The sequence below is a fragment of the Pedobacter sp. genome, assembly GCF_040513095.1.
Lineage (GTDB): Bacteria > Bacteroidota > Bacteroidia > Sphingobacteriales > Sphingobacteriaceae > Pedobacter.
In genome coordinates this window covers 57672-115342 of record NZ_JBEVDX010000061.1, presented here as the reverse complement: position 1 = coordinate 115342, position 57671 = coordinate 57672, and the positions used below count along the sequence as shown (strand labels likewise).

Below are 57671 nucleotides of genomic sequence, written 5' to 3'. Positions count from 1 at the left end.
CCGAGGTACATCATTCCACCGCATTCTGCCAGGAATTTTCCACCCTGATCAGAGTAAGTGATGATTTGCCGGATCAAAACGATGTTGGCTGATAAAGCTTCAAGATGCAATTCCGGATATCCTCCGGGAAGGTAAATCAGGTCTGCCGCCGGGAGTACTGTGTCATTCAGGGGACTGAAATAAATAACTTCTCCGAGGCCAGCCAGAACGCGGATATTTTCTGCATATAAAAAGTTGAAGGCTTCATCCCGGGCAACCAATATTGTTCTTTTTTTTAGTTTCGGGAGGGTATCCTCCTGCAAAGATGCTATGTCTCTTAACAGCGGGGCCGTAGAAACAGGAGATACATCAGGAAAGGGGTTTGTTGTTATACGCATCAGTTCATCCAGATCGATGTGTTTTTGAATGTGTGCTGCTGCCTCTTCAATAATCGCCTCCTGATCGATTTCCGTACCTGTTTTTAATCCCAGGTGTCTCGATGGAATCTGCATTCCCTCATTTTTTGGCAAAAAGCCAAGTGCCGTAATACCAACATCCTCTGCTGCGTCTTTTAGTAATTTGTAATGGGATTCGTGTTCTACAAAATTGAAGATCACACCCGCTATGTGTATATCTGTCCGCAAAAGCTTAAAACCCAGCAGCAGGGCAGCTACGGAATAGGCCATAGCTTTGGCATTCACAATCAGTATAACAGGGATATTCAGAAATCCTGCGAGGTCCGCACTGCTTCCTTCCATTTTCACTGCGCCATCAAAAAGACCCATTACACCTTCTGTGACCAGTACACCTGCATCAGCTCCGTAACTGCTGTAGATGCCCCTGATATGTGCATCATCCATCATAAAACGATCCAGGTTGATCCCTGTCCTGCCGGAAGCGATGGTATGCAGTTTTGGATCAAGATAGTCCGGGCCGCATTTGAACGACTGTACAACCAATCCGCTGTTGCACAAAGCCCTGATCACCCCAAGGGTAACAGTAGTTTTACCGGCACCGCTGTGTGGAGCTGCAATTAAGAACTGAGGTTTCATTGAGGTCAAATATAACCGGATCAGCTCAAGGAATGAAATAATTCATCAAAGCGCAAGTTTCGGGTAGGCTACTGAATTTATCCTGTTTATTTTTACTGCTGAAACATCAATGATATGAATATCCAGGAAGAAACAAACTTCGGGCGCGTTGCCTCAGCAATTCACTATATCAATACCAATTTCAGAACACAGCCCAGCCTTGATGAGATCGCAGAGCAGGTCAACCTCAGTCCATTTCATTTTCAGCGGCTGTTTACAGATTGGGCAGGGGTAAGCCCCAAGAAATTTCTGCAGTACCTTACGCTGGCCCATGCAAAGAAAATGCTCAAAGATAGTCAGGCTACTCTTTTTGAAACAGCATTTGAAACCGGGCTTTCCGGTACAGGAAGATTGCACGACCTGTTCATTACCATGGAAGGAATGACCCCGGGGGAATATAAAAACGGAGGAGAACAGCTGCGGATCAACTATAGCTTTTCTGATACATTTTTCGGCAGGGTTCTGGTAGCCTCTACACTTAAAGGCGTTTGTTTTATTGCTTTTACCGAAGATGAAGAGGCCGAACTAGCTGTACTAAAGGTTAAATTTCCACAGGCGCATTATCAGCAGCAGACTGATGCATTTCAGCGGGACGTACTGCGGATCTTCCTTGAAAACTGGTCACAGCCCAATCAGGTTAAACTGCATTTAAAAGGAACCGATTTCCAGTTAAAAGTGTGGGAAACACTGCTTAAGATCCCGGTAGGACGGTTAAGTACCTATGGATCGATTGCCAAAAGCATTGGCCTTCCCTCAGCTTCTCGCGCTGTAGGAACCGCAATAGGGGCAAATCCTGTTGCTTTTCTGATCCCCTGTCACCGCGTCATTCAAGCCACCGGTGTATTTGGTCAGTACCGCTGGGGAAGTATCCGCAAGCAGGCAATCATTGGATGGGAAGCAGCACAGGCAGAAAACGGCATATTAAAAGATAATCAGTTAATATTACCAGACAATCAGCTCAAAGATGGATTTATTTAATACAGGCGGTATCACTAATCTATTGCCCTATGATGGCGAGAGTTATTATTACGGACAAATAGTTTCTAATGCAGAAGCAGAGGATTACCTGCAAAAACTGCTGGGTAACATTGCCTGGAAAAACGACGAAGCAGTGATTTTTGGTAAACATATCATTACCAAAAGGAAAGTAGCCTGGTATGGTGACAATGCATTTTCCTACACCTATTCCAACATCACTAAAGAAGCTCTGGCATGGACACCTGAACTCCTGGCCATCAAACAGCTCACTGAGCAAATAACCGGAACAAGATTTAATTCCTGCCTGCTCAATCTGTATCATGATGGCAATGAGGGAATGGCCTGGCACAGCGATGATGAGAAATCCCTGGGGAAAAACACCAGCATTGCCTCAGTCAGCTTTGGCGCAGAGCGAAAGTTTGCGTTCAAACACAGGGAAACCAAACATACCCTTTCGCTGATCCTGGAGAGTGGAAGTTTACTCCTGATGAAAGGTGCCACGCAAAGCAACTGGCTGCATCAGCTGCCGAAAACCACAAAGGTTACCCGTCCAAGGATCAACCTCACCTTCCGCACGATGATATAAGTCACACAAAATCCCTCTGATCATGTTATCTTTACAGTTCATACCTGATACTGCAAAATGATAGATGTTTCCGAAAAGAGTTTTTTAGGTGCGGCCAAAGGCAAGATCATTAGTGGATTTATACTTGCACTCTTTGCCCTTTTTCTGGCCTGGGGAGTAAGCAAGATCGCCTTTAATGAAATGCTGGATACGGTGGATACAATCTCCACGCCAAATGCCAAATTACGTCTGGTGAACCAGGTTTCCAGGAAAGTGGCCAGTTTGGATCAGCAGCAGAGAACTACGGCGCTGAACTCTCCGGGAAAGTACAGTGGCTTTTTAAAGGACTCCCGGCAGCTGAAGTTATTGCTGGATTCCCTTGGAGGAATGTACAATACTGATCCGGTACAGCTGAACAGGATAAAATCGATAGAAAAACTACTGGTTGCAAGGGATAAACAATTTGTTAATTACCTGAAAGTGCGCGAAGGGCTGGTCAATAACAAGTCATTCACCGAAGAAGTTCAGAAGCTGAATGAACTGGTCAACAGGCCGCCGCAGCTGCAGGACAGTACTATTGTAACCACAGAAAAAAAAACCTCCACGGTTACAATCCTTCCGGTAGATGAATCTGCAGCCAAACGAAGAGGCTTTTTAAGCAGGATTTTTAGCAAGAAAAACGATACGCCTGAACAAAGTAAATCCTATCAGGTTACCAACGAAGAAAAAATAAAAAGAGATACAATTGCCCTGTCAGGAGAAACGATCATTGCAAAGGGACTTGAAAAATCATTGCGTACAATTGCCAGTGAACAGCGCATTAAAAGCGCAAGATTTCTGGACAGGGAAGCGGTCTTGGCCAATGCCAATGATGCCCTAACCCGACAGATGCTCGATATCCTGAGGAAAGTAGAAGCTGAAGTGGTTTCCCAGATCGAGCAGAACGGCATACAGGCCAAAGCGGTAGTAAATACCGGTATAACAAGGATCAGCTGGATCATGATTGGCTTTTTTCTGCTGACCATCATTTTGTTATACCTGATCCTGACAGATATCACCAGAAGCAACCTTTACAGAAAGGAACTGGAAGCCGCCCGTGACGAAGCTGAATACCATGGTATGGCAAAACAGCGGTTTCTTTCCAATATGAGCCACGAAATCAGAACCCCGCTGCAGTCGATCATTGGATACGCAGAGATCATCAGGAACCAGAAGCACCCGGAGCACAAGGACATCGAAGCTATTTATCATTCTTCTGAGCACCTGCTGCAGATTGTCAATGAAATACTGGACTATAACCGCATTATTTCTGGGAAATTTACTTTTCAACGGAAAGCATTTAATATCAGAGAGCTTTTAGATGAAGTGGTTTCTGTAATGAAACCGCAGGCCGAACAGAAGAATCTTATAATGCGTACTTCCATAGAACTGCAGGGTATTGAGTTTGTCGAAGGTGATGCTTTCAGGTTAAAGCAGATCCTGTACAACCTGCTGAGCAATGCCGTCAAATTTACCCAGAAAGGAGAAGTCGTTTTATCAGTTTATTACAAGCGACAGCTTGGCAATCTGCATTTTACATTTATGGTAAAAGATACTGGTATAGGATTTACCGAAGAAGAAAGCAGCAGGATCTTCAATGAATTTGAACAGATAGATTCTACTGATAAAGAGGTGATCAATAAAGCAGGGGCAGGACTGGGGTTAACCATTATTAAATCGCTGGTAGAAAATCAGGATGGCCGGATATACGTAAAAAGTAAATCGGGCTCCGGCAGTGCCTTTACTGTCTATCTTACCTTTAAAGTGGCTGATGCAGTGCAGGTAGAAAAAGTTCTTCCGGTACCTGCAAAAAAACTCAATACCAATGATAAAGTCTGGGTAGTTGATGATGATCAGCTGATCCTGGATCTGTGTGAGATTATCTTCAGCAAAAAACGAATTCCGCATGTATGCTTTAGTTCGCCTGCTGAAGTACTTGATGCGGAATGGGACCCGGCAGTAAAATACATGCTGATGGATATGCGGATGCCGGAGATTTCAGGTACGGATCTTTGCCGCATGATGAAAGAAAGGATTCCGGCGGATGTAAAGATCTACGCCATGACCGCCCAGGTACTGCCCGAAGAACTGGAAGCTGTACTGGAGCAGGGATTCGACGGACTGATCATGAAGCCTTTCCGAGAAAATGACCTGCTTGCTGTTTTTAGTACGGAAGACCTTGAGGAAGAGCCTGATCAGGCAGAGGAAAGCAATACTTACAGTGAAAATATTGAAGATGAAAAGGATGATGTAGCCCTGGACACTTCGGTAGTGGAGAAAATGACCTTCGGCGATCAGGAACTGCTGTTAAATATTCTGCACAGGTTCAAGGAAGATTGTGAGAATGATATAGCAGAACTGGAACAGGGGATACTAAAAAATGACCTGGAGTTATCCAGGCTGATTGTTCACCGGATCGCGGGGAGGACAGCGCAGATGGGCTCCGGTAAACTGGCTGCAGAGTTCAGGCTGATGGAAATCGAACTTGCTGCGTCAGATACCATCACAGATCCGCACCGTGAAAAACTAAAAAGCTGCATCAGCAGATTGGGCTTGCTCATGCAGCTGGTAGACCTGAAAATTGGCTGATCTCATTCAATTTCGTAACGCTCCATCTTTGAATACAGCGTTTTTCTATCAATGTTAAGCAGTTTAGCCGCTTTTGATTTGTTATATTTTACTTTGATCAGGGTTTCAATAATCAGCGTCTTTTCATTACTTTCATTAATGGCTTTCAGATCTGATCCCGTTGGTTTTGGCGCCTGTCTGATTGCCAGGATCATCTCATCTGGAAGTGCTTCCAGACCGGCTGTATCAGTAGGCGTGAGCAGCACCATCCTTTTAATTACATTCTTCAATTCCCGCAGATTACCTGGCCAGTCATAATTAAGCAGCAGGTCCCTCACCGGTGCCGAAAGTTTCTGAACATTCCTGTCCAGTTCCTCATTCGAGAGTCTGATAAAATGATCAATAAAAAGTTCCAGGTCCCTGCCGCGGTCGCGCAGTGCGGGGAGCAGAATTTTGAATTCGTTTAAACGGTGATAAAGATCCTCGCGGAATTCCCCGTTCTGAATGCTGTTCAGCAGGTCGTCATTCGTTGCAGTGATAATGCGAACATTAACTGCGATCTTTTTGGTGCTACCTACGGGCTGGATCACCCTTTCCTGTAAGGCCCTCAAAAGCTTCACCTGCACCTCATAGCTCAGGTTACCTACCTCATCTAAAAACAGTGTGCCTCCTTCAGCTGCTTCAAACTGTCCTTTTTTGTCAGTCACGGCACCTGTAAATGCACCTTTCACATGACCGAAAAGTTCACTTGCAGCAAGATCCCTTGACAGGGCACCGCAGTCAATAGCAACAAAAGGTTTTGTACTGCGTTTGCTCTGGGCATGAAGCGTCCTGGCAGCATATTCTTTACCAGTACCACTTTCGCCCTGTATAATGACAGACATATCCGTAGGTGCTACAAGATCAATATGTGCATAAAGTTTGTCAGCTGTTGCGCTTTTGCCCCTGATAAAATCGGCATGCTCAACAGTATCCTGAATACCACTTTCCGTTTTTTTCTCCAGTGCTCCTCCAATGGTCATTAACAACTCATCCGGATTCACTGGTTTGGTAATGTAATCTATTGCACCCAGCTGAATGGATTTAACGGCGGTCCGTACATCGTTAAAGCTGGTCATAATCACAACAGGATAATTGAGTCCCTTTTCACGTACGTGAGACAGTACTTCAAGTCCCGTACCGTCTGGCAGACGGTAATCTACCAGTAAAAGTTCAAAGGAATGCTGTGCTAATATTTTGAAAGAATTTTTGACGTCATGAACGATAAATGGCTGATGGCCATGCTTTTTAAGAAAGCCCTCTAACAGCTGTGAGAAAGTTAGATCATCTTCAATAATAAGTATTTTCGCCATAGGTATCTGCTTTGATATAATGGCAAAAATACGAAAGCCGGAGCATTTCCGGCTTTAATATCGTCATATTTTGTGTTTAGTTGTATTTATTGGATGATAGAACCGTCTTTGCTTAATTGTAAATAGGCTACATCAGTTCCTTTTTTAACGTCAACCTGATAGAAGGTTGATTTATCCGATTTCGTGATTAAGAATGCGGTAGTAGGTGTCCACTCCTTGTAAGCATTCGCTTTTAATGTAGTCTTTACTGCTTCAGGCAGTTCTTCCAGTTTAACAGGAACTTTATTCGCAGTACTGTCTGATGGTGCAGAAATACTCATCGGTGTTTTGATTTCATTTGCTTTAACTGTTGATACGCCTGCGAATGCTATGATAGCTGCTGATAAAATGAAATTTTTCATGTTGTGTTCTATTATTTAAAAATTACTGTTTCAATTCTCTTACAGCAGGATTAAAATGATGCCATATTGCCAAAATCTTATCACAGCGCTTAAAATCAGTTATTTGTGATTTTTTACTTGCAAATTTTTTGATGACATTCTCCACAGAATGCCCTAATCATGAGCAGAAATCTGTCAGAAACAAAATAGAATAACCTGCGTTATATACCTATCTATTAAATATACAATTATGACCTATAAAGAACTCCTGTATGACCTGGCAGACAGGACTGCCGAAACCTATAACTCCTATTTAGAATCTAAAGTTTCTTCGCTGGTTGATCCTGCCCAGGCTGTACCTGAAAGAACAGAGCAGCACAGAGCTGAATACGAAAGGCTTGAGAAAAAGCTGATCGCTTTGCTGGCAACAGTTAAAAATGAAGCTTCTGCAGACACCGAAGCGCCTGCTGATTTTTATGAAGATTTCATCAAAGAATAACCATGATAATCAATTTTAATTAACCATTCCGGGGAATAAATTCATTTTATTTCCCGGAACTATTGGCTAACTAAATATTTAGCATTTATCATTACCTAAATCTTTTCTTAGCTTTGTATCCAATATGTTGTCTAAGAAAACAAAATATGCCATTAAAGCACTGGTGGCTTTAGGCAAAAACGTAGAAAACCCTCCCATGCAGATCGTTAGACTGGCAGAACAGGAGATGATACCCCGGAAATTTCTGGAACAGATATTATTAGACCTGCGTAATGCCGGGTATCTGTATAGCAAAAAAGGCGCAGGCGGGGGATATAGCCTCAACAAAAACGCTGCTGACATCTATCTGGCCGATATTCTGCGGATTACTGATGGCCCTATTGCCATGGTTCCCTGTGCCAGCCTGAAATTTTACCGCAAATGCGATGAGTGCCACGACGAGAAAACTTGCGGAATAAGAAAAACATTTATTGATGTGAGGGATGCCACCTTACAGGTGCTTTCCAGAACTTCCGTTGCCGATGTAATCGCACGTGAAAATATAGACGACCTTCTGGTCTGATCTGAGGCTTTTCAGGTAACAAATAAATTTATTTAAAAATAAAGACTACTTATCCAATAGACTTTGTATATTTGCTCTGCTAACACACATACAAACCTATAAAATTTCGGTTATGATTTTAAATAAAACAAAAAGCAGCAACCTGGAACCACGTATTACACTGGTTGGAGCTGGCCCCGGAGATCCTGATTTAATTAGTCTTAAAGGAGTAAAGGCACTAAACACAGCCGATGTGGTATTGTATGATGCTTTGGTCAATGGCGCTTTACTGAACCATGCACCTGAACATGCGATAAAGATTTTTGTAGGCCGTTCTGATGATGAATCATTTTCACAGGATGCTGTAAATAAGTTGATGATTGATTACGCGCTGAACTATGGACATGTAGTCCGTCTTAAAAGTGGTGATCCTTTCGTTTTTGCCAGAGGCTTTGAAGAAGTCGATTTTGCAGAATCCTACAGCATACAAACTGAAATTATTCCGGGTATTTCCAGTGCAACTGGGGTACCGGGTCTGCATAAAATACCTATGATTTACGGTGACCTGAGCGAAAGCTTCTGGGTACTTTCCGGAACAAATGCGAAAGGTGAGGTTTCACCTGATCTGACCGGTGCAGCAAGATCAAATGCCACTGTTGTGGTGCTGATGGGCATTGAGAAAATAAGGGAAATTGCAGCAATTTTTATTCAGGAAGGAAAAGACAGGCTGCCTGTTGCCGTAATTGAGAACGGATCAAGTAAAAACGAAAACATCGTAGTTGGCGTGGTAGATACAATTGCAGAATTGATAGAAGACCACAACATTTCATCTCCGGCATTGCTGGTATTCGGCGACGTGGTTTCACTGCATCCTGCTTTCGCCAGGATCAGGGATTTTTATGGAGTTATTGCTGAAGAATATTAAAAATACTTACAGTTTAATGTCACACAAAAGCCGGGAAATTCCTGGCTTTTTTTCATTAGTAATTAAGGTCAAACTATTATCTTTGGTGAACGCCATTGCCTCCGGTAACCATTTATATGTCCTTTTTCCGTGTTTTTGTTCTTTGTTCTTTCCTTACATTCAGTTCCCCGCTACTCTATGGTTTTCAAAAAACGGGACGTGTAATTGTTTCTGAACCAGATATCAATACCTATGAGAAACTGGTAATTCATTACCGGTATGACAAGCCCGATTCTGCCTTGTTTTTTGTCCGCGCCGGGATGAAGCTCGCCAAAAAAAATAATGATGAAGAAGGCATCGCAAAGATGCTCAACCAGATGGGAATGATAGATGATCAGTCTGGAAATACTGAATCCTCCAGACAGCGGTATCTTGAGTCGCTGGAAATCTACAAAAGGCTGAACCACTACAAGGGAATAATTAAAGAAAACATCCGTCTCGGAGTAGTAGAAAACAGGAAAGGAAATTCGGCAGCAGCATTAACGTATTTTCTGCAAGCACTGAAGGTGAGCGAGAAAAATAATGACAGGAGCGGGATTATGGAATCTTACATTACACTGGGCGAAGTTTATGCAAACAGGCATAACTATGAGCGGGCCATATCCTATTATCAAAAAGCCGAGGCTATCGGCAACCTGCTGCCATTTTCAAGTTTAAAACTCAATACCTATCTCAATTTTGGTACTGCCTACAGGGAAACCGGCGATCTGCCAAAGGCGATCTTTTACTTCGAAAAAGGTATCAGCCTGAGTGATTATCCTGAAATGATGGGTTTGAATATCTCTCTCACCAACGGACTGGCACAGGTATATACAAAATCAGGAGCTACTGCAAAAGCTATCAGCCTGCAAAAGGGAGCCCTGCAAAAGTCGAGAAAAATTAATAATACGATCCGCGAGTTCCAGAGCCTCATGGCCCTGGCAGAAAGTTACGTCCCGACAGACTCAAAAAAAGCATTGAATTATCTGCAGCAGGCACTTGCTCTGGGGCAAAAAAAGAAAGCCAGTAAACAGATACTCGAAGCGCTGGCGCATATGGCTACATTATATGAGAAATCGGGCAACTACAAAGCCGCATATAAGGCAAGAACAAGCCAGTATAGTATTGCTGACAGTTTTTATTTTAAAGATATTTCACTGAAAATCGCCAATCTTCAGGCGCAGTATGAACTCACAAAATCACAGGCTAAGGTAGAACAGCTGAAATTTGTGAATAGTGAACAGCTGCTGGAACAGAAGATCCTGTCCTGGATCATCTGTGGCAGTATAACCCTTACGCTGATCCTTGGCGCGTATTTCTTCAGGATCAGGAACCTAAATCGATTAATGAACAAAGCTAACGCAGATCTTGTCCAGTCGAATACAGTAAAGGACAAGCTGTTTTCTATTCTGGGGCACGACCTGAGGGGGCCGCTTACGTCTATCCTCAACCTGTTAGGCCTCGTAAACAGGGGCTGGCTGTCAGAAGAAGAAAAGACAGCCATGCTTACAAAACTTGAGTTACAGTGCAATGCATCACTGGAAACTCTTAACCTGCTGTTGCGGTGGGGACAAATGCAGCTGAAAGGCGTGATGATCAACCGGGCCGAAGTGAGTCCGGCAAAAAAGATCACTAGAAATCTGGCACTTTTAAAGGAGGCTGCTGCATTGAAATCGATCACCATTGAACAGGAGGTTGAGCCGGACCTGAGGGTCTATTGTGATGCCGATCACCTGGATTTCCTAATCCGGAATATATTATCAAATGCAATAAAATTCACGCCTGAGGGAGGAAAGATCCATATAGAGGTAAAGTCCGTTGAAAATAATCAGGTATTAATTGCAATAAGGGATAGCGGTGTAGGAATAGAGCCTTCGCGAATAGAATCGATATTCAGCGTGAACAATGTCAGTACTATGGGTACAAATAATGAAAAGGGCACCAGTCTTGGATTGGTCATCAGTAAAGAATTTGTCACAGCAAATGAAGGCAGGATCTGGGTAGAAAGCAAAGTGGGAGAAGGTTCCTGTTTCTTTTTCATGCTGAAGAGAAAATAGATTGGAAAACAACTATTTTTGCTGATCAGCGTTTAAAAACTAATTGAATAAAAAACATATGAATAAACTGACAAACAAAATTGTGCTGAAGGGCGCTTTAAGTATACTCTTCATAACAGGACTTGGATTTCAATCGTTTGCACAGAAAGCAAACTGGCACAATCTTGATCTGAAAAAGGATAGTGTTTTCGGTATCGACACCGAAAAAGCATATACAGAACTATTAAAAGGTAAAAAATCCTCACCTGTTGTGGTGGGTGTACTGGATGGTGGTGTTGATATCAATCACGAAGATCTTAAGCGTATCATTTGGGTAAACAAGAAAGAAAAAGCCGGCAATGGTAAAGATGATGACAAAAACGGCTACGTTGATGACATCAACGGCTGGAACTTTTTAGGCTCAGCAAAAGGATCTGTAAACCAGGAAACATTGGAACTGACCAGGATCCTGCGCAGGGACAAAGCAAAATTTGAAAATGTAACTGCAGCTACTGTAAAACCAGCTGATACTGCTGCCTTTTCGCAATACCTCAAGGCAAAAATCGACTACGAAAAACAAACTGAAGAAGCTAAGAGTGCAGTAGCAAACATCGGCGGACTAAAAAACGTGCTGGATGCGATGGTTAAAAAGATGGGTAAAGAAAAACCTGAGCGTGCAGATTTCCAGGCCTTCAAGGCGGAAAATGCTATGGAAGACCGCCTCAAGGGTATTATGGTTTCGCAACTGCAGAACACAACATTTGAAGCCTTTTATAATGCTCAGATCGTTAAAGGACTTGACCATTACGAGGATCAGCTGAAATATAATCTTAACCTGGATTTCGACCCAAGACCTGAGCTTGTTGGCGACAACTATGCCGATAGTAAACAAAAAAATTACGGGAGCAACGATGTAAAAGGACCTGACGCCAGTCACGGAACACACGTAGCCGGAATTATAGGGGCCGACCGTACCAATACCTTAGGTATCCTGGGCGTGGCGGATAATGTAAGGATCATGGGCGTACGTGCTGTGCCTAATGGTGATGAGCGGGATAAAGATGTGGCCAATACAATCCGTTATGCGGTAGACAATGGTGCTAAAGTTGTAAATATGAGTTTCGGTAAAGCTTATTCATGGGACAAAAAGGCTGTGGACGATGCTGTGAAATATGCTGTTTCAAAAGATGTACTGCTGGTTCAGGCGGCTGGTAATGATAACAAAAACCTTGACGTGGAAGCAAGCTTCCCAAGCCGCAGGTATGAAGACGGAGGCATTGCTTCTTCATACATTGTCGTAGGTGCCTCGGGACCAAATGACGACAAAACCCTGAAAGCTGATTTCTCCAATTATGGTAAAACTACAGTAGATGTATTTGCTCCTGGTGTGCAGATCTATTCAACTGTACCTGACAATAAATATGAAGCTTATAATGGTACAAGTATGGCTTCGCCGGTTGTAGCCGGCCTGGCTGCCCTGATCAGATCCTACTATCCTAAACTATCTGCTGTGCAGGTAAAAGAGATTATCCTGAAATCTGTGGTAAAGGTGAACCATAATGTAGACATCGAAGGTGAAGAAGGTACTGCACCTCAGTCCGTACCATTCGCTGATCTTTGTATAACAGGCGGGATTGTAAATGCATATGACGCATTGAAGTTAGCTGCTACATATAACTAAATATTATACCAGCCGTCATCCAATTTGAATGACGGCTGGTATAACCCTAAAATAACTGCCGGGATAGATGCTGCTCATCCAATAAACACAACTTCTCATATTTGTACTCATTTACCAGATCATAGTTCTCCAGATCGGTATAAATCATAATCAGCAGGTTGAAAATATACATTGCGTTCAGCACGACCTCATTCCTTCTGAAAAGTGATAAACACTCCTTCGCATAGTCAATTGCCAGTGAATATTCTTTCCTGTGATAAGCTTGTTCAGCCTGGAACATCATCAGAATAGATTCCTGATATTTCGTTAAAAACGAATTGTTTCTGCCAGACAAGTGTACCATGATGTTCTCAATCTGATTTGTCTTCCTGCCCGGATATAGTTTTGCACCGTAAATCCCGTATAAACTCAGTATATATAAGTCGAAATTGCTCTTCTTTTTGATTTCTTTGGGATGCAGCTTCACAATATTCTCAATGATGGTCCTGGCGGATTGAGCATCTCCAAGGAAAATATTAACCAGCAGCATCAAAACATATGTCACACCTTCACGGGTTTCCATCTGTTGATTTTCTTTCACAAGAAAAGGGTTATCTCCATTTTTGAAAGCCTCGATCTGCTGAAGCAGATCCTGATGTACAATTGCTTCGCCGTTCAGCTTGGCCAGGATAATCTCCAGGATGTGTGCAGGATTGACCATCCATTTACTGCTGTCCAGCGGCGACAGTTTGTTAATGATGTTCTGTATGCCCTCTTTGTCGAGCCTGATGATCTGCATTACTCCCAATATCGAATAGTACATCAGCAGATGTTCCTCATTTCTTGCAATCTCTATTAAAGCAACAATGGCCTCAGGATAACAGGAGTCAATAAAATCCATGTTAATCAGCTTGGAGATAATGATCTCATGGAAATTGTCGTCTTCCAGGATCCCCAGGATTTCAGCATTGTATTTAGACCTGTATTTGATTTCTTCAGCAATGAACAAAATGATGTAATTGGTTTCAAAGCTGTTCAGGTTTAAGCTGAACAGAGATTTCAGGGAATTGAAATTACCGGTTTTAATTAAAAACCGTGTTGCCCATTGTAACAGCTGGAACCGTACCTGGTTATAATCATATTCGTCATTGATATAGATAAAGAAATCCTTGCTCACCTGCAGATGGAATTTTTCCAGGATCTCAACGAACAGGAAATATTCAAACATATGCGGATGCAAAAAGCGCACGTACTCTTTGGGGTGTGGATCTTCTGATCTTTTTTCCTCCATCAGTATTCCATCAGAAAGGAGTTCCATATAGGCATTTCTAAAAGCAGAAAGCTCCGCGATCAGGGCATCCTTTTCAACAGAATTAGAGGTTTTGCCGTAACTGGTCAGCTGGATAATTTTCTTGAGAAAAAGGATTTTCTCAGTATAATAGTTTGAGCGGTAGATTTTTTCCTGGATAAAGCGGGAAACAAGCTCGTAAAAGGTGATATTTGTATAATAGTTAAAATCAGGGTCTTCTTCTTTTAACTGGTAGTAGAGCTGAATATGGAAGGGGAATTTGAGCTGCGCCTTTAATCTTGGATTGATCTCTTTTTTATCGAGATAATTGATCTTCGAAATAATAATCTCCACCTCTTTTTCTGACAGCGGTGGTACATTGGAAAGTTCATGCAAATTAAAGTAGTTTCCCGGAAACCATTTTGCTTTAAGGAATGAAGAATGCCGCATTCGGTCATAAAATCTTGTCCAGGTAGTAGAACGCATGGCCATGACCAGTTTGATATGCTTGCAGTCTTCCAGTGAACAGATCAGGTTAATGATGCTGTCATACAGAATAGTCTTATCCTCCTTTTTCAGTACCAGTTCTGCAAAGCCGTCAATAATGATAAAAAATTTACCCCCATGTGCTCCCTGCAGTCTGTCTATATATTGCAGTACATTTTCATTTGTTTCTATTTGCAGATGTAACTTAAGTTGCTCCTCCAGGTGAAGGTGCATTGCCTCTTTATTAAAAAAACTGTAGGCCTTAATAAAAAGGACAGCACAATCTTTATGAACAGCGTTGGTTTTGTAAAACAGGTTTTCAGTAAGGTGACTGAGCAATATAGTTTTTCCATAACCCGGCTGTGAAACAAATGTGGTGAAGATAAAGTCACCTTTATAAAATTCTTCAAAGTCGTGTTCAGCAAATTTTCTGCTGATAGTCATATCATAAGGAATACCCGAACGATTTCTTATCGTCTTCAGGGTAAAGTTGGTAATGGCATCTGACTTTTCCTTCAGGATTTTCCATTCATCAGGTTGTTCAACTTTTGTGATGGCCACCTGAGATTGGTCTATCCCGGCCATGTCAACATATTCAGCTAATGTAGTCAGCGTAAAAGTTGAGAATTTATGTTTCACCAGGGCGAAGCCAAACAATCGTTTGATAGTAGTTTCACTTACATTTTTATTCAGATGCTTACTGATCTCAATCGAAATTCTCTTACAATCTGCAGGTGTTATAAATCGGATACCAAGTTTTGAGAGAATCAGGCCTTTGAGCTCTTCCAGCCGATTATTGTATTCCATAGTACCTTTTTAAGTCGACAAGTTTATCATTGGTAAATAGCTAATCAGAACCAGTTATGGAACCCAATATAACACATATACGTGATAAATGAACAGAAAGGTTTCAAATAAAACCTTAGGGAAATGTAAGTTTTACGAGACAGAGGCCTCTGAAGGTGTACTAAATCAATATAGCAGATATTTTCTGCGAAAGAAATTTGGAAATGAACAGAATGAACGAATGGTGTGCCCATTTCGCTTCATGTAATGAATGATTTGAACGCTTAAAGAGAAGGTCGGGATTCTTAAAATTGCCGTAAGTATTAAAGTTAACCTCTAAAGCTTCCCGGAATGATAGCAACCTCTACTCCCAAAATTACGAAAAACTACCTCTTTTTGATTGCGAATCTTATACTATTAACGGTATTCGGAGCACAATCGTATGCCCAAACCAAAAATTATGCTGAAGTAACACCTTCTACTGGCACTATCGCATATTATACATTATTGGGTGTTCCTACTCAGGGAGCTTCTGCCAACGCTGGATCTATAACCGACCCAGGCAATGCTGCTGCTGGTGCCTCTACTGCGCCAGCTACCCTTAATGCAAACTATGCCAATGTTCTTGGTCTGATCACCGGAGAAGGGGAAGCCTATATTCAACTGAAATACGGCAGTCCTTTAACAGCTGGTAAAGTAACATATATACCTTTCGATCCGCCAACGATAACTGGTGTCAATGTAGACTTGCTGAATCTGGTTGGAGATCTAACCGGACTTTTTAGTAAGGAACTGGTGACTCTGGAAGCTTATAGTGGTGCAACAGCTGGGAGCGACGGTACCAAGATTCCGGATGGAAGCGTAACCAAAGCTATTGTCAGGGATGCAAGCGGCAGAAATTATTTTGCTGTTACATCAAGCCTTGCATATAATTCTGTAAGGGTGAAACTCAGGTATACCAGTAACTTACTCGGACTTTCACTGGGCGCAAGCTTACATTTAAATGTATATACAGCGTTTAACCATTCGGCTGACAATTGCGGAAGCCCTCTCTATACCAATCTTGGAGAAGCGACAGGGGTCAACGTTTCACTTAACGGCATATTAGCCAATCCGGAGCGCGCAATTGATGGCAATGTGACTACCTTTTCACAGTTACAGTCAGGTCTGGTGGGAGTCGGATCTGTTGTTTCACAAACTGTTTATCTGAACGGCTTATCTTCCGCAGGGGATGTCGCTAAAGTAGTGCTTTCACAGCCCGGAACGGTTTTAACTTTAAATCTCTTAAACACAATTACCCTGCAGGCTTTCAACGGAGCTACTCCTGTTGGAGGAGTACAGTCGGCCGGTGGTCTGCTTAACCTGCAATTGCTGAACACAGCTAATGATAACATCTTCCCGGTATACTTCACGCCAGGGGGCACCTTTGACAGGATTAAGATCAGCGTCAATAATACACTGGCTGTCGGTGGAAACATCCTCTCCGGCGGACTCAAAATTCACGAAGTGCAGCGCACAGTCACTAAACCTGTATTCGCGGGAACAATAGCTGGCGGGACTCTTTCAATCTGCGGAGGAAGCACACTCACACTCAGTGGTCAAAATTTAAATCCTGCCGAAACTTATAACTTTTATAAAAAAGCAAATAACATTACTACACAGGTTGCAGCAGCAAATGCTGGCACCTACACAGAAGCGGGACTTGCCGCCGGTACCTATACCTATTATATATCTGCACAAAAAGCGGGATGTACAGGAGAGTCTGACAGGGACAGCGTACAGGTTATTGTAAAACCGACATTAGTATTCCCTGCCGGCACACTTACAAATGCTTCAGTGGGCAGGGCATATTCCAAACAGGTAACTGCCGCTACAGGCGGAACCCCTGGTTATACTTACGGACTTGCTGCAGGCAGTACTCTTCCTGCAGGATTAACAATTTCTCCTGCCGGACTGATTACTGGTACACCAACAGGAGCCGGTTCGGTTACTTTCAGCCTGATGGTTACCGACAGCTTCGGCTGCAGTACGGTCAGCAGTTTTACCCTCAACGTTACCCCGGCGCTTGTTTTACCAGCAGCAACATTGCCAACAGGAACAGTAGGAACAGCTTATACACCTACTTTGCTTCCGGCACCGTCCGGTGGTACTACACCTTATACTTATACAGCGGCAAATATGCCTCCGGGATTAGCGGTCAACCCTGCTACAGGAGAAATCACCGGTACACCAACACTTTCAGGAACATTTACCTTCCCGGTAACACTGACGGATGCTGATGGCAATACCGTGAATACCAGTTTTACCATAGTCGTAAGAGATCCGCTGGCACTGCCACCAGCAACATTATCGGATGGTACCGCGGGCAGAGTTTATCCTACCCAGATTATACCATCAGCAACAGGAGGCAGCGGGGTATATACTTACTCTGCTACCAGCTTACCTGCCGGTCTTGTCTTTAACCCTGCCACCAGGGAAATCACAGGCACGCCAACCCAGTCAGGAACTTTCAGCTTCCCGGTAACAGTAAATGACAATGAAGGACGAAGTGCTTCTGCCAATTACACGATAGTGGTTAAAGATCCACTGGTACTGGCAGGCATTACGCTTCCCAACGGAACAGTAGGTGTGAATTATCCTGTGCAAACAATTCCTGCAGCAAGCGGGGGAACAGGGCCTTACACTTATGCAGCAGCGAATGTTCCTCCGGGCTTAACCTTCGATCCGGTAACCAGGGAAATTACAGGAACACCTGCCCAGTCGGGTACTTTTACAATTTCTGTAACAGTAACTGATGCTGCAGGTAGTTCTGTAACTACTCCTTACACACTGACAGTAAACGGAACACTTGCCCTTGCACCGGCAACCTTGCCTGAGGGAACAGTTGGAACAGCTTATACGGCACCAGCACTTCCGGCTGTAACAGGTGGAACTGCGCCTTATATATATAGTATGACTGGTCTGCCTGCAGGTTTAAATTTCGATCCTGCTACACGGGTGATCTCAGGAACACCGGGAACAGGCGGCAGTTTTACTGTTAAAATGAGCGTTACTGATAATGGTGGTCTGTCTACCAGTACAGATTACGCACTGCTGATCAATGCACCTGCACCTGTGGTTGCCGGCACTACTATCTGCAGCGGCAGTTCTGCTACACTGACTGTTTCCAATCCGGTTACAGGAGTAACTTATAATTTTTATTCTGCCACAGGCAATACACCGCTGCCTTCTTCGGGCAACAGCTTTACAACTCCGGTTTTAAACCAGACTACTACTTACTATGCAGAAGCGGTTTCAGGAACTGCTGCAAGTGCACGTGTTCCGGTAACAGTTACAGTAAATCCTGCACCGGAGTCACCAACAGTGCTTACCAATAACTTAACTATCAGCAGCGGACAAACTGCTAATCTGCAGGCTAACGCTGATGCCAATTCTACAATCTTCTGGTATACCACTCCGACAGGGGGTGTAGCCGCAGGATCAGGTACAACTTTCACAACACCGGCACTTTCAGCCTCAACTACTTATTATGCAGGAACAGTAAACAGCACAGGTTGTTCAAGCCTCAGCAGGGTAGCTGTTACTGTCAATGTGATCAGCGGACCCACAAATCCAAACTGTAATGCCGCCACTTCGCAGCAAAGTAACATCACAGGACTGCTTTGTGTAGGCTGTTCTATTCAGAATCCGGGAAATTCTACTGATGCTGATCTGAACAACTATACTGAAATGAGAGTAACTGTTGGTTTGGCATCAACTGCTTACCAGCGCCTCATCTTCCAAAGGGTAGGTACAGCTACAGACAGTATCCGTCTGGATCTGGAAACACCTGTAGGCCTGGCTGATCTTAGTCTGCTTGGTGGCGTAACCATCAATGTGATGAACGGCAATACTGTTGTAAGAAGCTATCCTTTAAATAACTCACTGGTAAACTTAGGTTTATTGGGTGGAAACAGGTTTAAAGCAACAGTACTGGCCAGTGCAGCATTTGACAGGGTAGAAGTAAGCTACAGCCCTCTGGTAGTAGCTTTATCCAGCCTGCGCATCTACGGGGCACAGGTGATCTTCCCTGATCCGACCGTGGTTTCAGGAAACCAGACTATCTGTTCAGGAAGTACTGCCAGTCTGAGTGCAACCGCTTTGGGCGGAACCACACTTACCTGGTACAGCGCAGCCACAGGCGGCAGCATACTGCAAACAGGCGGTACATATACTACGCCCGCATTAACTGCCACCACTACCTATTATATAGAAGTAAGTAATAACGGATGTGCCAACCCTGCAAGGGTTCCGGTTACTGTAACAGTTACGCCTTCTGTAGCTACTCCGGTGCTTGCAACAGTAGCTCCTGTTTGTTCAGGCGCTACAGGCGTGCTTTCAGTAGATAACCCGCAAACAGGTACTGCCTACAAATGGTATACTACTGCTACCGGTGGTACAGCTGTATTTACAGGAGAAACTTTCGTAACCCCGCCATTAACTGCAAATACTACATATTACCTGGAAGCATCGAATGGTAACTGTACCTCAGCAACCCGCGCTGCTGCTGCAATTACAGTAAATCCGCGCCCGGTTCTTCCACAGGTTCAGGCTGTGGCAACTACGGTTAACCAGGGTCAGTCGGCAAATATGACGGCTACCTCCACAGAAGCCAATGTTGTATTCAACTGGTATACCACACCGGATGGTACTACACCAGTTTATACCGGGGCAAATTATGTAACCCCACCACTTTTTACAACAACTACTTATTACGTAGAAGCTACTTCATCGGTTACCGGCTGTGCATCTTCTTCAAGGGTACAGCAAACAATTACGGTAAATGGAAGCGGAACACCAGTTCCTGTACTGTGCGAGCTTCCGGTAAGCCAAACCAATGGTGTTGCGGGAACTTTATCAGTACTGGCAAGGGTTGATAATCCTGGCCGTGCAATCGACGGGGATCAGCAGACAGCCTCTACACTTTCCATTCCGGTAGGTATCAATGCCTCAGTATTTCAAAAAGTAAACTTTGCTGGTTTATCCAACGTTGGAGATACAGTTCGTATCCGCTTAACTGCCACCAACCAGTTATTGTCGCTTTCACTTTTATCAGGTATTACATTAACTACTTACCAGGGTGCAACCAGCAATAATGACGGGGTAGTACTCAATAACGGAATCATTAATGTTCAATTACTAAACGGCGGCGCCGAAGCGCTGATCAGCCTGGTGCCGGCAGCACAGTTTGATGGCGCAGAGGTAAGACTGAATTCGGGAATACTCGGTGCACTATCTGCTGTCAACTTTAACTATGCCAGAAGAATCACAACTGCGCCAACAGTTACAGCCGCAAACGTAACAGCCTGTTTAAATGCAACACCTGCGCTGAGTGTAAGCAATCCACAGCCGGGTATTCTTTATAACTGGTATACCACTGCTACCGGCGGAACAGCAGTATATACAGGTGAGAATTTTGTGATTCCTGCAGTAACAGCAGATATTCAGTATTATGTAGAAGCAACCAGAAACGGCTGCGGTGGTTCAAGAACAGCAGTAAACGTTACTGTTATTCCTGCTCCCCTGGCACCGGTACTGCTTTCTGCAACGGAACAAACCTGCCAGAATGCCAACCTGGTCTTACAGGTACAGAATCCTCAGGCAGGAGTAACTTATCAGTGGTATCTTGACAATACTGCAATCACTGGCGCTACCGGTGCTTCATACAGCATTGCCAACATACAAACCAGTGGTACTTACAGTGTTGAAGCTGTAAACAGCTGCGGTACTGTATCAGCAAGAACTCCGGTAACAGTAACCGTAGGATCACTCACTGCACCTGTACTTAATCCTTTGGCCATAACCATCAATTTAGGAGAGCAAACGATACTTACTGCAAGCTCCTCTACTTCTGATCTTACTTATACCTGGTACGCCACTGATCCTGCAGTAACGGGAGCGGTAGCTGTATCTACACCAACCAATGGTGCCAACGGGACTTTCATTACCCCTAACTTAAGCAGTACAACAACATATTATGTAACTGCACAAAGCAGCGCAGTAGGCGGATGTATTTCTCCTGCTGCCAGCGTTGTGGTTACTGTAAACCCTGGCCCAACCAATCCGGGTTCTGTTCCATGCGAGCCGGCCATCAGCCAGACGGTTAGAAGCGGAGGTACGCTTTCTGCCGGTGCAAATGTATCCAATCCGGGTTTTGCAGTTGATAACGATGTGGAGACCAGTTCTTCATTGTTCATTCCATTTGGTGTCAACAGTTTTGTGGCACAAAAAGTGAACTTTACAGGCTTATCACAGATTGGCGATACCGTAAGGGTACGCCTGTCCTCTCCGGCAGGAAGGCTATCTGCAACTGTGGGTTCAAGCATCACGCTCACAACCTACAACGGTGCTGCCAGCAATAACGATGAAAGAGCAATCAGCAGTTCCGGATTCAACCTCCAAATTGGCGGTAGCGGAACAACTGCTACCATTGATTTTGTACCTGCACAAGCCTTTGACGGGGTAGAGCTGAAACTCAATTCAGGTCTGTTAGGTGCATTGAGTTCAGTCAACTTCAATTATGCAAGAAGAATTATCCTTGCACCAACGCCATCTGCGGCCAATGTGACAGTTTGTGAAGGCAGCCAGGCAACGCTTGCAGTGGCAAACCCAGCGGCAGGTATTACCTACAAATGGTACGACAGTTCGCTCGGCCTGCTGGCAAACACAGCCACATACCAGACACCTGCAACATTAGCAGCAGGCGTGTACACCTACTATGTTTCCGCAAACCGAAATGGTTGCGAGAGTGCTAAAGTAGCGGTTACAGTAACTGTAATTGGTATGCCTGCGGCGCCTGTACCAAGTGCTGCAAATCCGGCCGCTACCTGTATCAACACTCCGGTTACACTAAACGTAGATGCAGCTGCGGGCGTTACCTATAACTGGTACGATGCATTGACAGGCGGTAACCTGCTGGCATCCAATACCAGTTCTTATACTACTTCTGCATTCCTTGCAGTAGGTATTACAGACTTCTACGTTGAGGCTGTAAACAGTAACTCCTGTTTAAATACAGCTGCCAGAACAAAAGTATCAATCACCATCAGGCCGGATGCTACAGAAGCAGACCTGGCAGTTGCCGGTGCAGAGAGAACGTTCTGCGCAGGTTCAGCAGTTACGCTGACAGCCAGCAGTTCTACAATAACCAACCCGGTATTTACCTGGTATACTGATGCTGCATTAACCAATGCAGTATTTACAGGAGCAACATTTAATATTGCTTCCATCCCTGCAAGTACCAATTTCTACGTAACCGTAAGAGGTGATGAGAAATGCGAAAATACAAATGGTAAACTGGTAACCTTAACAGTCAATCCAGGCAGTACAGCAGCAGAAATCACGATCAGCGGTATTCCGGCCAGTCTGTGCTCAGGAACAGCAGTTACTTTAACTGCCAGTACATCTACAGTTACCAATCCTGTGTTCACATGGTATACTGATGCGGCATTAACCAATGCAGTATTTACAGGACCAGTCTATACAACTGATGCCTTAACCGGTAACACCAATTTCTATGTGACCGTACAGGGATCAAATAGATGCCCTAATACTGCTGCCAATGCAAAAGTTGTTCAGCTGACAGTTAATCCGCCAGCAGTGGCAGCAGATATCAATGTAAATGGTGTGCCAGCCAGTGCATGCGCCGGATCCGGAGCAACGCTTACTGCCAGCAGCACTACAGTGATCAATCCTGTATTCACATGGTATACTGATGCGGCATTAAGCAATGCAGTTTTCACAGGCGCGGTATACAATACACCGTCTCTTAACGCCGCTACCACCTACTATGTAACTGTCAGCGGAGACAATAAATGTGAAAATGTCTCAGGCACAGGACGCGAAGTTGTGATTAACATGAACCCTGCGATTGTCTTCAATGGCGGGGCACTACCTTCCGGAACAGTACCCGTTCCTTATATTGCACAAATCAACCCTGCAACAGGTGGTACCCCGGGTTATACATATATCGTAGCCTCAGGCAATACACTCCCTGCAGGCCTGTCCTTAACAAGCGCAGGACAGCTGCTTGGCATACCAACAGTTGCAGGCAACTATACTTTCGCAATTACAGCGAGCGACAACAGAGGCTGCAACGCTACTGCCATGTTTACCATCAGTATCGGAAGCGTTGGTCTGATGACGCTGCCGCCGGCTACCCTGGCAGACGGACTGGTGGATTCACCGTATACACCGGTAACCCTGCCTGCACCAGTAGGCGGAACAGCTCCTTATACTTATGTAGCAAACAATATTCCTCCAGGATTTAATTTTGATACGAACACCAGAGTACTTTCCGGAACCCCAACCCTGGGCGGAACGTTTAACTTTACAGTGACAGCTACAGATGCCAACGGATTAACTGCAACCACCAATTATACAGTAGTGGTGAATGTAACGGCTCCGGTTGTTGCAAACGCAGAAAGCTGTAACGGAAGCAGTGCTTTACTTACAGTGACTAACCCGACACCTAATGTAACTTATAACTGGTATGCTTCAGCTTCAGGTGGTACAGTACTGGCTACAGGAACAACCTTCCAGACACCGGCAATTTCTGCTACAACTACGTATTATGCTGAAGGAGCATCCGGTACAGCTAGAAGTGCCAGAACTCCTGTTACAGTAACGCTTAAACCAAGCGCTACAGCTGCGGACCTGACCATCACGGGAATACCTGCAAACGTTTGCTCCGGATCCGGTGTAACATTAACCGCCAGCAGCACTACAGTAACCAACCCTGTATTTACCTGGTACAGCGATGTTGCTTTAACAAACGTGGTATACACTGGGGATACTTATCAGATCCCTTCACTGACGGCAAATACAAACTTCTTTGTCAGTGTAAGAGGTGATAACAAGTGTGAGAACGAATCCGGAAGCGGCAAAGCCGTAGCCTTAAGTGTAAATCCTGCCATCAGTTTTGAAGGCACTACACTGAGCACTGCAAATACTTCCTCAGCTTATTCTGTACAGATTAATCCTGCAACGGGTGGTACACCGGGATATACTTACAGTGTCCCTGCCGGAAGCACATTACCTGCAGGATTAACATTATCCGCCTCAGGTGTGATCTCCGGAACACCTACCACGCCAGGTACCTATACTTTTGCTTTAGCGGTTACCGACAGCAAAGGCTGTGTAGCAACGGCAAACTTCAACCTGGTAATAAACGGGCTGAATACCAACCCGATGGTACTTCCACCAGCGAACCTGCCAAACGGCGAGGTAGGAACAGCGTACAACTCTCAGGTATTACCTGCGGTAAGTGGTGGAAACGGTCCTTTCACTTACGTAGCTACCAATCTGCCTCCGGGATTAGGATTTGACCCGCTAACCAGAACAATCAGTGGTATCCCAACTACGGCCGGTACATTTACGTTCACAGTGACTGTTACTGACGCTACTAATGCAACAGCAACAGCCAACTACACAGTCACTGTTACCGTTCCGGCTCCTGTCGTTGCAAACGCAACCACATGTGGCGGAAGCAGCGTAACACTGACAGTTCAAAACCCTGTTGCTGGTGTAACTTACAACTGGTACAACACTGCATCCGGAGGAACTGCAATTGCCACCGGAACCAGCTTCCAGACCGATGTAATTACTGCCAATACTACTTATTATGCAGAAGGGTTATCTAATAATGTGGTAAGCAGCAGGACTCCTGTAAACGTAAACCTGGGATCAGGGGCAACCAGTGCAGATATCATTATTGCCGGAGAGCCGGTATCATCAGTATGCTCAGGCGCTGCCATAAGCTTAACAGCCAGCAGTACCACGGTTTCCAACCCGGTATTTACATGGTATTCAGACGCGGCTCTGGCCAATGCTGTATTCACCGGCCCAACCTTTAACATTCCGTCTATCACAGCAGGCGCTACTTATTACGTGACTGTACGCGGAGATAATCAATGTGAGAATGCTGCAGGTACTGCACGTGTGGTTACCTTAGCAGTTAATCCTGCGATTACTTTCAATACTACTGCATTGCCTGATGCGGTTAATGGTACTGTTTATTCGACAAGTATCAATCAGGCAACTGGGGGAACTCCTGGTTATACCTACACACTGGCATCAGGCAGCACGCTGCCCGCAGGACTGTCATTGTCTGCCGCAGGTACAATCTCAGGAACTCCAACAGTAACAGGAAACTATACCTTCTCTATCACAGCAACAGACACTAAAGGATGTAACGCAACCGCGGCCTTCGCTCTGAATGTGGGTGCTGTGACAACTACACCATTAGCATTACCGCCGGCTACATTGCCAAACGGTGTCATAGGTACAACTTACGCTCCGCAAACATTGCCAGCAGCGACAGGCGGAACAGGTCCGTTCAGTTACGTGGCAACCAACCTGCCTCCGGGATTAACCTTTAATCCAGCAACACGCGAAATTACGGGAACTCCAACATTGGCTGGTACTTTCAGTATCCTGCTGACAGTTACTGATGGTGCCGGTGCAACAGCTACCGCAAACTATACTGTAGTAGTTACTGTTCCGGCCCCGGTTGTAGCAAACGCAAGCACCTGTAGCGGAAGCCGCGTTACCTTAACGGTACAAAACCCGGTAGCAGGTGTAACTTACAACTGGTACAATACAGCATCCGGCGGTACATCACTCGCTACCGGCACAAGCTTCCAGACAGACGTGATCACTGCCAGTACCATTTATTACGCAGAAGGCTCTTCCAATAATGTGGTAAGCAGCAGGACGCCGGTAAATGTGACCCTCGGATCAAGGGCGACAAGTGCAGATATCATTATCATAGGCGAGCCTGCATCCTCAATATGCTCTGGAGCTGCTGTAAGCTTAACAGCCAGCAGTACTACGGTAACTAATCCGGTATTTACCTGGTACACAGATGCGGCATTAACCAATGCAGTATTCACCGGGACAACATATAACATTCCGTCGGTCACAACAGGCGCAAGCTATTATGTAACTGTCCGTGGGGATAATCAATGTGAGAATGCCGCAGGAAATGCGCGTGTGGTTACGTTAACGGTTAATCCTGCACTGACTTTCAATACCACAGTATTACCGGCAGCAACAAACGGTACAGCTTATGCAGCAAGGCTCAATGAAGCAACCGGAGGAACTCCTGGATATACCTACACACTGGCATCAGGCAGCAGCCTTCCTGGAGGCCTGTCACTGTCGGCAACTGGGATTATCTCAGGAACACCAGCAGTTGCCGGAAATTACACTTTCTCCGTAACTGCATCCGATACTAAAGGTTGTAACGCAACAGCATCCTTCTCTCTAAGTATAGGAACAGTAACAAGTACACCATTGTCACTGCCACCGGCTACACTATCTGACGGAATAATAGGTACAACTTACACACCGCAAACGTTGCCTGCAGCAGCAGGGGGAACCGGCCCGTTTACTTATGTAGCAACAGGCCTGCCTCCGGGATTAACGTTCAATCCTGTAACACGCGAAATCACCGGAATCCCAACACTGGGAGGTACTTTCAATGTCGTGGTTACAGTTACAGACGGAACAGGTACTACAGCTACAGCGACATACGTGATAGTAGTAAGAGTACCGAACCCGGTAGTACTGAGCGCACAGAGCTGTGATGGTACAAGTGCCACGCTTACGGTATCAAATCCGGTAGCCGGTGTTACCTATAACTGGTACGCTGCTGCTACAGGCGGAAATATCCTGGCAACCGGCACAAGTATCCAAACTCCTGCAATAACCGCCAGCACAAGCTACTATGTAGAAGGCGTTTCAGGTACAGCGGTAAGCAGCAGGACAATGGCCAATGTAGTTTTACTTGCCAAACTAGCCACTCCGGTAGTCACCAGGCAGTCGAGCACATTCACCAGTATTACCTTTAGCTGGAACGCAGTAACAGGAGCCGCAAGTTATGAGATATCTAGAAATGGCGGTACAACATGGGAAACACCTAGCTCAGGCGCAACCGGTACAACCCACCTGGTGTTCGGCCTACAGTCTAACGAAGCAGTAACACTGCAGGTTAGGGCTAAAGGAACAACAAACTGCCAGACCAGCGATGCAGGTAGTTTCACCAGCAGGGCAGATAACGGCAGTGGGAACCAGCCGGAGAACAATGATGTGTTCGTCCCTAACACCTTTACTCCTAACGGGGACGGCAACAATGATATCTTCTACGCCTATGGAAGCTCGATAGTGAACGCGACAATGCGCATCTACGATCAGTGGGGCCACGTGATTTTCATCTCCCGCCAGATGAATATGGGATGGGATGGAACCTACCGCGGACAGCCACAGCCAAATGGAGTATATATCTACATGATCGATATCGATATGAGAGATGGCACCAAACTGATGAGAAAAGGAACAGTAACACTATTAAAATAAGATCCGTTAACCTGATATAAAAGAACATGAAGAAACTTATAATTATCGCCACAATGGCTGTCTGCTGCCTGCTGGGAACTACAAGGGTTAATGCACAGATTGATCCTCACTTTTCACAGTATTATGCCAATCCCCTGTGGCTTAACCCAGGGTTGACTGGTGTAATCAACGGAGATTACAGGGTCAGTTTAAACGCCAAGGAACAATGGAGCTCCATCTCCAATTCATATCTTACAGCAGGTGCTTCATTTGATATGGCACCTAAAAACAACCTTGCATTTGGAGGGATGGTGCTAAATCAGAGTGCAGGTGCCCTGAACTATAATTACCTGAGCGCACTGGCATCTGCCTCCTATCGTGTGCGTTTTGGCCAGGTAGGATTGGATATCGTAAATTTTGGTATCCAGGCGGGGATTCTCAACAAAAGTTTTGATCCATCAAAAGTAACCACTGGAAGCCAGTTCAACGGGGGAGTATACGATCCCAGTATGCCCACTATGGAAAATTTCAGCTCTTCAAATACACTGGTGCCGGATGTAAACTTCGGGGCGATGTATTTTGATGCAAATGACGACAAGAAGGTAAACGCCTTTCTTGGTGTTGCGGCTAACCACCTAACCAGGCCGATCGACCGCTATCTGGGCAATGATGTAAGGATACCCATCCGTGCAACAGTACATGGAGGAGCCCGTATCAAAATGAGCGATGCATTGGATATTACCCCTAACGGATTGTATATGAAGCAGGGCACAGCCTACGAAACATCTGTAGGTGCTTATGCACAATATTTTGTAAACCCGGAAGCCAATCTCCTCTTCGGAACAAATTACCGCTTTGAAGATGCCTCTATTGTGTATATCGGCATGCAGCTGAAAAGCTTAAACTTTGGCGTAAGCTACGATTTTAATACCACCAACCTTAGCCGTGCTACAGGTAGTAAGGGAGGATTAGAATTATCCATTTCATTTACCAGCCGCAAAGGAACTGCGGGTCCGAATTTCTTTTGTCCACGATTATAATTCTACCGATTATGAAACCGCTTAATATATTGCTTTTACTATGCCTCTTCGGTTTTGTGGTAAAGGCACAAACCGCATACACCTCCAATAACAAGAAAATTGCCGATCTGTACTTCAAGAACAAGGAGTTTTATGCGGCAGCTGAATACTACAAAAGAGCTTTGCAGATCTCAAAAGATACTATCGGCTTCGTGGTACCCTATGCATTTGAAAATAAGCTGAAAGAGGAGAGCCCCAAACTTGCAGAATATGAATACTGCGTTTTTCAGCTGGCTACCTCACTGAGATTGTATAAAGATTTCAGGGCAGCGGAAGCCTGGTATGCCCTGGCTAAGAATTTTCCTGAGCCTAAGTACGTACTGAGCTCTTTTTACTATGGAGAGTGCCTCCGTGCCAACCAGAAATTCACAGAAGCGATCCCGGCGTTTAAAGATTTCCTGGAGAAGTATAAAACAGCAGACGAGTATACAAGCAAGGCTAAAATTGAAGTGGCCTCCTGCAATTTTGCACTCTATGAAATGCGCTATCCGCGCCTGTATAAATTCAGTAAACTGTTTAACCAGATCAACGATAAAGGGTCCAATTATACACCGCTTCAGCTCAATAATAATTTCTATTTTACCTCTTCCCGTCCGGTATCCATAGGCAAGGGAGGGAAAGACGAAGTACTTGAAGATAAACAAACCAAATCCAAAGTAGTTAAAAAGGAAACGCCTTATATCAATGCCATTTATGAGGCATCGGGCGATCCGCTGGCGGCCGCAACCTCGGTAAAAAGGATCGGTGCGGTAGAAACAGGAAAGGAATTTGCTGCTCCTGCCTTTCATCCAAACGGAAGAATCATGTACCTCACCAGCTGGACCGCAAAAGGCAACAGAAAAATCTACGAAGTCAATATTTCACATGGCAACGGTGCTACCTGGTCGGCCCCCAAAGAACTGGGTGCCGAAGTAAATATCATTGGATTCAATTCCATGCAGCCATTTATCACCAAAGACGGCAAGTACCTTGTTTTCTCATCAGACAGACCAGGCGGAATCGGGAAATATGACCTCTGGTACTGCATACTAAGGGCAGATGGCACACTGGGCCAAGCAATTAATATGGGGAACACCATCAATACCAAAGAGGATGAAGAGGCTCCCTATTACAATTTCAAAACCAAAAAGTTATTATACAGCAGTGCCGGAAAAATAGGGATAGGAGGACTGGATTTTTATGAAAGTGAAGGCGATTTTGCCAGCTGGACAGAGCCGAGAAATCTGGGATACCCTTTTAACTCTTCAAAAGACGATGCTTATTTTACCCCCTTAAACGATGCAGACACCGAAGGATATATCAGTTCGGACAGGGAATCTGTCTGCTGCCTGGAGATCTTCCATGTAAGAAAGGAATTTATTACAGTGCAGGGAACAGTTGTGGATTGTCAGACGGAAAAACCTTTAAGCGGAGCTGTGGTCACTCTCAGTGATTCCTCGCAGGAAATGAGAATGACCGTGGGACGCGACGGAAGGTACGTTTTCAGGATCAACTCTAACCGTGCTCTTAAGATCACCGCAGAAAAACAGGATTATCTGAAAAAAATGCTGAGTTATAACTACGATGAGCTTGCCAAGGCCGATACCATGGTAAATCCTAAATTATGCCTTAAAGCCTTTGCTATTAACGTTCCTATTGTCCTGAAGGATATCCTGTACGACTTTAACAGTGCTGAGCTTAATCCGGGTTCAGAAAAGCAATTGGATGTTTTATATACTCTCCTGATGGATAACCCAACAATGGAGATAGAATTGAGTGCCCATACGGATAATGTAGGATCAAAAAATTATAACCTCAGCCTGTCAGATAAAAGGGCCCATTCCTGCGTGAACTATTTGATCACTAAGGGGATTGCTGCTGAAAGACTGAAAAGCAAAGGTTATGGTTTCAGCAAGCCCATAGCACCCAATCAGTTCCCTAACGGAAAAGATAACTTCCTCGGCCGCCAGCAAAACCGGAGAACAGAATTTAAAATCACTAAAATATAATGTAACTGAATGCTGTTAAAGAAGTTTCTCGATCTTCTTTAGCATGACAGACATTTCAAAAGGTTTTTCCAGATAGTCTGAAGAGTGTAAAGCCTCTCTCATGACATAATCCTCAGTGAAACCGCCTGAAGTTAGAATAACCGGGAGGTGTGCCGTCATCTCCCGTGTTCTGATCTCCTTAAAGATTGCCCTGCCGTCCATACCATCCAGCCTGATATCCATCAGGATAAGATCGGGCTTAAACTCTTCAATAATTCTGAAAATCGGTCTGCCGGTCATCAGGGGAAAGACCCTGTAGTTATTCTCCTCTAAAATTAACTGCACAACTTCCAGCAAGTCCGGATCGTCATCTACAACAAGTATTCTATTCATGATTTGACTCTGCTGAGCAACTATAATGCCGTGATTGGTGAAAAGAAATGATACTTTTGTCATTAACATTCCTAAAAACTATATGCAGTTAAAAGACCAGATACAGGCGATAGCTAATACCTTACTTCCCAGTTTCATACCTAAAGATCCTGCGGAAACGTCATTGTCATTTCATTTTACCCTGCCGCCCGATTCGAGTTATAAGGTGTTCTTCCAAAAGGATGCCAAAGCAAAATGGCAGTTCCAGCGCTTTGAAGAGGCAGTACGTTAATGTCATCCCGACGGACCCCTCCTGGTATTCCTGTAGTGTTTGTTAATTTTCAGGGCGTTTTTTTTAAAAGGAATAGTAATTGCATAATTATGCAGAACTGAACCTGAAGTCAACGTAATTAAGCACACACTTGGAAAATACCTTTGGAAGGAATATAATTCCGCAGAACGAACAGGAGCGCCTGGATAACCTTAAAAAATACGCTATTCTATATACCCGGTCTGAGCCTGTCTTTGATCAGCTTGCGGCCCTTGCAGCTGAAATTTTTGATATGCCAATCGCCATGATTAATTTTGTGGACAAAAATAATGTATGGACAAAGGCCAGCCAGGAAGTGAAAAACGGCCTTTCGGTAGAACGGGGTACGAGTTTATGCTCACTGGCAATTCTGAAGGATGATGTGACGGTTTACGCCGATGTGCTGGAGGAACGCTGTCTGCTGTCAAATCCATTTGTTGCCGGAGAACACGGACTGAGATTTTATGCCGCAGCACCAATTGGCACAAGAGAGGGATTCAACATCGGTGTAATCTGCATCGTGGATAGAAAACCAAGGGATTTCGGGCCGGATGACCAGGTGAAACTGGAAAATATAGCCCATATGATTGAGCTGGAAATTGAAAAGAGAATCCTCTGATATCTGTTATTTAGTGCAGATGAATTTTTTTGTATACGATTTAGTGCCCGCCCTGAGCACGATAAAATAAATTCCGGCAGCATAAGATGAGATATTTACCTGGTTCTGATAAATGCCTGTAAACCCGGCTTTGTCATCCTGATACAATACCTGGCCCAATAGATTGATAAGTTTTACCTGTACCGCTGAAGGTTCAGTAATATTAAAACTGATATTGATTTCATTTTTTGCAGGAACAGGGTAAACGATCAGGTTGAGTTCATCATTGCGGATCCCGGCAGTACTGAAATTTGCATTCCCGTTGATGCCGGTTATTACTATAGAATATGCCTGAGGCCCCCGTTTAAGTACGGCTTTATGTGAAACTTTAAACCTGTAAACTGCTCCTGCAACAGGATTGCTGATGAGTACCTGCTCAACATTGTCACGTGTGTTATCGCCTTTGCCAGCAGCTGCAGAGGGGTTAGCCGGATCAAGCACCCAGGGATTGTAACTTTCCTGATTTTGAACCGCCCGCAGGTCGAGGTCGTTGATCAGCCGTGGCGTTTTATTGTTCAGCCCGTTTACCGAACTGATGGCTACAGCCTCAGGGTCTGTCCAGCAGATCGTTCCCTTCAATGGAGCAGTCCCGGCGGCCGTTACTTCAAAGAACTGCTGGTCGCCCTGCGACAAAATATTCTCCGCAATCTTAGCTTTGGTGCCATTATCCAATATAGCCTGGGCAGCAGCCTCCATATTGAGCAGTCCCCAGCCATAACTGTAATCCGGGCCATCTGCTGTGCCGGCGTCGGTAGCTGTTCCGATAGCCAGGGCCTTTAATGTAGCCGCCCTCATAAAACTGTTGGCATTCTTCTGACTGTATAGTTCCTGAAGCAGGATCAGTGAACCGCTTACGTTTGGGGTAGACATTGAGGTGCCTGACAAAGTGGTGTAGCTGTTGTTTCCGGCATTGCTTGTTGAAAGCACCCTTACACCGTCGGCCACCAGGTCTGGCTTGATCCGTCCGTCATCTGTAGGGCCCCAGCTGCTGAATGCGGTGAGCCTGATATTTGCTGCGGTGTAAGGGCCGCTGCCCAGCGGGTTGATTGCGCCAACAGTAAGGATGTTTTTGGCATTGCCATAGGTAGAAATGTTATCATATCCGTCGTTGCTGCTTATTCCTGCGGGGCGCGGACCTGCATTGGCCATCACCCGACTGGCATTAAACCTGTAAAAAACTTCCCCGACAGCGGGTCCGTTCACTATCCTGCTGTTGCCAGCAGATTTTACGGGCAGGTAATAGGGGGCATTGTAACAGATCTTATCCCATTCCGAAGATTCAGTGTCATAATAGCCAAACTTGTAATCCTCATTTTCTCCCGGCGCCCCCAGAAATTCCCAGCGCTCAGGCGTAACACTGGTATTTTGCGACCACCCGGCAGCAGTGCCGTAGGAGTGGTTGGAAATCAGCAGTGTAGCCGCATTGGCAGACATCTCCGGAGTATCATTGTCGAAATTAAATACATATAATTTAGGCAGTGCAAAGGCCATCCCCCGGGCAATGGCATTGATGCCTGAAGCCATCATTGTTCCTGCAACATGTGTGGAATGAACTGCTGTGCTGGTCGTTTTATCCCGCACTTCAATCCGCCCGCCGGCAAATTCAGCATGGCTGGCAAGCACGGCATCACTATCCCACAAGGCAACCTTACCTGCAGCAATGCCGCTGCCATTAAGCGCGAGGCCTAAACCTCCCCCTGAGTAAACTTTGGTAGTACGGGTGGTGCCCGCGGCAATTATATTATTTGTAGTGGTGTAATATATGGGTAAACCAAGTTCATCTGTACGCTGCAGCCTCAAAACATTTCCGTCCCTGTCAGCCCTGGCTGTTTCCCATCCTTTGGCCTTAGCCAGTGCAAAGGCATTTGCCCTGTTTATACCGGAAATATCGAGTAATGTTACACTGTTTTCTTTTAAGAATGCAGAATTTGTTACATTCGGCCTGATGATTTCCTGAGCGTAAAGCCAAGAGCTGTTCAGCGAGGCAAAACAGAGTATATACCATCCAAACTTTGTTAAGCTGCAATGACTCATCATAAATGGCTGATAATTTGCATGAACGTTGGTTTGGAGTATGATCAAATTTAACTTTAATAACTATACAGATGAAATTTTACAATGCTTTTTTATGTGGGGTAATGCTCCTTGCGACTGCAGCGTGTACAGTAAGAAATACCCAGGCTCAGCTGAAGGAAGGAATCTCCGGACAGGTAACCTTTGCCGAAGGAAATATGATGCCCGGCCCCGGGCAGAAAGACACACCGAAAGGCGTGCAGCGTACAGTCTTTATTTATGAAGTTGCCGGGGCAGCAGATGCAGAAGGGAGCGCACCCTTATATACCACGGTACGTACAAAATTGGTGGCCAAAGTTAAAAGTGATACGGCAGGCCATTATTCCATTAGACTCAAACCGGGAAGATATTCTGTCTTGACCGGAGAAGAGGATGGGAAACTCTTTTCCTCCCTGTCAAATGACAAGGGAGAACTCAGCCCTGCCGAAGTTCTCCCGAATGAAGTTTTAAAATATAATATCCTTGTCAATTACAAGGCAGTATACTAAGCAATATAGGGTGTCACCACTGTGATCAGATGGTGATGCCTTCTTTTCTGAGGATGTAATTGAAGATCCCTTCGATAGGTTTCTGCAGTACCTTTCCAACGCGGATGCCGTTTCTTTCGCAAACGTTCGTCAGGATGTCCTGATAATAGAAAGAAATTGAACCTACAAAGTGGCAGGCAATAGTTTTATAGTCTTTAAAATCTTTGATATTCACATCGATAAACTCCTGGAATCCATCTTCAAGTACCTGAAGGATATAAGGATGATGCCTGTTTTCATACATAAACCGGCTGAATCCCGCCAGATAGGTATTGGGCAGCGGACGCTGGTAAACATTGGTGATTACCGTTTCCTTGTCGATATCATAATCACGTGCAAAAAGCGTCCTCAGGTCTTCCGGCATTTGCTTGTACAAATAAGAAGTAATCATTTTTCTGCCGAAGTAGGTTCCTGATCCCTCATCGCCCAGGATATATCCTAAACCATAATTACTGTCATAGGTTGCTGTTCCATCAAAATAGGAAACATTTGAACCCGTACCTAAAATGCAGATCAGGCCTTTTTCATCGCCACAGGTTGCATAGGCAGAACCGATCAGATCATTTTCAACACTGATAAAAGCCTTTGGGAAGAAAAGTGATAAACCATTGGAAATCACCTCATGTTTGTCTGGTGTAGAGCAGCCTGCACCATAAAAATAGATTTCCTTTACCTCTTCAGCAAACTCACCCAGCATTTGTACCTTAGACAGGACCTTATAGATATCCTGTGCATTTAAAAAATAAGGGTTAATACCCTGTGTGTTGAAACTAATCGTTTTCCCGGAGTTGTACCCTAACCAATCTGTTTTGGTCGACCCGCTATCTGCTACTAAAATCATATACAAAAGTAACGACTTTATTGAACTTTTAATGTGCCGCTTACTTCTTTGAGATTGATTTCCGTTAGTTTCGCCTGATACTCAGCATCCAGAAAACGTATAATCGCGTTAATGGAGTTTCTTTGCGCTTCACGCAATTCGAGTGGACTGATACTGCCCAGACGGTACTTTTCAAAGGTAATATCCAGGTTTTGTTTGGCCAGGTCTACGTTGCCGGTCTCCACTTTCAGCAGGTCAAGATTGGTCAGGTAGTTCTGATAGGTGGAGATCAGCAAAGCCGTAACATCCTGTTTGGTTTTGTCGAGCGTCATTTCAGAAGAGCTGATCTGTACCTTCGCATTTCTTTCGTTCTGTCGCTGCAGAAAGCCGTTGAAAACATTCAGGTTAGCCGTCAGTCCATAAGTAAAACCGTCTGCCCGCTGTCTGGTTGTAAAGCCTGTCGGGCTGGCACTTCTCGAAAACTGATATCCTCCGTTTACAGCTACCACAGGATAGCGTTGTCCTTTAACAGACTTCAGGTTTAGTTCAGCCAGTCTTTTATTGATAATGGCATACTGCAGGTCGGGGTTCATCTGCATGGTCTGCGCTTCCAGCTCGGCAAGTTTCATGTCACTCTCAATCTCAAACTTTTCATCTGCTGCAAATATGGTATTCAGGTCTCTGGCCATCAGCTGATTCAAAGTAATTCTGGAGGTGTTAAGCGTATTTTTTTGCTGCAGATAAGTAGTTGTATCTGTATTGAAATCCACTTTGGCAGTGAGTACATCAAGTTTAGATCCTCTGCCGATCTGCAGTTTATTCTCGGCAATAACTACCCTCAGCCGGGAAACAACCATAGCACTATCAGTTGCGCGTACCAGTTTCTGCTGCCGCACTACAGAATAGAAGGCTGCCACTACATCAGATACCGTGCTTAGTATAGTTGATTTTGCACCCGCTTCACCCTGTTTTTTCAATTCTTTCAGCCGCTCATAGTTGGTAAACATCTGCAGTCCGTCAAAGATCGTCCAGTCCAAAGCCGCTCCGTAACTGCTGTTGGTATTTCTTACCCCGTTAGCTTCTACCTGCGCACCGGTAGAACGCGTCTGCGTAGTATTTTGCCTGCTGCCGCCATCGCTGAAAGTTCCGCCCAGGGTAGGGAGCATTCCCGCATTTCCTATGTTCGCATTGTTTTTGGCAATGATCACATCATTGTAAACCAGGCGTATATCAAAATTGTTCTTCAGGGCAGTCGTTATAGCGTTTTCCAGGCGAAGCGTGTCCTGTGCGTTCACGATTTGTGTACAGCAGGTGATCAGCAATGCTAACGAAAAAAATAAATGTTTGTTCATTTGTCTGTAGTTTAGGCTGTAGCAGTTTCTTCAGCCAATGCTGCTTTAAGAGATCTTTCCAGTTCAGTATTTGCTTTGTGTTCTTTAGACCAGTAGGAATAAATAGAAGGAATTACAAATAGCGTGAGTACAAGCGAAAACGTTGTACCGCCCACAATTACGATACCCATACCCATCCTGCTTTTTGCAGCAGCACCTAGTGCCATAGCAATAGGGAGTGCACCGATGGCAATAGCAAGACTGGTCATTAAAATAGGTCTCAAACGCGAAACCGAAGCTTCCCTGATCGCATCATGTACATTTTTACCTTCCTCTTTCAGCTGGTTGGCAAACTCCACAATCAGGATACCATTTTTGGTTACCAGTCCGATGAGCATGATGGTACCGATCTGGCTGAAGATATTCCAGCTCTGCCCAAATAACCAGAGGGACAGGAAAGCTCCCGCAACAGCCATTGGTACGGTAAGGATAATGATCACCGGATCTTTAAAACTTTCAAACTGGGCAGAGAGGATCAGGTAAACCAGCAGCAGTGCAAGTCCAAATGCAAACAGCGTATTGGAAGAACTTTCCTTGAAATCCCTGGATTCACCGCTCAGGTCGGTAGAGAAAGATTCATCCAGCACTTTTGCGCTGATCCTGTCCATGGCCTCAATTCCATCACCTATACTTTTACCTGGTGATAGCCCTGCAGAAACAGTAGCTGCGGTGAAACGGTTGTTCCTGTAAAGCTGTGGCGGACTGCTCTCTTCTTTGGCTGTAACCAGGTTGTCGATCTGTATAAGCTCGCCTTTATCACTGCGCACATAAACAGAGCTCAGATCCAGAGGATCTTTCCGGTTTCCGCGGTCAAACTGACCGATTACCTGGTATTGCTTTCCGTTCATAAAGAAATAGGAAAAGCGCTGGCCGCTGAGACCAAGCTGTAGTGTCTGTGCAATTGCCGAAACAGATACACCCAGATTTTTAGCCTTATCCCGGTCGATCGTCAGATTGATCTCCGGTTTATTGAATTTCAGGTTCACGTCTGATACCGTAAACGTAGGGTCTTTACTTACCTCGTCCATAAACAAAGGCACCTTTTCCCGCAGCTTTTCAAAGTTCTGTGCCTGGATGATGTAACTGATCGGTAAACCGCCGCGGCGACCAACAGAGATCGTTGGCTGCTGGGTAACTACTACTTTACCTTCCGAGTATTTTTTGGTGATCCTGGTCAGCTGTGCCGCAATTTCTTCCTGCGAGCGCTCACGCTCATCAGGAGGTGTAAGCCCCATTCTGATAATCCCGCTGTTGACAGAACCTGAGCCCCCAAAACTCGGTGAACTAATGGTAATCAGCACAGCTTTTTCCGGTACAGAATCCTGGATCATCTTGCTGATTTTTGTTACAAAGGCATCTGTGTAATCGAAAGAAGATCCTTCAGGAGTACTGATGTTCATATTTATGAGGCTCCTGTCATCATATGGCGCGGTTTCCTTTGGCAGAATTTTCCAGAACAGCACTATCAGTCCTACGCAGACCACGATAATAGGAATAGACAGCCACCTTTTATTCAGGAATTTGTCCAGATTTTCTGCGTAATTGTCATTTAGTGCAACAAAATAGGGCTCTGACCAATTATAAAAGCGGGATTTTGTATGTCCTGTACTTTTCATCAGGTAGGCGTTCAGCATTGGAGTCAGCGTCAGCGATACAAAAGCTGATATCAGTACGGCAGCGCCGATTACAATCCCAAATTCGCGAAACAAGCGGCCAACAAATCCCTGCAGGAACACAACCGGTAAAAACACAGCTGCAAGCGTAATGGAAATGGAGATAACGGCAAAGAAGATCTCATTGGATCCCTTTATAGCCGCTTCAAAAGGTGAATACCCTTCTTCCACCTTCTTAAAAATATTTTCCGTGACTACGATCCCGTCATCCACTACCAAACCTGTGGCCAGTACTATAGCCAGTAAACTCAGTACGTTGATGGAAAATCCACAGATATACATGATAAAGAATGTGAACACCAGTGAAACCGGAATATCGATCAGCGGCCGGACAGCAATTGCCCAGTCGCGGAAGAACAGGTAAATGATAATGATCACCAGTACCAGTGAAAGGATAATGGTCTCCGCAACCTCAGTTACTGAAGTTTTGATAAATTTGCTGTTGTCCAGAGAGATATTCAGTTTCATATCCTTTGGAATATCTTTTTTCAGCTGCTCAAATCTTTTGTCAAATTCTTTTGAGATCTCCAGGTAATTTGCTCCGGGCAATGGGATCAGTGCTACCGATACCATCGGCCGTGCTGACTCTCTCAGGATAGTTTCTTCGTTTTCAGGGCCAAGTTCCGCGTAGCCTACATCCTTCAGTTTGATTACATTGTTGACGTCGTTTTTCAGGATCAGGTTATTGAACTGTTCTTCGTTGGTCAGCTTGCCCAGCGTTTTTACAGTGAGCTCTGTGCTTGCACCGGTAATTTTACCTGAAGGAAGCTCCACGTTCTCATTGTCGAGCGCGGTTACAATATCCTGTGAAGTTAATCCATAGGCTGACAGTTTGGTAGGGTCAATGCGGATACGCATGGAATATCTTTTTTGTCCCTGGATTTGCACACCGCTAACTCCGGCAATAGTTTGTATCCGCTCAGCAATCACGTTTTCTGCATAATCACTCAGTTCCAGCGCATTTCTTTTATCGCTCTGCACCGTCATGGTAATGATCGGGTCGGAGTTGGCATCAGCTTTACTCACTACCGGATTACCGTCAATATCTTTTGGTAAGCTCCTTGCTGCCTGTGAAACTTTATCACGCACATCATTTGCGGCTTCCTCGATATTTTTATCCAGGTTAAACTCAATGGTGATATTACTGCTTCCCTGGTTGCTGGAAGAAGTAATGTTCCTGATCCCGTCAATCCCGTTAATGGATTTCTCCAGTGGTTCTGTAATCTGGGATTCTATAATATCAGAGTTGGCCCCAGGATACGAAGTACGCACGTTCACTACTGTAGGATCAATATTTGGGAATTCCCTTACGCCCAGGAAAGTGTAGCCGATAACTCCAAACAGGAGAATCATCAGGTTCATCACAATCGCCAGAACAGGTCTTTTTATACTCGTGGTAGATATACTCATTTCGGTATGTTTATTATTTAACCACAGACACTTTCACTGGTGCATCCTCTTTGAGGGTCATTGCACCGGTTGTTAAAACTGTATCACCAGCAGACAGACCAGAGGTAATGACGATGTTCGCATCTGTACGTGTGCCGGAATGAACCTCTATCTGTTTCGCCTTGCCATTCTTGCTTACAAATACGGTTTTCCCCTTCAATACCGGGATGATAGCTTCATTGGGAACAAGGATGGCATTTTCAACATTGCTCAGTACCAGTGATACTTTGGCGAATGAACCTGGCAGCAGTTGGTTGTTATTATTTTGTGCGAGTGCTTTAATCTGCAGGGTCCTGGTTTGGGCGTTGATGCCGGGCTCGATGGCGAAAACCTTACCCGTATAAATCTGGCTGGAGCCATCTGTACGGAAGGTGATACCCGAATTTAATTTGATCTGTCCCATATATTTCTCCGGTACGGAGAAGTTAACTTTTACTGGATTGGTGCTCAGTAAATTTGCAATTACAGTTGTAGGCGTGATATATACCCCAACAGATATGGAGCGCAGGCCTATTTTTCCACTGAATGGGGCAATGATCGATGTTTTTGCCAGCTGGGCCCTGATCAGTGCGCCCTGTGCTTTCAGCGATTTCAGGTCTGCCAGTGCAATATCGTATTCTTCCTGACTGATCGCACCTTTTGCAAGCAGCTGTTTCGCACGGTTTTCATTGCTTGCCGATAAGGTTTGTTTGGTAAGTGCTTCCTGCAGCTGCGCCTGGATATCCCGGTCGTTAATTTTTACCAGTACACTTCCTTTGGTCACAGTACTGCCCTCTTTAAAAAAGATTCCTGTCACCAGTCCGGATACTTCACTCTGCAAAGCCACAGATTCATTGGCTTCGATAGTTCCTGAGATGTCCAGGTTGCTGGCGAAAGAAGTTGGTTTGATAACGACGCCGTTTACCGCGAAACTTTGTGTTTTACCACCTTTGGCGCCACTTTTACTACCGCCACCGGCACCCGATCCCTCCAGTTTTTTATTGGCAGTGATACGGTGATAAACAAGATAAACAATCCCCAAAAAAAGAAGGGTATAAACGACGTATTTCAGTTTCATATAAGGTTATGGGAGCGATTAAGTGAAAACAAAAATATTCAAATTACTGCTCGAACGGTACTTGTATTAAGGATGTTACAGCTTATTTATGTTTTTAACCATCATCCACTAACAGATGTTTTAAATTTGCCGGAAAAAGATCATATGAATTTGAAAAAAACAGCATTGGTAGCACTGGTATTTAGTCTTTCTTTTCTGGCTGCCAGCGCACAGGTTAAAATCAGTTACGAAGTGAGTTTCAAAGAACCGCAAACGCATTACGCAGCTGTTGAAATGAATGTTTCCGGCCTTGCCAAAGCTTATATTGATATCAAAATGCCCGTATGGACACCAGGTTCCTACCTGGTCAGGGAGTTTTCCAAAAATGTAGAAAATGTGACTGCAATGGCCGGAAAAGCGGCTGTCAAAGTGGAAAAAGTAAAAAAGAATACCTGGCGGATATACAGTAACAATGCTAAATCCCTGCAGATCAATTACAGTGTTTATGCATTTGAAGTATCTGTACGTACTCCTTTTGTGGATGCCAGTCATGCCTTTTTATCCCCTACAGGCATATTTATGTTCCCGGAAAACCAGTTGGCAACCGGCAGCACCGTAAAAATTATTCCTTTTACAGGCTGGGACAAAGTTTCTACGGGACTGGAGCCTGTAGCTGGCCAGCCTTTTACCTATACGGCCAAAAACTTTGACATCCTGTATGACAGCCCTATTGAAGTAGGTAACCAGGATGTCTTCGAATTTATGGCAGCAGGGGTAAAACACACTGTAGCCATGTATGGTGGCGGTAAGTACAATGCTCAGCGTCTGAAAAAAGACATGCCCAGGATCGTGGAAGAGGCAACGGCGGTGTACGGGGAAAATCCAAATCTGCACTATACTTTTATTATCCATAACCTGTCAAAAGGCAGCGGCGGACTGGAGCATTTAAACTCTACTGTGTTTGGTGTAGACAGGGAAAGTTATGCCACAGAAGCTGGATACAACAGCTTTCTTGGTTTGGTGGCGCATGAATACCATCACCTCTGGAATGTAAAACGCCTGCGTCCCGTTGCACTGGGGCCATTCGATTATGAGAATGAAAATTATACAACAAACCTGTGGATCGCCGAAGGCTTTACCTCTTACTACGAGAATAAGTTCATGCTTCGTGCAGGATACAATACTCCCGATGAATTTGCTAGTGATTTAATTGGTAAAGTCGCCAATATTATCAATACTCCCGGTGCAAAAATTGAATCTGCTGCAGGATCCAGCTTTGATGCCTGGATTAAATATTACAGGCCAAATGAAAACTCGAATAACTCAACCGTGTCCTACTATAGCAAAGGGGAAGTGATTGGCTTATTGCTGGATCTGGAGATTATCAACGCTACAAAAGGTACAAAAAGCCTGGATGATGTTATGAAAGCAATGTACCTGCAATGTAAAGCCAGCGGCAAAGGGTACACCGATGCCGAGTTCAGGGCGATGGCAGAAAAAGTCAGCGGTATCAGCATGAATGATTTCTGGGCAAAGTATGTTAATGGCGTTTATCCTATAGAGTACGCAAAGTATTTCGGCTATGCCGGAATCAAGGTTCAGAATGAAAACGAAGGTAAAAATGTTCCTTACCTGGGTGTTGCTACCCGTGGAATTGCCGGGCATGCGGTTGTTGTTGCGGTTTCGCGCAATTCCGGTGCATGGACGGACGGACTGAGTGTGGGTGATGAAATCATCAGCATTGATGGTACTGAATCGGAACCGGCTGTAGCAGGCATGCCGCTGATGCTGGGTAAAAAGGTTGGTGATGTGGTTACACTAAAGATCAAAAGAGATCTGCTGGATAAAGAGATCAAAGTTACCCTGAAGGCCAACCCGAATGTGAAACTCGTGCCATCTATGGCGGAAGGCATTACAGCAGATCAGCGCGCTGTGCTGAAAAAATGGATGGGACTGAAATAGTCTTTTTATATAACGTCGTCAGGTCTTCTCTTCTGAGCTACCTGACGACGTAATGTTTTAAGGTGTAATTTTTAGAACGTAAAACGCAGTGAAAGTCCTACGCCTGATGCATCAAAATCAGTATCAGGAGCCAGCTGAATAGCAGGTTTCCAGTCCAGAGACAAGTTGATAGGCGCATCTGCGAATTTGTAGTCTAAACCAAGTACACCATCAACAGACAGGTACAGGTCGCTCGAGTTATAGGGTCCGTATTCATATTTTACAGAACCAATACTCGCACCACCACCATAATACCAGTTTAAACCCGGAGCATCAGTAACCGGAAGGTATACCTCATACAAACCTGTCACCCTGAAATATTTGTAGTTGTTGTTGGATCTGAAATTGGCAATCAGGTCGAGCATCTTGTTGTCGCCCAAAGTGGTTTTAAAAGTTATCCCGTTGGCAGCGCCGAAACGTCCCCCGATAGCATTGTCATAGCCCTGAGCTTTAGAAGTAGAATGGATCGCGAGTGTAGCGATGAACGCTAAACAAAGTATAGTAAATACTTTTTTCATATGATTTGATAAGTTTGTTTATGAAATTCTTGTTAACAATTATTATGCCGTGTGTTTTTATACCGTAATATTAGTTGTAAAATCCCTCCGGTTATTAATTTCATTCCACTGATTTATTTATTAGATTTGGTAATAGCAGTTTAACCAATATAAATCCAGATGTATGCCCGAAACCATAACAAGAGTATTTGATCTGCTCAAATACAATTTAGAGAAATTTCCAAAAGATGAATTCATCAGCGGCAAAATCAAAGGGGTATGGAAGAAATACAGCACCCGTGATTTTTGTGATACTGCAGACCAGCTCAGCAGGGGACTGGTAAAACTGGGCGCGGTAAAAGGCTCAAGGATTGCTGTAATGTCGCACAACCGTCCCGAATGGAACATTACAGATTTTGCCATCACCCAAATCGGCGCTTACCAGGTTCCGCTGTATCCTACCTTGCCGGAGCATGATATTAAATTTATACTGGAAAATGCCGAGGTGAGTATCCTCTTTGTTTCTGATGAAAGCCTGTACAGCAAAGTACGTCCGATAATCGGCAGTCTGGACTTTCCTGTTAAGCTTTATACATTTGAAGATGTTGCCGGTGCAGCAAACTGGATGGAGTTGATCAACGACGGGGCTGCCAATGCAGCTATGGATCTTGAACAATACCGTGCTGCCGTAAACCCTGATGATATACTGACACTGATTTATACCTCCGGCACAACAGGTACGCCAAAGGGCGTGATGTTAACCCATAATAACCTGATCACAAATTTTACAAGTGGCTCCGTTCTGGTACCTGCAGAAGTAAAGAAAGGGCTCAGCTTTCTGCCCTTGTGCCATGTGTATGAACGCATGATCATCTATATGTATATCTACAGAGATGTCGCGGTTTATTATGCTGAAAGTATGGAAACGATTGTGGCTGATATTCAGTTTGTAAAACCACACATCTTTTGTACCGTTCCCCGGCTGCTCGAAAAAGTCTATGATAAGATCATCGAAAAGGGCAAAACGCTCACAGGAATTAAAAAGCGTTTGTTCTTTTGGGCGCTGGAGCTGGGAGAGCAGTTTGAAACTGAAAAGGACTGGCTGTATAATTTAAAACTTGGAATTGCCAGGAAACTGGTGTTTTCAAAATGGAGGGAAGCCCTTGGGGGTGAGATCGTGGTTATTGTTTCGGGAGGTGCTGCACTCAGCCCGCGCCTGAGCCGGATCTTCTGGGCTGCCGGTTTATTTGTAGCTGAAGGTTACGGATTGACCGAAACTTCTCCGGTGATCAGTTCCAACTGTCTTGGGCAAATGATGTTTGGCACCGTAGGGCGTCCAATCAAAGATGTGGAAGTGAAGATTGCTCCTGACGGAGAAGTGCTTACACGCGGGCCGCATGTAATGAAAGGATATTACAAACGGGACGATCTGACAGCCGAAACCATAGATGCAGAGGGCTGGTTTCATACCGGTGACATTGGCGAACTGGTTGGCGATGGCTTCCTGAAAATTACCGACCGTAAGAAGGAGATTTTTAAAACTGCCGGCGGCAAGTACATTGCACCGCAGATCCTGGAAAATAAGTACAAAGAGTCTACACTGATTGAACAAATCATGGTGTTGGGTGAAAACCGAAAATTCCCTTCGGCACTGATAGTACCGAATTTTGCAGCATTAAAATTGTGGTGCGAACACAAGGGCATTGCTTATACAACAAAAGAGGAAATCATCAGGGACGCACAGGTGATCGAGAAGTTTAATCAGGAGATCATTAACGGATCTGTTGAGTTTGGCAAGTGGGAGCAGGTAAAACGCTTTGCGCTGCTGGCTAAAGAATGGAGCATTGAGGGCGGAGAGTTTAGCCCCAAACTGAGTTTGAAGCGGAAAGTTATCCTGGAGAAAAATAAAGACCTTATAGAAAAGCTGTATAAGGATGCCGAGGATTATAAAGGAATGCACTAGCCTTATCCCGGACCGGATATAGTTAAAGCCAGACAGGGTATAAATAGTAGTTTTTAGTGAGTCTATAGCGATGTTCATTACTGCAGGTATAAGCCTAATACCATCGGCAGGGATGATCTGCCGGGTTGATTAAAATAATAGACCCTCCCAGGCATTATGTCTATCATTCAATGCATGTAACAAGAAAGTGATAGTTAATTTGGGCTACACTATAAGCTGTAAAAACGTACTCATGTATCATTCAGGGCGTATTTTTTAACTTGGTACAGATATTGCACACCTCAGGAAAAAATAGAGGAACCAAATTAACATTACACTCATATTATGAAACAACAATTATTAAAATGTCTGCCGGGAGCTTTAGCGGCCCTATTTATCGGTGGTGCTGCACAGGCACAAACGACTACAAGTACAGCAGCTACCCAACAGTTCAGCACATGGTCTATCGGTGTGAATGCAGGTGTGCTATCGCCACTTTCACCACTTGGTGGTAAAAATGATTTCTCTAACTGGAAGTCCAGCCTAGGTTATGGCCTGTCAATTAAGAAACAATTTACGCCTTATTTCTCCCTGAAACTGGACGGAATCAGAGGTAAATTAAAAGGAGACAACTCTGAGCCTTATGACAGTGGTCTGGCTGTTACAGGTGGAAACACAGCTTATGAAACTGATCTTTCTTATGCAGGAACTTTAAGCGCACAGGTAAACATGTTTAACATCGACTTGTTCAAAAAACAGGATGTTTTACAATTATATGTTTCAGCAGGTGCTGGTTTAGCTGGTTACAAACCTACAGTGACTTCTGCTGGTGGTGTAACTTCTGATTTTGCAGATGGTAAATCCATCAGCGAGCTGGTTATCCCTGTTGGATTAGGTGCTAAATTCAGGGTTTCTGAAAACATCAACTTTGACCTGGGATGGTCTGTTTATTTTGTTGATGGTGATAACCTTGATGGTACTTACCGCAATAACAATGCTGATAAATTCAACTATGCACACGCAGGTTTGGAATTTGCACTGGGTAAAGGTAAACAATTGGCTTACTACAATCCGGTAGCGGCTAGTTACGATGAAGCAGTGGCTGCGAAAGCACTTGCAAGTTCATTGAAAAGTGACTTAGACAACCAGAAAGCTGAAAACGCTAAACTGAGATCTGATATGGATGACCTGTTGAAAGATTCAGACGGTGACGGTGTTGCTGATAAACTGGATAAATGTCCTGGTACACCAAGCAACACAGTAGTTGACGGCGCAGGATGTCCATTGGTACAACCCAAACCAGTTGAAAAAGTAATTATTACTGAAGAAGATCGTCGTGTTGTAAGAGATGCGATTAAAAACCTGGAATTCGATTTGGGTAAAGCTACTATCAGATCTAAATCTTTCCCAACTTTAAACCGTGTTGCCAACTTACTGGTAACTAAAAACTTTAGTCTGAAATTAGCTGGTCACACAGATAACACAGGTTCAGCAGCTCTGAACATGAGATTATCTAAAGAAAGAGCTGAGTCAGTTAAAGCTTACCTGGTTTCACAAGGTGTAAATGCATCAAGAGTTGAAGCTACAGGTTACGGATTAACACAACCAATTGCAAGCAACAAAACTGCAGCTGGACGTCAGAAAAACAGACGTGTAGAATTTACTTTGTACTAGTAGATTAAATCATCTTATAAAGCCGCCGGGGTTCATCCCCGGCGGCTTTTTTTTGCGCTGTTTTTTTCTTGCATTCAAACATATTATTATTTAGCTTTGTTATGCAAGCATAGTATTTAATGAGACACGAAGAAACTATAGATTATTTATTGAAGGTGGTCTGGCAGAACATGTCGAACACCTATAACCAGATTGCTTCAGGCTTTGGAATCACTCAAGCTATTGGATATGTGCTGATTAATATTGACAGGGAAGGTACTGCCGTTTCGCAGCTGGCAGGTTTACTGGGGGTAAAGGCAACAAGTCTTTCCCGGATTTTAAGCAGCATGGAAGAAAGCGGACTGATCTACAGGGAAGCGGCGCCATCGGATAAAAGATCCGTAAGAGTCTTCCTTACAGATTATGGAAAAGAGAAACGGCAGCTGGCTAAAGGGGTGGTAAAATCATTTAATGAATACCTCAACACCCACCTTACTGTCCAGGAAAAAGAGGGCGTGGTAAAGACCCTGCAGAAATTGAATCAATTGACTTTAGCATATACAGTAACTACAGAAAATGATGAACAAAAAGATAAATAAGGTAGCTGTACTAGGTTCCGGAATTATGGGATCACGTATCGCCTGTCACTTTGCGAATATAGGAGTAGAAGTATTATTGTTAGATATTGCAGCAAAAGAGCTTCTTCCGGAAGAGCAGGCTAAAGGATTAACAGCAGCACAACCGGCAGTAAAAAACCGTATTGTCAATGCTGCTTTGCAGAATGCGATAAAGACCAACCCTTCGCCGGTTTACACCAAAAACACGGTCTCGAAAATCAGTACCGGTAACTTCGATGACGATATGGCTAAAATTGCGGGGGCCGACTGGATCATTGAAGTCGTGGTGGAGAACCTGGATATCAAAAAGAAAGTATTCGAACAGGTGGAGCAGTTCCGCAAAGCAGGAACATTAATTACTTCCAATACCTCAGGGATTCCCATTCATCTGATGGCAGAAGGCCGGTCGGACGACTTTAAAGCCAACTTTTGCGGTACACACTTTTTTAACCCGCCCCGTTACCTGCGTTTGCTGGAAATCATACCCATACCTGATACAAAACCGGAGAACGTAGACTTCCTCATGCATTATGGCGATAAATTTTTGGGTAAAACCACTGTATTATGTAAGGATACACCGGCTTTTATTGCAAACAGGGTGGGGGTGTATGCTATTATGGCCCTGCTGCACCTGGTAGAAAAACTGGGTCTGACGGTAGAAGAAGTTGATAAATTTACCGGACCAGCACTGGGAAGACCTAAATCAGCTACTTTCCGCACTTCGGACGTAGTAGGACTCGATACGATGATCAGGGTGGCCAAAGGTTTATACGACAATTGCCCTGATGACAAAGCACACGATATATTTAAACTTCCTGCCTACGTAGTAAAGATGGAAGAAAATAAATGGCTGGGCGATAAAACACAGCAGGGCTTCTATAAAAAAACTAAAACTGCGGATGGCAAAACGGAGATTCTGGCGCTTGACCTGAAAACACTGGAATACCGCCCGCAGGAAAAGGTGAAATCGGCTACACTGGAGCTGACCAAACCTATCGAGAACGTAAGAGACAGAATGAAAGTTTTTGCTGCAGGTACAGATAAAGCAGCCGAAGTTTTCAGGTCTTCCTTTTTTGGTCTTTTTGAATATGTGTCAGACAGGATCCCTGAGATCTCAGATGAGCTTTTCAGAATAGATGACGCTATGCGTGCCGGTTTTGGCTGGGAGCTCGGTCCCTTTGAAGTATGGGATGCGGTAGGTATCGCTGAGTCGCTTGAAGGAATGAAAAAGTATGGGCATGAAGCTGCAGCCTGGGTTCATGAAATGCTGTCAGCCGGTCATACTTCCTTCTATAAAATAGAAGATGGAATTAAAAAATATTATGACATCCCTACAAAAAGTTATCTTCCCTTACCCGATGCCGAATCATTTATTATCCTGGATAATATACGGTCAGCCAAAACGGTCTACAAAAACTCGGGTGCTTCGATAATCGATCTTGGGGACGGCATCCTGAATGTAGAGTTCCATTCCAAGATGAATACAATTGGCGGGGATACACTGCAGGCTATCAATAAGGCGATTGATCTTGCAGAAAAGGATTACCGCGGTTTGGTCATTGGTAATGACGGCGCCAATTTCTCTGCCGGCGCCAATGTAGGAATGATCTTTATGATGGCTGTTGAGCAGGACTGGGACGAGCTGAATATGGCGGTGAGGTCTTTCCAAAATACCTCGATGCGGATCAGATACTCTTCTATACCTGTGGTGGTAGCACCGCATAATCTCGCCCTGGGCGGCGGATGTGAATTTAGTTTGCATGCAGACCATGTCCAGCTGAATGCAGAGACTTATATGGGACTGGTTGAGTTCGGCGTGGGACTGATTCCGGGCGGAGGGGGCTCCAAAGAATTCGCCCTGCGTGCATCTGATGAATATAAAGAAGATCAGATCGTTCAGAATGTATTAAAAGACCGTTTCCTCACGGTAGCGATGGCTAAGGTTTCTACATCGGCCGAAGAAGCTTTTGAACTGGGTTATCTGCAGAAAGACAAATATTCAATATCGATGAACCGGAGCAGACTAATCGCCGATGCAAAGGCAAAAGCAATCGAACTGGCAGACGCAGGTTATACCAAACCTGTTCAGCGAAAAGATATAAGGGTGCTGGGAAAACAAGGTTTGGGTATTGTTTACGCCGGGGCTAACACCATGTATTCAGGGAAGTACATCTCAGAACACGATAAAAAAATCTCAGAGAAATTGGGTTATGTGATGTGCGGTGGAGATCTCTCTTCGCCAACGGATGTGACGGAGCAGTATCTGCTTGACCTGGAAAGGGAAGTTTTTCTGTCGCTCTGCGGAGAAAGAAAAACCCTGGAACGGATCCAGAGTATCGTCACCAAAGGCAAACCATTACGCAACTAATTCATCAATTAATCAGGAAAAATCATGCAGGAAGCATATATCATAGCAGGTTTACGTACAGCGGTAGGCAAAGCCCCGCGCGGCGTATTTCGTTTTACCAGGGCCGATGATCTGGCTGCAGAGGTAATCAGACAGTTAGTGGCTCAGGTGCCCAACCTGGACAAGGAACAAATAGATGATGTGATTGTAGGAAATGCCACGCCGGAAGCGGAGCAAGGACTGAACATCGGAAGAATGATCTCCCTGATGGGCCTGGATACAGATAAAGTCCCGGGGGTTACGGTTAACAGGTATTGCGCATCCGGATTGGATACAATTGCTACTGCGGTAGCAAAGATTCAGAGCGGGATGGCTGATGTGATCATTGCCGGGGGCGTAGAAGTGATGTCGGGCATGCCATTTGGCGGCTGGAAGGTAGTGCCGAATGCAGATGTAGCAAAGAAGAACCCCGACTGGTATTGGGGGATGGGACTCACGGCAGAAGCTGTAGCCGCTGAATACGGGGTGAGTCGCGAAGACCAGGACGAATTTGCCTACAACTCTCATAGGAAGGCCATTGAGGCGATCAAAAACGGTCACCTGAAAGGCGGGGTTGCTCCAATTACGGTTACCGAAAACTATCTGGACGGGCAGATGAAGAAAAAAACAAGGACTTACATTGTGGATACCGACGAAGGGCCGCGGGAAGATACAAGCCTGGATAAACTGGCCAAGCTGAAACCTGTGTTTGCTGCTGGTGGCAGTATCACTGCAGGGAATTCTTCGCAGACCTCTGACGGTGCTGCTTTTGTACTGGTGGTTTCTGAGAGCAAACTGAAAGAACTTGGTGTTGATCCCATCGCAAAACTTGTAGGTTATGGCGTAGTGGGCGTACCCCCAAGAATTATGGGTATAGGCCCGATCGATGCTATCCCCCTTGCCCTGAAAAGAGCAGGCCTGAAACTTGAGCAAATGGATTTGATAGAGCTGAATGAAGCTTTTGCTTCTCAATCGCTCGCAGTGATCAGAGCCCTGGATATCAATACCGAAAAGCTGAATGTGAATGGTGGCGCCATTGCGTTGGGGCATCCGCTGGGATGCACAGGGGCAAAACTCACTGTACAGCTGTTCAATGAGCTGAAACGCAGGGAAGGAAAATATGGAATGGTCACGATGTGTGTGGGCAGCGGACAAGGTGCCGCAGGTATTTTTGAAATGCTTTAAAAGAATTTAAAACCTAAATATAAACCGATATGGAAGCTACAGATAAAATAACAGCAAAGGGAGGAGAGTTCCTGATCAGGGAAACTGCCTTCCGGGATGTATTTATTCCTGAAGAATTTGATGAAGAACAGCAGATGATCGCACAGACCTGCCGGGATTTCCTTGCATCCGAAGTATACCCGAACCTGGACAGGATCGATCAGCAGGAAGAAGGACTCATGCCTTCGCTGATGGACAAGGCAGGAGAACTGGGTTTACTCGGGGTCTCAATTCCTGAGGAATATGGAGGTTTTGGCAAGAATTTTAACACTTCTATGCTGGTTGCAGACATAATCGGCGCAGGGCACTCTTTCGCGGTAGCTTTATCTGCGCATACGGGAATTGGTACTTTGCCTATTCTTTATTATGGAAATGACGCACAGAAAGAAAAATATATCCCTAAATTGGGAACAGGGGAGTGGAAAGCAGCTTATTGTTTAACTGAACCCAATTCAGGCTCCGATGCCAACTCGGCAAGAACAAAAGCCAAATTATCCGAAGATGGTACACATTACCTGATCACAGGACAAAAGATGTGGATTACTAATGGTGGTTTTGCAGATATTTTCATCGTTTTTGCCAAGATTGACGATGATAAGAATCTTACTGCATTCATCGTTGAGCGTGATTTCGGAGGCATCACGATGAATCCTGAAGAGCACAAAATGGGAATCAAAGGTTCCTCTACACGGCAGGTTTTCTTTAATGACTGTCCTGTACCGGCGGAAAATATGCTCTCTGAGCGTCAGAATGGGTTCAAGATCGCGGTTAACATCTTGAATATTGGCAGGATCAAACTGGCAGCTGCGGCTATCGGGGCATCGAGACATGTAATTGATACCGCAGTAAATTACGCAAATGAGCGGGTACAGTTTGAGCGCCAGATTTCTAAATATGGTGCCATCCGGTTTAAACTTGCCGAAATGGCTACCAAAGTATATGCTGTGGAATCTGCCAATTACCGCGCAGGCCAGAATATTGATGATGCTTACGACGCACTGGTTGCCGGCGGTATGGAAAACAATAAAGCCAAGCTGAAATCTACAGAGCAATTTGCCGTAGAATGTGCGATACTAAAGGTTTGGGGATCTGAGGTGCTGGATTATGTTGTCGATGAAGGCGTGCAGATCTATGGCGGTATGGGCTTCTCTGCCGAGGCGCCGATGGACCGGGCTTACCGGGATGCAAGGATCAACCGGATTTTTGAAGGTACAAATGAGATCAACAGGTTGCTGACAGTGGATATGATGCTGAAAAGGGCGATGAAAGGTGAACTGGATCTGATGACCCCTGCTACTGCTGTAGCAGCTGAGCTGATGTCTATCCCGGATTTTGGTGAAGAAGATGATACTTTGTTTGCTGCGGAAAGGAAGATTATTAAGAACCTGAAAAAGGCAACTTTAATGGTTGCAGGCGCTGCGGTACAAAAACTGATGATGAGCCTTTCAAAGGAGCAGGAGATTTTAATGAACATTGCTGACATGGCAAGCTATGTATATGTAGCTGAATCTGTGCTTTTAAGAACTGAGAAACTTGTAGATCTTAAGGGTGCTGAAGCTTGTGAAGGGCAGCTGAACATGATGCGGATTTATATGGTGGAAGCTGTTGATGCTTCGCAAAAGGCCGGTAAAGAAGCTTTGTGGGCTTTTGCAGAAGGGGATGAGGAGCGCATGATGCTGGTAGGACTCAAGAGGTTTACGAAGATGGAACCGTTCAATGTAAAAGTGGCGCGCCAGCAGGTGGCACAGCAGCTGATCGCTGCGAATAAATATTGTTTTTAATCCATAATTTTTGGAAGAATACTGCCGTTAGTTTGCTATATCCATTCACATGGGTGTGATAGTAAACTAACGGCATTTCTTTTTGTATTTGTTAAAATTGGTTAAATATTGTGCCATCCCTAATAAAAGACTATTTTTGTGCAATATGTTAAAAAGTAGAAATCTGTTGCTGGTCGTTTTAGCTGCAAGTTTATATGTCGCCTGTAAAACAGATCCGGCATATGACAAGGCTACGCAACTGGCTATAGATGATGACAAAATTGTGAATGCTTTGAAAGCTTCGGAACAAACGGCCGCTTTTACTAAAGATCCCAGTGGAGTCTATTACAATATTATTTCGGCGGGTGAGGGAATCGCTCCCGTTATAGATGATACTTTACTGATACATTATGTAGGCAGGACCTTTCCGCAGGGAATCCTGTTTGATTCTACCGCAACCAATGTAGATTCTCTCTCTACCAAATTTGTACTGGCAGACGGAATTGAAGGATGGCAGAAAGGTATTCCCCTGATCAAACCGGGGGGGCGCATCAGGCTGCTGATCCCATCTGCCCTGGGCTATCAGAACCGGAATTTGCAAAATGTTGATTCGGCACTTGTCGAAAATACCAACCTGGATTTTGACATCCGGTTAATTAGCTTAAAACATAAAGACAATACAAAAAATAAATAATGCTTAAAAAGTTATCAGGATATATCCTAGCCTTAGCTGGCCTAACCATCATTTTTTCTTCTTGTAAGAAGGATTATGAGTCTATTCAAGACACGGATTCTTCAAAAATTACAGATTATATTGCTAAAAATAACCTTACCGGAATGGTACAGGATGAAGCGAAAACAGGATACTACTATCAGATTGTAACTCCTGGCACAGTGGGATCAGTATTGAAAAATACTGATACAATCTTATATACCGGTAGTTTTAAAGGTATGGAGAATGGTACAAGCTACTTTGCTACTGCAAGTTACTATAACCTGAATACATTTGTAGGGTATACAAACTCTATCTCTTATAATTCTGTTGCTTACAATATCCCTGCAATACGCGATGTGATGCTCAAAATGAAACGCGGTGGTACTGCAAGAGTTTTATTGCCTTCGTATCTTGCTTTCGGAAGAAACGGAGCCGGGGATATTCCTTCCAATGAAAATATTGATCTGACTATTACTACATTCCCAGATACTACACAGGCGCAACTTGATGACAGGTTGATTCAGGCTTTTGTAACAAGCAAAGGTCTGTCTATGACTAAAGATCCTTCTGGTGTTTGGTATAGTGTTTCTGCAGCAGGAAGCGGTACTTATCCGATTACGGTCAATTCTACTATTCAAACTTCTTATACCGGTCGTTTTACGGACGGGACAGTTTTTGATTCCAGTACGGACAGGACTTTTGAAATAGCAGGCGTAGTAGCGGGCTGGGCTAAAGTTATCCCAGGTAGATTGCAAAAGGGCGGGAAAATACGGATGATCATTCCTTCCAGACTTGGTTACGGTAAATCAGGAGATGGTACTATCATTCCCGGGAACGCAATTCTGGATTTTGACGTAGAAATCCTGTCAGTAACACAATAAAAAATTTAGCGGGCTAACCCGCTAAAGCTTCCTTAAAAACTTTGAGAATCCTTTCTCTGGCAAAAGCATGTTCAACTATAGGTTGGGCATGCTTTTCTGTTTTATACTCGGGTGCCCATTTGAAGATATACTTATTCTGAGGATCAAACTTCTTAGCCTGTAACTCCGGATTAAATACCCTGAAGTAAGGTGCAGCATCATTACCGCAACCGCAAGCCCATTGCCAGCCACCTACATTACTCGCCATTTCGTAATCCAGTAGTTTCTCCGCAAAATAAGCTTCGCCCCAGCGCCAGTCGATCAGCAGGTGTTTGGTTAAAAAACTGCCTACAATCATCCTGACCCGGTTGTGCATATACCCAATCTTGTTCAACTGGTTCATGCCTGCGTCAACGATGGGATAACCTGTTTTACCATTCTTCCAGGCCTCAAATTCCTGTTCGCTGTTGCGCCACCTGATATTATCATATGCCGGCTTAAATGACTTAGTGGCTACGTGTGGGAAATGCCAGAGGATCATCATATAGAAATCCCGCCAGGCTAATTCTGACAGCCATTTGTTTGCTTTGGCATCCTGTGCTGTTGAAGCTGCTTCACGGATACTGACTGTACCAAATCTGAGATGCAATCCGATCCGTGTAGTGGCATCATCTCCCGGATAATCCCTGCGTTCTTCATACGAAGCAAGTTTGCTGGCATAGTCCAGAGAAGGGAAATCCTGATCGGATTTTTCAAATCCCAAAGACGCTAATGAAGGAAATCCCAGGGGCTTGGTTTGAAACAAATTCTTCAGGTATTTCTCAACAGGATAGGCTTTCAAATAAAAATCGTTCAGTTTGAGCATCCACTGACGGAAGTATGGCGTGAATACAGTGTAAGGTTTGCCATCGGATTTAACTACTTCATCTTTCTCAAAAATCACCTGGTCCTTGAAAGTATGCAGCTGGATTTCCTCTGTACGGAGAAATTCGGCTAAGGAATCATCGCGCTCTGCGGCATAAGGTTCGTAATCGTGATTGGTATACACATTTTTAACAGTGTAGTCTTTCAGCACTTCAGACCAGGCCTGTTCTGGTGTGCCATATTTGATCAGTAGGGATGATCCTTTTCTGTTTAGTTCTGTTTCTATACCCTGCAATTGCTGATAGATGAAAGTTACCCTGGCATCCTTCTTATCGTGCAGGTCGTCTAAAATGTTCTTGTCGAATATGAATAACAGCACTACCGGAAATTCTCCCTTCAGCGCATGGTATAATGCTGCATTATCGTTTAATCTTAAATCCCGCCTTAACCAGCAGATGTTAACTTCTTTGTTCATGAACTATATATATCGGATAAAGCATCTTCCAGCTGTGTAAAGCTGAAAATAAATCCTGTGCTTAATAATTTTTGTGCGGAAGTATTCGTACTGTTGAGAACCACAGCACTCATTTCTCCAAGAATGAGTTTCATCACTGCTTCAGGAACACTGAAAGGCCATACCGGCCGCTGCAGCTGTTTGGCAATCGCTTTGGTCAAAGATTTATTGGTGACAGGAAAGGGTGCACAGGCATTGTAAGTTCCTTCCAGAGACTCGTCCTTCAGGGTGTGCATGTATATCTGTGTCATATCCCTGTGATGGATCCATGGCATCCATTGTTTCCCTGTTCCGAGAGGAGCGCCAACGAACAGCTTTACTGGTACAGACATTTGTGGTAATGCACCGTCTTCTTTACTTAGTACTACTCCGGTACGTATCTTTACAACTCTTAACCCAAGGGTTTTGAACTGATCGGCAGCCTTTTCCCATTGCGTACAGCAATCTGCCATGAAATCTTTACCCGCATGACTTTCTTCAGTAAGGATTTCCTCAGCGCGGTTACCGTAATAGCCCACTGCTGCGGCAGAAATAAAGTTCTTTACCTGATTGGGATTTGCGGTTAAAGTGTCAAATAATAAGCGGGCAGATAAAACGCGGCTGTCAATAATTTCTTTTTTCCGTTTCTCTGTCCATTTCTCCTTGGCAATATTTTCTCCGGCCAGGTGGATAATAGTGTCCACACCTTCCAGGCATCTGGCATCAATTTCATTTTTATCAACATTCCAGAGGAAAACCTTTACTTTACTGAGTTCTGTGGGTTTTCTGCTAAGAATAGAAACCTGGTAACCAGTCTCCAGAAGTGATTTGATGAGCTCTTTGCCGAGCATTCCAGTAGCGCCGGTAAGTAAAATATGCTGATTCATGTTTTATATACAGCAATTTTATGGATTTGGTTTTAAATCTAGGGTTTTTGTGCCAGCATTTGTTTTGCTTATGTAAATATTACTTCGCGTATTAGTTGTTAGCATAAAAATGCTATATTTTTGATCCTTATAAGCGAAAATTTAGTATATCAAATTGATGCTGCTCTATACTGCATAAAGAATCTTATGCGAATTCAGAAACATTAACAGCCCCAGGCTGTTCGGAGATAAAAACATGAAAGACAAGAAAATACTCGTTTGGTTTAGAAATGATCTGCGTTTACACGACAATGAAATGTTGGTGGAAGCGATCGCCAAGTCAGACAGTATCCTGCCTGTATATTTTTTTGATCCTGCCCATTTCGAACACGATAGCGATGGGAATATTAAAGAAGGGAATAGCAGGGTTCAGTTTTTGATTGAAAGTGTTGCTGCGCTCCGCGAATCGCTCAAGCAGATTGGTGGAAATCTTTTGGTCGTCAACGGAAGTCCTGAAGAACACATGCCGGGCTTGGTTGAGCAATATGAGATTACAGAAGTTTATCACCACAGGGAAGTGGCAACTAAGGAAACTACGGTATCTTCCAATATTGAAGACCTGCTCTGGAAACTAAAGGTTAACCTGAAACATTTTATAGGACATACCCTTTACAATAAGGAAGATCTGCCTTTTCCCATCAAAGATATCCCTGATATTTTTGCCCAGTTTAAAAAGAAAACAGAACGGGATGCCATTGTGAAAGCATGTTTTGTATCTCCCGAGGTGATCAGCCTGGTAGAAGCAGAGGAATGGGGCGAACTGCCGGAATATGCGGCTGCATCCGATGGCCCATATGGTGGCGAAGAAAAAG

General features: G+C 44.5%; 37 protein-coding genes (2 of these 37 cut by a window edge). 24 read left to right on the top strand and 13 right to left on the bottom strand.

Features of this window, described 5'->3' with window-relative positions:
• Nucleotides 1–1031, bottom strand: partial view of a cobyrinic acid a,c-diamide synthase CobB gene (locus ABWY16_RS08475; protein ID WP_353904210.1) — the 5' portion only. It extends 316 nt beyond the left edge of the window; only the first 1031 of its 1347 coding nucleotides appear in the window; the start codon lies at nucleotides 1029–1031; its stop codon lies beyond the left edge, outside the window.
• A 114-nt stretch (nucleotides 1032–1145) separates the two neighbouring features.
• On the opposite strand from ABWY16_RS08475, the gene ABWY16_RS08470 reads away from it, so the two are divergent.
• The 3 genes from ABWY16_RS08470 to ABWY16_RS08460 are packed head-to-tail and all read left to right on the top strand — an operon-like array spanning nucleotide 1146 to nucleotide 5241.
• Nucleotides 1146–2048 (top strand): bifunctional transcriptional activator/DNA repair enzyme AdaA, encoded by a 903-nt coding sequence (locus tag ABWY16_RS08470; protein ID WP_353904209.1) that lies wholly within the window; start codon nucleotides 1146–1148, stop codon nucleotides 2046–2048.
• A complete protein-coding gene (locus ABWY16_RS08465) occupies nucleotides 2035–2634 on the top strand; it encodes an alpha-ketoglutarate-dependent dioxygenase AlkB family protein (RefSeq protein ID WP_353904208.1) in 600 nt (199 codons plus the stop codon). The genes ABWY16_RS08470 and ABWY16_RS08465 overlap by 14 nt, the downstream gene beginning before the upstream one ends.
• 57 nt (nucleotides 2635–2691) lie before the next feature.
• Entirely contained in the window at nucleotides 2692–5241 is a 2550-nt protein-coding gene (locus ABWY16_RS08460) for an ATP-binding protein (RefSeq protein WP_353904207.1), read from the top strand.
• A 2-nt stretch (nucleotides 5242–5243) separates the two neighbouring features.
• On the opposite strand, the gene ABWY16_RS08455 is transcribed toward ABWY16_RS08460, so the two are convergent.
• Nucleotides 5244–6572: a sigma-54-dependent transcriptional regulator gene (locus ABWY16_RS08455; RefSeq protein WP_353904206.1), complete on the bottom strand. Its 1329-nt coding sequence runs from the start codon at nucleotides 6570–6572 to the stop codon at nucleotides 5244–5246.
• Between the two features lie 86 nt (nucleotides 6573–6658).
• The gene (locus ABWY16_RS08450) at nucleotides 6659–6973 is read right to left on the bottom strand and encodes a hypothetical protein (RefSeq protein ID WP_353904205.1); all 315 of its coding nucleotides are present in this window, start codon (nucleotides 6971–6973) and stop codon (nucleotides 6659–6661) included.
• Nucleotides 6974–7202: 229 nt separating this feature from the next.
• On the opposite strand from ABWY16_RS08450, the gene ABWY16_RS08445 reads away from it, so the two are divergent.
• The 5 genes from ABWY16_RS08445 (at nucleotide 7203) to ABWY16_RS08425 (ending at nucleotide 12652) form a co-directional block, all read left to right on the top strand.
• A complete protein-coding gene (locus tag ABWY16_RS08445; RefSeq protein WP_353904204.1) occupies nucleotides 7203–7451 on the top strand; it encodes a hypothetical protein in 249 nt (82 codons plus the stop codon).
• Nucleotides 7452–7575: 124 nt separating this feature from the next.
• Complete coding sequence (locus tag ABWY16_RS08440; RefSeq protein ID WP_353904203.1) at nucleotides 7576–8013, top strand: RrF2 family transcriptional regulator; 438 nt, start codon at nucleotides 7576–7578, stop codon at nucleotides 8011–8013.
• 112 nt (nucleotides 8014–8125) lie between these two features.
• Nucleotides 8126–8917: a uroporphyrinogen-III C-methyltransferase gene (cobA, locus tag ABWY16_RS08435; RefSeq protein ID WP_353904202.1), complete on the top strand. Its 792-nt coding sequence runs from the start codon at nucleotides 8126–8128 to the stop codon at nucleotides 8915–8917.
• Between the two features lie 116 nt (nucleotides 8918–9033).
• A complete protein-coding gene (locus tag ABWY16_RS08430; RefSeq protein WP_353904201.1) occupies nucleotides 9034–10992 on the top strand; it encodes an ATP-binding protein in 1959 nt (652 codons plus the stop codon).
• Between the two features lie 58 nt (nucleotides 10993–11050).
• Entirely contained in the window at nucleotides 11051–12652 is a 1602-nt protein-coding gene (locus ABWY16_RS08425) for a S8 family peptidase (protein ID WP_353904200.1), read from the top strand.
• Between the two features lie 46 nt (nucleotides 12653–12698).
• Here ABWY16_RS08425 and ABWY16_RS08420 read toward each other — a convergent pair whose 3' ends face one another.
• The gene (locus ABWY16_RS08420) at nucleotides 12699–15212 is read right to left on the bottom strand and encodes an NACHT domain-containing protein (protein ID WP_353904199.1); all 2514 of its coding nucleotides are present in this window, start codon (nucleotides 15210–15212) and stop codon (nucleotides 12699–12701) included.
• A 330-nt stretch (nucleotides 15213–15542) separates the two neighbouring features.
• Between ABWY16_RS08420 and ABWY16_RS08415 the strand changes: the two genes are divergently transcribed.
• Genes ABWY16_RS08415 through ABWY16_RS08405 form a run of 3 tightly spaced genes read left to right on the top strand, consistent with a single transcriptional unit; the run spans nucleotide 15543 to nucleotide 30633 of the window.
• Entirely contained in the window at nucleotides 15543–27587 is a 12045-nt protein-coding gene (locus ABWY16_RS08415) for an Ig-like domain-containing protein (protein WP_353904198.1), read from the top strand.
• A gap of 26 nt (nucleotides 27588–27613) precedes the next feature.
• A complete protein-coding gene (locus tag ABWY16_RS08410) occupies nucleotides 27614–28606 on the top strand; it encodes a PorP/SprF family type IX secretion system membrane protein (protein ID WP_353904197.1) in 993 nt (330 codons plus the stop codon).
• A gap of 11 nt (nucleotides 28607–28617) precedes the next feature.
• The gene (locus ABWY16_RS08405; protein ID WP_353904196.1) at nucleotides 28618–30633 is read left to right on the top strand and encodes an OmpA family protein; all 2016 of its coding nucleotides are present in this window, start codon (nucleotides 28618–28620) and stop codon (nucleotides 30631–30633) included.
• A gap of 15 nt (nucleotides 30634–30648) precedes the next feature.
• On the opposite strand, the gene ABWY16_RS08400 is transcribed toward ABWY16_RS08405, so the two are convergent.
• Complete coding sequence (locus ABWY16_RS08400) at nucleotides 30649–31005, bottom strand: response regulator (RefSeq protein ID WP_353904195.1); 357 nt, start codon at nucleotides 31003–31005, stop codon at nucleotides 30649–30651.
• A gap of 37 nt (nucleotides 31006–31042) precedes the next feature.
• On the opposite strand from ABWY16_RS08400, the gene ABWY16_RS08395 reads away from it, so the two are divergent.
• Both ABWY16_RS08395 and ABWY16_RS08390 read left to right on the top strand, forming a co-directional pair.
• Nucleotides 31043–31276, top strand: coding sequence for a hypothetical protein (locus ABWY16_RS08395; RefSeq protein ID WP_353904194.1), 234 nt, complete (start codon nucleotides 31043–31045; stop codon nucleotides 31274–31276).
• Nucleotides 31277–31406: 130 nt separating this feature from the next.
• Nucleotides 31407–31913, top strand: a complete 507-nt coding sequence (locus ABWY16_RS08390) for a GAF domain-containing protein (RefSeq protein WP_353904193.1) — start codon at nucleotides 31407–31409, stop codon at nucleotides 31911–31913.
• A 6-nt stretch (nucleotides 31914–31919) separates the two neighbouring features.
• Here the strand turns inward: ABWY16_RS08390 and ABWY16_RS08385 are convergent, their stop codons facing one another.
• On the bottom strand, nucleotides 31920–33989 hold the full coding sequence (locus tag ABWY16_RS08385; protein ID WP_353904192.1) for a S8 family serine peptidase: 2070 nt from the start codon (nucleotides 33987–33989) through the stop codon (nucleotides 31920–31922).
• Nucleotides 33990–34057: 68 nt separating this feature from the next.
• Between ABWY16_RS08385 and ABWY16_RS08380 the strand changes: the two genes are divergently transcribed.
• Nucleotides 34058–34513, top strand: a complete 456-nt coding sequence (locus ABWY16_RS08380) for a hypothetical protein (RefSeq protein ID WP_353904191.1) — start codon at nucleotides 34058–34060, stop codon at nucleotides 34511–34513.
• 25 nt (nucleotides 34514–34538) lie between these two features.
• Here ABWY16_RS08380 and ABWY16_RS08375 read toward each other — a convergent pair whose 3' ends face one another.
• The 4 genes from ABWY16_RS08375 to ABWY16_RS08360 are packed head-to-tail and all read right to left on the bottom strand — an operon-like array spanning nucleotide 34539 to nucleotide 40942.
• Nucleotides 34539–35393, bottom strand: a complete 855-nt coding sequence (locus ABWY16_RS08375; protein WP_353904190.1) for an N-acetylglucosamine kinase — start codon at nucleotides 35391–35393, stop codon at nucleotides 34539–34541.
• Nucleotides 35394–35410: 17 nt separating this feature from the next.
• Complete coding sequence (locus tag ABWY16_RS08370) at nucleotides 35411–36724, bottom strand: TolC family protein (RefSeq protein WP_353904189.1); 1314 nt, start codon at nucleotides 36722–36724, stop codon at nucleotides 35411–35413.
• 11 nt (nucleotides 36725–36735) lie between these two features.
• Nucleotides 36736–39846: an efflux RND transporter permease subunit gene (locus ABWY16_RS08365; protein WP_353904188.1), complete on the bottom strand. Its 3111-nt coding sequence runs from the start codon at nucleotides 39844–39846 to the stop codon at nucleotides 36736–36738.
• Between the two features lie 13 nt (nucleotides 39847–39859).
• Nucleotides 39860–40942, bottom strand: a complete 1083-nt coding sequence (locus ABWY16_RS08360; protein WP_353904187.1) for an efflux RND transporter periplasmic adaptor subunit — start codon at nucleotides 40940–40942, stop codon at nucleotides 39860–39862.
• A 144-nt stretch (nucleotides 40943–41086) separates the two neighbouring features.
• Between ABWY16_RS08360 and ABWY16_RS08355 the strand changes: the two genes are divergently transcribed.
• Nucleotides 41087–42883, top strand: a complete 1797-nt coding sequence (locus ABWY16_RS08355) for a M61 family metallopeptidase (RefSeq protein WP_353904186.1) — start codon at nucleotides 41087–41089, stop codon at nucleotides 42881–42883.
• 71 nt (nucleotides 42884–42954) lie between these two features.
• Here the strand turns inward: ABWY16_RS08355 and ABWY16_RS08350 are convergent, their stop codons facing one another.
• Nucleotides 42955–43440, bottom strand: a complete 486-nt coding sequence (locus ABWY16_RS08350) for a hypothetical protein (RefSeq protein ID WP_353904185.1) — start codon at nucleotides 43438–43440, stop codon at nucleotides 42955–42957.
• Nucleotides 43441–43603: 163 nt separating this feature from the next.
• Here ABWY16_RS08350 and ABWY16_RS08345 point away from each other — a divergent pair, with 163 nt between their 5' ends.
• The 8 genes from ABWY16_RS08345 (at nucleotide 43604) to ABWY16_RS08310 (ending at nucleotide 54597) form a co-directional block, all read left to right on the top strand.
• Nucleotides 43604–45382, top strand: coding sequence for an AMP-dependent synthetase/ligase (locus ABWY16_RS08345; protein WP_353904184.1), 1779 nt, complete (start codon nucleotides 43604–43606; stop codon nucleotides 45380–45382).
• 324 nt (nucleotides 45383–45706) lie between these two features.
• Nucleotides 45707–47035 (top strand): DUF6089 family protein, encoded by a 1329-nt coding sequence (locus ABWY16_RS08340; protein ID WP_353904183.1) that lies wholly within the window; start codon nucleotides 45707–45709, stop codon nucleotides 47033–47035.
• Nucleotides 47036–47154: 119 nt separating this feature from the next.
• Nucleotides 47155–47613: a MarR family winged helix-turn-helix transcriptional regulator gene (locus tag ABWY16_RS08335; protein WP_353904182.1), complete on the top strand. Its 459-nt coding sequence runs from the start codon at nucleotides 47155–47157 to the stop codon at nucleotides 47611–47613.
• Nucleotides 47594–49999: a 3-hydroxyacyl-CoA dehydrogenase/enoyl-CoA hydratase family protein gene (locus ABWY16_RS08330; RefSeq protein ID WP_353904219.1), complete on the top strand. Its 2406-nt coding sequence runs from the start codon at nucleotides 47594–47596 to the stop codon at nucleotides 49997–49999. Before ABWY16_RS08335 ends, ABWY16_RS08330 begins: the two co-directional genes overlap by 20 nt.
• A gap of 24 nt (nucleotides 50000–50023) precedes the next feature.
• Nucleotides 50024–51202 carry an acetyl-CoA C-acyltransferase gene (locus tag ABWY16_RS08325; RefSeq protein WP_353904181.1) on the top strand — a complete coding sequence of 393 codons (1179 nt, stop codon included), beginning with the start codon at nucleotides 50024–50026 and terminating at the stop codon, nucleotides 51200–51202.
• A gap of 29 nt (nucleotides 51203–51231) precedes the next feature.
• On the top strand, nucleotides 51232–53022 hold the full coding sequence (locus tag ABWY16_RS08320; RefSeq protein ID WP_353904180.1) for an acyl-CoA dehydrogenase FadE: 1791 nt from the start codon (nucleotides 51232–51234) through the stop codon (nucleotides 53020–53022).
• Nucleotides 53023–53167: 145 nt separating this feature from the next.
• Nucleotides 53168–53695, top strand: coding sequence for an FKBP-type peptidyl-prolyl cis-trans isomerase (locus ABWY16_RS08315; protein ID WP_353904179.1), 528 nt, complete (start codon nucleotides 53168–53170; stop codon nucleotides 53693–53695).
• Nucleotides 53695–54597, top strand: coding sequence for an FKBP-type peptidyl-prolyl cis-trans isomerase (locus ABWY16_RS08310; protein ID WP_353904178.1), 903 nt, complete (start codon nucleotides 53695–53697; stop codon nucleotides 54595–54597). The genes ABWY16_RS08315 and ABWY16_RS08310 overlap by 1 nt, the downstream gene beginning before the upstream one ends.
• Nucleotides 54598–54610: 13 nt before the next feature.
• On the opposite strand, the gene ABWY16_RS08305 is transcribed toward ABWY16_RS08310, so the two are convergent.
• Nucleotides 54611–55915, bottom strand: a complete 1305-nt coding sequence (locus ABWY16_RS08305; RefSeq protein WP_353904177.1) for a cryptochrome/photolyase family protein — start codon at nucleotides 55913–55915, stop codon at nucleotides 54611–54613.
• The gene (locus ABWY16_RS08300) at nucleotides 55912–56820 is read right to left on the bottom strand and encodes a TIGR01777 family oxidoreductase (RefSeq protein WP_353904176.1); all 909 of its coding nucleotides are present in this window, start codon (nucleotides 56818–56820) and stop codon (nucleotides 55912–55914) included. Before ABWY16_RS08300 ends, ABWY16_RS08305 begins: the two co-directional genes overlap by 4 nt.
• A gap of 235 nt (nucleotides 56821–57055) precedes the next feature.
• Between ABWY16_RS08300 and ABWY16_RS08295 the strand changes: the two genes are divergently transcribed.
• Nucleotides 57056–57671 carry the 5' end (the start) of a DASH family cryptochrome gene (locus ABWY16_RS08295; RefSeq protein ID WP_353904175.1) on the top strand. The gene runs 638 nt beyond the window's last position, so the window shows 616 of its 1254 coding nt (coding positions 1–616); the start codon lies at nucleotides 57056–57058; the stop codon falls past the right edge of the window.

What these genes read in the sequence shown, in the direction of transcription:
- ABWY16_RS08470 (WP_353904209.1), top strand. Translation starts at nt 1,146, where the DNA reads ATGAATATCCAGGAAGAAACAAACTTCGGGCGCGTTGCCTCAGCAATT.
- ABWY16_RS08465 (WP_353904208.1), top strand. Translation starts at nt 2,035, where the DNA reads ATGGATTTATTTAATACAGGCGGTATCACTAATCTATTGCCCTATGAT.
- ABWY16_RS08460 (WP_353904207.1), top strand. Translation starts at nt 2,692, where the DNA reads ATGATAGATGTTTCCGAAAAGAGTTTTTTAGGTGCGGCCAAAGGCAAG.
- ABWY16_RS08455 (WP_353904206.1), bottom strand. Translation starts at nt 6,572, where the DNA reads ATGGCGAAAATACTTATTATTGAAGATGATCTAACTTTCTCACAGCTG.
- ABWY16_RS08450 (WP_353904205.1), bottom strand. Translation starts at nt 6,973, where the DNA reads ATGAAAAATTTCATTTTATCAGCAGCTATCATAGCATTCGCAGGCGTA.
- ABWY16_RS08445 (WP_353904204.1), top strand. Translation starts at nt 7,203, where the DNA reads ATGACCTATAAAGAACTCCTGTATGACCTGGCAGACAGGACTGCCGAA.
- ABWY16_RS08440 (WP_353904203.1), top strand. Translation starts at nt 7,576, where the DNA reads ATGTTGTCTAAGAAAACAAAATATGCCATTAAAGCACTGGTGGCTTTA.
- cobA (WP_353904202.1), top strand. Translation starts at nt 8,126, where the DNA reads ATGATTTTAAATAAAACAAAAAGCAGCAACCTGGAACCACGTATTACA.
- ABWY16_RS08430 (WP_353904201.1), top strand. Translation starts at nt 9,034, where the DNA reads ATGTCCTTTTTCCGTGTTTTTGTTCTTTGTTCTTTCCTTACATTCAGT.
- ABWY16_RS08425 (WP_353904200.1), top strand. Translation starts at nt 11,051, where the DNA reads ATGAATAAACTGACAAACAAAATTGTGCTGAAGGGCGCTTTAAGTATA.
- ABWY16_RS08420 (WP_353904199.1), bottom strand. Translation starts at nt 15,212, where the DNA reads ATGGAATACAATAATCGGCTGGAAGAGCTCAAAGGCCTGATTCTCTCA.
- ABWY16_RS08415 (WP_353904198.1), top strand. Translation starts at nt 15,543, where the DNA reads ATGATAGCAACCTCTACTCCCAAAATTACGAAAAACTACCTCTTTTTG.
- ABWY16_RS08410 (WP_353904197.1), top strand. Translation starts at nt 27,614, where the DNA reads ATGAAGAAACTTATAATTATCGCCACAATGGCTGTCTGCTGCCTGCTG.
- ABWY16_RS08405 (WP_353904196.1), top strand. Translation starts at nt 28,618, where the DNA reads ATGAAACCGCTTAATATATTGCTTTTACTATGCCTCTTCGGTTTTGTG.
- ABWY16_RS08400 (WP_353904195.1), bottom strand. Translation starts at nt 31,005, where the DNA reads ATGAATAGAATACTTGTTGTAGATGACGATCCGGACTTGCTGGAAGTT.
- ABWY16_RS08385 (WP_353904192.1), bottom strand. Translation starts at nt 33,989, where the DNA reads ATGATGAGTCATTGCAGCTTAACAAAGTTTGGATGGTATATACTCTGT.
- ABWY16_RS08380 (WP_353904191.1), top strand. Translation starts at nt 34,058, where the DNA reads ATGAAATTTTACAATGCTTTTTTATGTGGGGTAATGCTCCTTGCGACT.
- ABWY16_RS08375 (WP_353904190.1), bottom strand. Translation starts at nt 35,393, where the DNA reads ATGATTTTAGTAGCAGATAGCGGGTCGACCAAAACAGATTGGTTAGGG.
- ABWY16_RS08370 (WP_353904189.1), bottom strand. Translation starts at nt 36,724, where the DNA reads ATGAACAAACATTTATTTTTTTCGTTAGCATTGCTGATCACCTGCTGT.
- ABWY16_RS08365 (WP_353904188.1), bottom strand. Translation starts at nt 39,846, where the DNA reads ATGAGTATATCTACCACGAGTATAAAAAGACCTGTTCTGGCGATTGTG.
- ABWY16_RS08360 (WP_353904187.1), bottom strand. Translation starts at nt 40,942, where the DNA reads ATGAAACTGAAATACGTCGTTTATACCCTTCTTTTTTTGGGGATTGTT.
- ABWY16_RS08355 (WP_353904186.1), top strand. Translation starts at nt 41,087, where the DNA reads ATGAATTTGAAAAAAACAGCATTGGTAGCACTGGTATTTAGTCTTTCT.
- ABWY16_RS08350 (WP_353904185.1), bottom strand. Translation starts at nt 43,440, where the DNA reads ATGAAAAAAGTATTTACTATACTTTGTTTAGCGTTCATCGCTACACTC.
- ABWY16_RS08345 (WP_353904184.1), top strand. Translation starts at nt 43,604, where the DNA reads ATGCCCGAAACCATAACAAGAGTATTTGATCTGCTCAAATACAATTTA.
- ABWY16_RS08340 (WP_353904183.1), top strand. Translation starts at nt 45,707, where the DNA reads ATGAAACAACAATTATTAAAATGTCTGCCGGGAGCTTTAGCGGCCCTA.
- ABWY16_RS08335 (WP_353904182.1), top strand. Translation starts at nt 47,155, where the DNA reads ATGAGACACGAAGAAACTATAGATTATTTATTGAAGGTGGTCTGGCAG.
- ABWY16_RS08330 (WP_353904219.1), top strand. Translation starts at nt 47,594, where the DNA reads ATGAACAAAAAGATAAATAAGGTAGCTGTACTAGGTTCCGGAATTATG.
- ABWY16_RS08325 (WP_353904181.1), top strand. Translation starts at nt 50,024, where the DNA reads ATGCAGGAAGCATATATCATAGCAGGTTTACGTACAGCGGTAGGCAAA.
- ABWY16_RS08320 (WP_353904180.1), top strand. Translation starts at nt 51,232, where the DNA reads ATGGAAGCTACAGATAAAATAACAGCAAAGGGAGGAGAGTTCCTGATC.
- ABWY16_RS08315 (WP_353904179.1), top strand. Translation starts at nt 53,168, where the DNA reads ATGTTAAAAAGTAGAAATCTGTTGCTGGTCGTTTTAGCTGCAAGTTTA.
- ABWY16_RS08310 (WP_353904178.1), top strand. Translation starts at nt 53,695, where the DNA reads ATGCTTAAAAAGTTATCAGGATATATCCTAGCCTTAGCTGGCCTAACC.
- ABWY16_RS08305 (WP_353904177.1), bottom strand. Translation starts at nt 55,915, where the DNA reads ATGAACAAAGAAGTTAACATCTGCTGGTTAAGGCGGGATTTAAGATTA.
- ABWY16_RS08300 (WP_353904176.1), bottom strand. Translation starts at nt 56,820, where the DNA reads ATGAATCAGCATATTTTACTTACCGGCGCTACTGGAATGCTCGGCAAA.